This is a genomic window from Methylobacterium sp. E-012 (genome assembly GCF_057836545.1).
Genome location: NZ_JBYQEY010000001.1, coordinates 865,086 through 921,414, shown reverse-complemented (window position 1 = coordinate 921,414; position 56,329 = coordinate 865,086). Strand labels below are relative to the sequence as shown.

The 56,329-nt window shown below is 71.8% G+C and carries 51 protein-coding genes (2 of these 51 only partly in view); 27 read left to right on the top strand and 24 right to left on the bottom strand.

The genetic code is table 11. The annotated features are described in order from the left end of the window. Positions 1–188, top strand: the 3' end of a protein-coding gene (locus AC3IF1_RS04290; RefSeq protein ID WP_243972091.1) for an aspartate/glutamate racemase family protein. The gene continues 571 nt to the left of window position 1, outside the view; only the last 188 of its 759 coding nucleotides appear in the window; its start codon lies off the left edge, out of view; the stop codon is at positions 186–188. A gap of 10 nt (positions 189–198) precedes the next feature. Here AC3IF1_RS04290 and AC3IF1_RS04285 read toward each other — a convergent pair whose 3' ends face one another. Continuing rightward, a complete protein-coding gene (locus tag AC3IF1_RS04285) occupies positions 199–933 on the bottom strand; it encodes a maleate cis-trans isomerase family protein (RefSeq protein ID WP_489216107.1) in 735 nt (244 codons plus the stop codon). Between the two features lie 135 nt (positions 934–1,068). Here AC3IF1_RS04285 and AC3IF1_RS04280 point away from each other — a divergent pair, with 135 nt between their 5' ends. Together AC3IF1_RS04280 and AC3IF1_RS04275 are read left to right on the top strand one after the other, a co-directional pair. Continuing rightward, complete coding sequence (locus AC3IF1_RS04280) at positions 1,069–1,302, top strand: hypothetical protein (RefSeq protein WP_489216105.1); 234 nt, start codon at positions 1,069–1,071, stop codon at positions 1,300–1,302. Positions 1,303–1,925: 623 nt separating this feature from the next. Continuing rightward, entirely contained in the window at positions 1,926–2,135 is a 210-nt protein-coding gene (locus AC3IF1_RS04275; protein ID WP_243972041.1) for a hypothetical protein, read from the top strand. 31 nt (positions 2,136–2,166) lie between these two features. On the opposite strand, the gene AC3IF1_RS04270 is transcribed toward AC3IF1_RS04275, so the two are convergent. After that, the gene (locus AC3IF1_RS04270; RefSeq protein ID WP_489216103.1) at positions 2,167–3,447 is read right to left on the bottom strand and encodes a cytochrome P450; all 1,281 of its coding nucleotides are present in this window, start codon (positions 3,445–3,447) and stop codon (positions 2,167–2,169) included. A gap of 397 nt (positions 3,448–3,844) precedes the next feature. Between AC3IF1_RS04270 and AC3IF1_RS04265 the strand changes: the two genes are divergently transcribed. The 3 genes from AC3IF1_RS04265 to AC3IF1_RS04255 all read left to right on the top strand — a co-directional run bounded on the left by AC3IF1_RS04265 (position 3,845) and on the right by AC3IF1_RS04255 (position 5,459). Further along, the gene (locus AC3IF1_RS04265) at positions 3,845–4,564 is read left to right on the top strand and encodes a L,D-transpeptidase (protein WP_489216101.1); all 720 of its coding nucleotides are present in this window, start codon (positions 3,845–3,847) and stop codon (positions 4,562–4,564) included. A 170-nt stretch (positions 4,565–4,734) separates the two neighbouring features. After that, a complete protein-coding gene (locus AC3IF1_RS04260; protein ID WP_243972035.1) occupies positions 4,735–5,025 on the top strand; it encodes a hypothetical protein in 291 nt (96 codons plus the stop codon). Between the two features lie 200 nt (positions 5,026–5,225). Further along, positions 5,226–5,459, top strand: coding sequence for a hypothetical protein (locus AC3IF1_RS04255; protein ID WP_489216099.1), 234 nt, complete (start codon positions 5,226–5,228; stop codon positions 5,457–5,459). Between the two features lie 196 nt (positions 5,460–5,655). Here the strand turns inward: AC3IF1_RS04255 and AC3IF1_RS04250 are convergent, their stop codons facing one another. The 6 genes from AC3IF1_RS04250 to AC3IF1_RS04225 all read right to left on the bottom strand — a co-directional run bounded on the left by AC3IF1_RS04250 (position 5,656) and on the right by AC3IF1_RS04225 (position 9,769). Further along, complete coding sequence (locus AC3IF1_RS04250; protein WP_489216097.1) at positions 5,656–6,039, bottom strand: CsbD family protein; 384 nt, start codon at positions 6,037–6,039, stop codon at positions 5,656–5,658. A gap of 82 nt (positions 6,040–6,121) precedes the next feature. Further along, positions 6,122–6,325, bottom strand: coding sequence for a CsbD family protein (locus tag AC3IF1_RS04245; RefSeq protein WP_489216095.1), 204 nt, complete (start codon positions 6,323–6,325; stop codon positions 6,122–6,124). Positions 6,326–6,441: 116 nt separating this feature from the next. Further along, a complete protein-coding gene (locus AC3IF1_RS04240) occupies positions 6,442–7,365 on the bottom strand; it encodes a PhnA-like protein (protein WP_489216093.1) in 924 nt (307 codons plus the stop codon). 100 nt (positions 7,366–7,465) lie between these two features. Then, entirely contained in the window at positions 7,466–7,972 is a 507-nt protein-coding gene (locus AC3IF1_RS04235) for a CsbD family protein (RefSeq protein ID WP_243971911.1), read from the bottom strand. 67 nt (positions 7,973–8,039) lie between these two features. Beyond that, positions 8,040–8,213 (bottom strand): CsbD family protein, encoded by a 174-nt coding sequence (locus AC3IF1_RS04230; protein WP_489216090.1) that lies wholly within the window; start codon positions 8,211–8,213, stop codon positions 8,040–8,042. A 95-nt stretch (positions 8,214–8,308) separates the two neighbouring features. Beyond that, on the bottom strand, positions 8,309–9,769 hold the full coding sequence (locus tag AC3IF1_RS04225) for a PAS domain S-box protein (protein WP_489220316.1): 1,461 nt from the start codon (positions 9,767–9,769) through the stop codon (positions 8,309–8,311). Positions 9,770–10,028: 259 nt separating this feature from the next. On the opposite strand from AC3IF1_RS04225, the gene AC3IF1_RS04220 reads away from it, so the two are divergent. The 3 genes from AC3IF1_RS04220 (at position 10,029) to AC3IF1_RS04210 (ending at position 11,583) form a co-directional block, all read left to right on the top strand. After that, the gene (locus tag AC3IF1_RS04220; RefSeq protein WP_489216088.1) at positions 10,029–10,691 is read left to right on the top strand and encodes a sigma-70 family RNA polymerase sigma factor; all 663 of its coding nucleotides are present in this window, start codon (positions 10,029–10,031) and stop codon (positions 10,689–10,691) included. Positions 10,692–10,913: 222 nt separating this feature from the next. Further along, positions 10,914–11,108, top strand: a complete 195-nt coding sequence (locus AC3IF1_RS04215) for a hypothetical protein (RefSeq protein ID WP_489216086.1) — start codon at positions 10,914–10,916, stop codon at positions 11,106–11,108. 100 nt (positions 11,109–11,208) lie between these two features. After that, positions 11,209–11,583, top strand: a complete 375-nt coding sequence (locus AC3IF1_RS04210; protein ID WP_489216084.1) for a hypothetical protein — start codon at positions 11,209–11,211, stop codon at positions 11,581–11,583. Positions 11,584–11,631: 48 nt separating this feature from the next. Here the strand turns inward: AC3IF1_RS04210 and AC3IF1_RS04205 are convergent, their stop codons facing one another. Continuing rightward, positions 11,632–12,999, bottom strand: coding sequence for a sensor histidine kinase (locus AC3IF1_RS04205; RefSeq protein WP_489216082.1), 1,368 nt, complete (start codon positions 12,997–12,999; stop codon positions 11,632–11,634). A gap of 6 nt (positions 13,000–13,005) precedes the next feature. After that, positions 13,006–13,683, bottom strand: a complete 678-nt coding sequence (locus AC3IF1_RS04200; RefSeq protein WP_489220315.1) for a response regulator transcription factor — start codon at positions 13,681–13,683, stop codon at positions 13,006–13,008. Positions 13,684–14,023: 340 nt separating this feature from the next. On the opposite strand from AC3IF1_RS04200, the gene AC3IF1_RS04195 reads away from it, so the two are divergent. From AC3IF1_RS04195 to AC3IF1_RS04185, 3 genes are read left to right on the top strand one after another with little or no spacing between them, the layout of a single operon-like run. Continuing rightward, positions 14,024–14,221: a polyhydroxyalkanoate synthesis regulator DNA-binding domain-containing protein gene (locus AC3IF1_RS04195; RefSeq protein WP_243967491.1), complete on the top strand. Its 198-nt coding sequence runs from the start codon at positions 14,024–14,026 to the stop codon at positions 14,219–14,221. 55 nt (positions 14,222–14,276) lie between these two features. Further along, on the top strand, positions 14,277–15,623 hold the full coding sequence (locus tag AC3IF1_RS04190; RefSeq protein ID WP_489216080.1) for an efflux RND transporter periplasmic adaptor subunit: 1,347 nt from the start codon (positions 14,277–14,279) through the stop codon (positions 15,621–15,623). Positions 15,624–15,631: 8 nt separating this feature from the next. Then, positions 15,632–18,808, top strand: a complete 3,177-nt coding sequence (locus AC3IF1_RS04185) for an efflux RND transporter permease subunit (protein WP_489216078.1) — start codon at positions 15,632–15,634, stop codon at positions 18,806–18,808. On the opposite strand, the gene AC3IF1_RS04180 is transcribed toward AC3IF1_RS04185, so the two are convergent. The 4 genes from AC3IF1_RS04180 to AC3IF1_RS04165 form a co-directional block, all read right to left on the bottom strand. Next, positions 18,694–19,497: a hypothetical protein gene (locus AC3IF1_RS04180; RefSeq protein ID WP_489216076.1), complete on the bottom strand. Its 804-nt coding sequence runs from the start codon at positions 19,495–19,497 to the stop codon at positions 18,694–18,696. The two genes, AC3IF1_RS04185 and AC3IF1_RS04180, sit on opposite strands and share 115 nt — an antisense overlap. Positions 19,498–19,582: 85 nt before the next feature. Next, positions 19,583–19,834, bottom strand: a complete 252-nt coding sequence (locus AC3IF1_RS04175) for a DUF6894 family protein (protein ID WP_243967487.1) — start codon at positions 19,832–19,834, stop codon at positions 19,583–19,585. A 160-nt stretch (positions 19,835–19,994) separates the two neighbouring features. Then, positions 19,995–20,714, bottom strand: a complete 720-nt coding sequence (locus AC3IF1_RS04170; RefSeq protein ID WP_489216074.1) for a Crp/Fnr family transcriptional regulator — start codon at positions 20,712–20,714, stop codon at positions 19,995–19,997. 679 nt (positions 20,715–21,393) lie between these two features. Then, complete coding sequence (locus AC3IF1_RS04165) at positions 21,394–21,702, bottom strand: hypothetical protein (protein WP_243967484.1); 309 nt, start codon at positions 21,700–21,702, stop codon at positions 21,394–21,396. A gap of 93 nt (positions 21,703–21,795) precedes the next feature. On the opposite strand from AC3IF1_RS04165, the gene AC3IF1_RS04160 reads away from it, so the two are divergent. Both AC3IF1_RS04160 and AC3IF1_RS04155 read left to right on the top strand, forming a co-directional pair. Continuing rightward, positions 21,796–22,056, top strand: a complete 261-nt coding sequence (locus tag AC3IF1_RS04160; RefSeq protein WP_243967483.1) for a hypothetical protein — start codon at positions 21,796–21,798, stop codon at positions 22,054–22,056. A gap of 92 nt (positions 22,057–22,148) precedes the next feature. Continuing rightward, positions 22,149–24,722: a CheR family methyltransferase gene (locus tag AC3IF1_RS04155; protein WP_489216071.1), complete on the top strand. Its 2,574-nt coding sequence runs from the start codon at positions 22,149–22,151 to the stop codon at positions 24,720–24,722. Positions 24,723–24,809: 87 nt separating this feature from the next. Here the strand turns inward: AC3IF1_RS04155 and AC3IF1_RS04150 are convergent, their stop codons facing one another. The 4 genes from AC3IF1_RS04150 to AC3IF1_RS04135 all read right to left on the bottom strand — a co-directional run bounded on the left by AC3IF1_RS04150 (position 24,810) and on the right by AC3IF1_RS04135 (position 33,933). After that, positions 24,810–27,659 (bottom strand): bifunctional diguanylate cyclase/phosphodiesterase, encoded by a 2,850-nt coding sequence (locus AC3IF1_RS04150; RefSeq protein ID WP_489216068.1) that lies wholly within the window; start codon positions 27,657–27,659, stop codon positions 24,810–24,812. A 121-nt stretch (positions 27,660–27,780) separates the two neighbouring features. Then, positions 27,781–31,749: a beta strand repeat-containing protein gene (locus AC3IF1_RS04145; protein WP_489216066.1), complete on the bottom strand. Its 3,969-nt coding sequence runs from the start codon at positions 31,747–31,749 to the stop codon at positions 27,781–27,783. A gap of 496 nt (positions 31,750–32,245) precedes the next feature. Continuing rightward, the gene (locus AC3IF1_RS04140) at positions 32,246–33,175 is read right to left on the bottom strand and encodes a Brp/Blh family beta-carotene 15,15'-dioxygenase (RefSeq protein ID WP_489216064.1); all 930 of its coding nucleotides are present in this window, start codon (positions 33,173–33,175) and stop codon (positions 32,246–32,248) included. A 5-nt stretch (positions 33,176–33,180) separates the two neighbouring features. Further along, on the bottom strand, positions 33,181–33,933 hold the full coding sequence (locus AC3IF1_RS04135; RefSeq protein ID WP_489216062.1) for a bacteriorhodopsin: 753 nt from the start codon (positions 33,931–33,933) through the stop codon (positions 33,181–33,183). Positions 33,934–34,661: 728 nt separating this feature from the next. Between AC3IF1_RS04135 and AC3IF1_RS04130 the strand changes: the two genes are divergently transcribed. Both AC3IF1_RS04130 and AC3IF1_RS04125 read left to right on the top strand, forming a co-directional pair. Continuing rightward, entirely contained in the window at positions 34,662–35,759 is a 1,098-nt protein-coding gene (locus tag AC3IF1_RS04130; protein ID WP_243967477.1) for a sensor histidine kinase, read from the top strand. A gap of 81 nt (positions 35,760–35,840) precedes the next feature. After that, a complete protein-coding gene (locus AC3IF1_RS04125; RefSeq protein WP_243967476.1) occupies positions 35,841–36,269 on the top strand; it encodes a SufE family protein in 429 nt (142 codons plus the stop codon). Positions 36,270–36,378: 109 nt separating this feature from the next. Here the strand turns inward: AC3IF1_RS04125 and AC3IF1_RS04120 are convergent, their stop codons facing one another. Continuing rightward, positions 36,379–37,218, bottom strand: a complete 840-nt coding sequence (locus tag AC3IF1_RS04120; protein ID WP_489220314.1) for a DUF6456 domain-containing protein — start codon at positions 37,216–37,218, stop codon at positions 36,379–36,381. 109 nt (positions 37,219–37,327) lie between these two features. Further along, the gene (locus tag AC3IF1_RS04115; RefSeq protein ID WP_489216059.1) at positions 37,328–37,555 is read right to left on the bottom strand and encodes a hypothetical protein; all 228 of its coding nucleotides are present in this window, start codon (positions 37,553–37,555) and stop codon (positions 37,328–37,330) included. Between the two features lie 170 nt (positions 37,556–37,725). Here AC3IF1_RS04115 and AC3IF1_RS04110 point away from each other — a divergent pair, with 170 nt between their 5' ends. Further along, a complete protein-coding gene (locus tag AC3IF1_RS04110) occupies positions 37,726–39,861 on the top strand; it encodes a S9 family peptidase (protein ID WP_489216057.1) in 2,136 nt (711 codons plus the stop codon). A gap of 9 nt (positions 39,862–39,870) precedes the next feature. On the opposite strand, the gene AC3IF1_RS04105 is transcribed toward AC3IF1_RS04110, so the two are convergent. Further along, on the bottom strand, positions 39,871–43,317 hold the full coding sequence (locus AC3IF1_RS04105) for an AsmA protein (protein WP_489216055.1): 3,447 nt from the start codon (positions 43,315–43,317) through the stop codon (positions 39,871–39,873). Between the two features lie 282 nt (positions 43,318–43,599). Here AC3IF1_RS04105 and AC3IF1_RS04100 point away from each other — a divergent pair, with 282 nt between their 5' ends. The 7 genes from AC3IF1_RS04100 to AC3IF1_RS04070 all read left to right on the top strand — a co-directional run bounded on the left by AC3IF1_RS04100 (position 43,600) and on the right by AC3IF1_RS04070 (position 50,457). After that, complete coding sequence (locus tag AC3IF1_RS04100) at positions 43,600–45,975, top strand: ATP-dependent helicase (RefSeq protein ID WP_243967472.1); 2,376 nt, start codon at positions 43,600–43,602, stop codon at positions 45,973–45,975. Between the two features lie 413 nt (positions 45,976–46,388). Further along, positions 46,389–47,105, top strand: coding sequence for a PhoH family protein (locus AC3IF1_RS04095; protein WP_243967471.1), 717 nt, complete (start codon positions 46,389–46,391; stop codon positions 47,103–47,105). A 133-nt stretch (positions 47,106–47,238) separates the two neighbouring features. Continuing rightward, entirely contained in the window at positions 47,239–47,460 is a 222-nt protein-coding gene (locus AC3IF1_RS04090) for a hypothetical protein (protein WP_243967470.1), read from the top strand. A 150-nt stretch (positions 47,461–47,610) separates the two neighbouring features. Then, positions 47,611–47,895: an accessory factor UbiK family protein gene (locus tag AC3IF1_RS04085; protein WP_489216052.1), complete on the top strand. Its 285-nt coding sequence runs from the start codon at positions 47,611–47,613 to the stop codon at positions 47,893–47,895. A 290-nt stretch (positions 47,896–48,185) separates the two neighbouring features. Further along, positions 48,186–48,695: a type III secretion system chaperone family protein gene (locus AC3IF1_RS04080; protein WP_243967468.1), complete on the top strand. Its 510-nt coding sequence runs from the start codon at positions 48,186–48,188 to the stop codon at positions 48,693–48,695. Between the two features lie 38 nt (positions 48,696–48,733). Beyond that, positions 48,734–49,537 (top strand): pyrroline-5-carboxylate reductase, encoded by an 804-nt coding sequence (proC, locus tag AC3IF1_RS04075; protein WP_489220313.1) that lies wholly within the window; start codon positions 48,734–48,736, stop codon positions 49,535–49,537. Between the two features lie 104 nt (positions 49,538–49,641). Next, positions 49,642–50,457, top strand: coding sequence for a TetR/AcrR family transcriptional regulator (locus tag AC3IF1_RS04070; RefSeq protein WP_489216049.1), 816 nt, complete (start codon positions 49,642–49,644; stop codon positions 50,455–50,457). 13 nt (positions 50,458–50,470) lie between these two features. Here the strand turns inward: AC3IF1_RS04070 and AC3IF1_RS04065 are convergent, their stop codons facing one another. Beyond that, a complete protein-coding gene (locus tag AC3IF1_RS04065; protein ID WP_489216047.1) occupies positions 50,471–52,468 on the bottom strand; it encodes a methyl-accepting chemotaxis protein in 1,998 nt (665 codons plus the stop codon). Positions 52,469–53,008: 540 nt separating this feature from the next. Then, on the bottom strand, positions 53,009–53,443 hold the full coding sequence (locus AC3IF1_RS04060; RefSeq protein ID WP_243965402.1) for a response regulator: 435 nt from the start codon (positions 53,441–53,443) through the stop codon (positions 53,009–53,011). A gap of 228 nt (positions 53,444–53,671) precedes the next feature. On the opposite strand from AC3IF1_RS04060, the gene argJ reads away from it, so the two are divergent. Genes argJ through AC3IF1_RS04045 form a run of 3 tightly spaced genes read left to right on the top strand, consistent with a single transcriptional unit; the run spans position 53,672 to position 56,057 of the window. Further along, a complete protein-coding gene (gene argJ, locus AC3IF1_RS04055; RefSeq protein WP_489216045.1) occupies positions 53,672–54,922 on the top strand; it encodes a bifunctional glutamate N-acetyltransferase/amino-acid acetyltransferase ArgJ in 1,251 nt (416 codons plus the stop codon). After that, positions 54,919–55,632 carry an SIMPL domain-containing protein gene (locus AC3IF1_RS04050; RefSeq protein WP_489216043.1) on the top strand — a complete coding sequence of 238 codons (714 nt, stop codon included), beginning with the start codon at positions 54,919–54,921 and terminating at the stop codon, positions 55,630–55,632. The genes argJ and AC3IF1_RS04050 overlap by 4 nt, the downstream gene beginning before the upstream one ends. Beyond that, complete coding sequence (locus tag AC3IF1_RS04045) at positions 55,629–56,057, top strand: (deoxy)nucleoside triphosphate pyrophosphohydrolase (RefSeq protein WP_489216041.1); 429 nt, start codon at positions 55,629–55,631, stop codon at positions 56,055–56,057. Before AC3IF1_RS04050 ends, AC3IF1_RS04045 begins: the two co-directional genes overlap by 4 nt. Before the next feature lie 10 nt (positions 56,058–56,067). Here the strand turns inward: AC3IF1_RS04045 and AC3IF1_RS04040 are convergent, their stop codons facing one another. Continuing rightward, positions 56,068–56,329 carry the final stretch of a Gfo/Idh/MocA family protein gene (locus AC3IF1_RS04040; RefSeq protein WP_489216039.1) on the bottom strand. It continues 716 nt past the right edge of the window, so 262 of the gene's 978 nt are visible here — the last part of the coding sequence; the start codon falls outside the window, past its right edge; its stop codon occupies positions 56,068–56,070.

The window sequence follows — 56,329 nt, the reverse complement described above, 5'->3', positions numbered from 1 at the left end:
GCGATGCGGTTCCGGTGCCGCTGATCGATCCGCTGGCGGCCGCCCTCGGTCAGGCGCAGGCCCTGGTCCGGCTCGGGGCGCGACCGCCGCGTGCGGGCCGCTTCGCCCGGCCTCCGGCCAAGCCCGCCACCGGGCTGGCACCGGCGCTGCGGCGCTGGATCGAGCGGGGCGACGTGGACGACGGCTGAACGACGCCGCTCAGTGCGGCGCGAACAGGCTGCCCCAGCCGGTGATCGCCGCGGTCTCGAGCCTAGCGAGGTCCATCGCCTTCCACAGGCTGACGGCCACGGAATCGTAGACCGGGATCCCGAGTTCTGCCTCCAGGGCGGGCGCGATGGCTGCGCCTGCGAGGTTGGTGCAAACGATGGCGGCCGCCTCAGCGCCCTCGCCCGCCACGGCGCGGACCATGCCGGCGATCTCGGCCTCGTCGGCCTCCGCGAAGGCAAAATTCTCCGACAGGCCAAGGTGCCGCTCGGCCGAGCAGTCGAGCCCGTTGGCCTGCCAGTTTGTTTGGATCTGTGCCTGGACGTCGCCCGTATAGGGGGTCACCAGCCCGACACGCGTGATCCCGCGCCTGCGGAACAAGTCGCGGAAGGCGAGCGCTGAGGTAGAGGCCGGCACGCCGGTCTGCCGCGTGATCGCCTCGGACAGAGCCGCATCGCTCGCAAATCCGAGCCAGGCGCCCGCCGTGCCGTTCCACAGGATCGCGGCGACGCGGGCATCGGCTAGCAGCTCCGAGGCGGCCAGCATCGGTGCCTGATCGAACTGATCGAGTGCGGCCGACGACAGCCCGATCTGCGTCACCCGCAGGCGCGCGAAATGGGCGGTGATCCCGGGTTGCCCGACCAGCATGCGTGCCGTCATCGGCTCGAGGACGCTGTTCGAGGATGGCGTCAGCATTCCGAGCCTGACCTTCGACTGCGTGTCCACCATCCTGGTTGTCTCCCCTGCGCCTCGGTGCGAGCCCGGCCCTCGTCGGTGGCAAGGATCGTTCCGGCGGGGCGGCACGATAGTGGCAGGGTGGCGCCGTCGCGGTCCGCTCCGGACCCGCGCACCGGGAGCGGCAGGATGGACACGGTATCGGCGATCGGTGCGGCGGCGCGTGCGCAGAGCGGCCGAGTGGAGGCGCTGTTCGACGACCTCGCCCGGTGCGGCCGCACGGATCCCGGTTTCGCGCGGGCCTCCTACAGCGCGAAGGACATCGAGGGGCACGCGGTGATGACGCGCTGCGCCGCCAATCTCGGCCTCGCGGTCGGGAGGGATGCGGCCGCCAAAACCGCAATGACCCGGAACGCACACTGAACCTGGCGCAGTGCGCTTGCAGGAATGGTGCGGGGGTGCAACCCAGGAAGGAGGGCCCCAGAGTCCGATTGATCTGACCGCCTCAGCACCAGTGCTCACGGGCTGACAATCCGGGCTGGCTCGGCGCGGAATTTCCGCTCCTGGGATGGCGCTGCAGTCACTTGCACGACCGAGATGGGCGCATGGCGGAACGTCCGGTTTCGGAGGGTGCGTTGCGGCTAAATGAGATCTACCGCCGACAGTGGCGTGCCGGGTAGCAGCCGGATCTCAAAAATAATCTCGCTACCTCAATGACATAGGTGTTCGCATTTTTGTTCGGACTGGCGCGCCATTCACAAACTGAGCCAGGTATGCCGGGTGCGGCGTCCGGTCCGTTTGTGACAGATCTCTCCAAAACCTCGCGTCGATCCGGATCGCGTCGGTTGTGACCTCCCCCCGATCGATGGTCGCACAGGCTTAGGCTTTCCGGAGCGGCACCTTGCCCTCGCGCCTGACCACCGCGACGCATTCCAGTGCGCCCTCCGCAGCGCGGCATCCCTGCGTCGGAGACGCGGCCAGGAACCAGGACAGACAGCGGCACTTGCCTAGACGGGCCGGCGCTCCGGCCGGCAGCGAGGTCCACCATGTCGAGCGATACCGAACAGCACCACGCCCTGCTGAGCGCGCTCCGAGCCGCCCACGGGCAGGGGGACGGCGCGTTCGAGCGCGCCGTGACCGACGCCTTCGCGCATGTCTTCGCGCATCTGGAGCGGCTGAGCAGCCACGTCGCGCTGGGCGGTCCCGAGGGCGAGGACCGGCACCTGAATCCCGGCGAATCGCCGACGCTGCGCTGAAGCCGGCGCCCCGGCCAGCCGGAGACACGCGCTACCGGATGGCCTCCACCGCCACCCGCAGATGCTCCGGCCCGCGCAGGGTCGCCGGGCGCCGGTAGGGCGGCGGATCCGCGATCAGGCGCGGCGCCTCCAGGCGGCGCGCGAGGGCCGTGAGCGCGGCCTCCGCCTCGAACCGGCCGAGCGGGGCGCCGACGCAGTAATGCAGGCCCCCGCCGAAGCCGAGATGGCGGGTGCCGGTGCGGTCCGGATCGAACCGATCCGGATCGGGGAACGCGGCCGGATCGCGGTTGCCGGCGGCGAGCATCAGGACCAGGGCCTCCCCCTCGGGGATCGTGGTGCCGGCGATGTCGATGGCGCTGAGGGTCTTGCGGGTGACGAGCTGGACCGGGGGATCGTAGCGCATCACCTCCTCGACCACGCGCGGCGCGCGGCCCGGGTCGGCGCGCAAGCGCTCCAGCTCGCGCGGGTGGCGCATCAGGGTCAGCCAGGCGTTGCCGATCAGGTTCACCGCGGTCTCGTGGCCGGCGACGAGGATCAGGATCGCCGTGGCGATCAGATCGAATTCGCCCATCCGGGCGCCGTCGGGCGTGGCGTGGTTGGCCAGCCCCGAGAGCAGGTCGTCGCGCGGCCGGCGCCGCTTCTCGGCCACGAGGTCGCCGAGATAGTCGGAGATGGCATCGAAGGTCCGGGCGTTCTCGATGCGCGTCTCTTCGCTGACGGCGAGACCGGGCTCGACCGCGGTGGCGAGCTGGCTTGACCAGTCGCGGAACCGGGCCTCGTCCCCCTCCGGCACGCCGAACAATTCGCAGATGATGGCGACGGGCAGCGGGTAGGCGAGGTCGTCGATGACGTCGATCTCGTGCGCGCCGACCTTGCGGTCGAGCATCTCGCCGACCAGCCGCTCGGCGCGCGCGCGCATCGCCTGGACGCGGGCGGGGGTGAAGTGGTGGACGGTGGCGGCGCGCAGGCCATCGTGGGCGGGCGGGTCCCGGAACAGGAACGGCTGGTGCCGGTCGGTGATCCGGTTCTTGATCGGGTTGACGAGGTAGTCGGTGACCGGGTTGCCGGTCGAGGGGCGCTGCGTCGGCGGCTGGGTCTCGACGCTCAGGCGCGGATCGTTCTGCAGGCGCAGGATGGCGGCGTGGCTCGCGGCCACCCACACGCCGGGCGCGTCGCCGCCCGGAGCCCCCTCCCCCTGGCCGGGGTCGTCCTGGCGCGAGACGGGGGTCTGCCGCAGGCGCGCGTAGAGCGGGTACGGGTCGGTGCGGCTGGAGAAATCCTTGATCCGGGTGAGGAGCGTGGCATCGGCCATGGCGGGTCTGGTGCCTACGCGTCAGGGGAGCGGGGATGGCGCTGGGCCCCATCCGGCGGAGGGCGCCTCCGGTGGGACGGGCGCGGAGCAGCCCCCGTGACCGGGTCGCGGCGCCCGCGCGGTCACGGCTCGGAAACCGCGCCCGGGCGCGTCGGTTCCGCCCGGTCCCCGTCCGCCGCGCGCGGCGTGCCGGTCTCGACATGGCGTATACCGGCATCGACCAGATCAAAACCGTATCGACCGGCGCCAAGAGTCATACTCTCGACGCATTCTCCCGGCTTTCGGCATTGAAAAGCCGAGCTTGCCGGCGGGGTCCGGCAGTCTCGGCCGAGCCGCAGGCGGAGCGGGTGCGGGCCGACGCGCGCGCGTCGCACCGCAGGACAAGGGAAGTCCGGACATGAGCATGGACGTTGGGAATGCCGGCGCGGCCGGGCGGGACGGGAGCGGGCGCCTCGGGGCGCGGCTTCTCAGCCGCCGATCCTTCCTGGCCGGCTCGGCCCTCGGCGTCGGCGCCCTCGGTGTCGGCACCCTCGGGCTCGGCGGTTGCGCGACCTCCGACGGCTTGCTCCTCGCCGAGGCCGCGAAGGTCTACGGGCCGATGCCGGACGAGAAATTCCCGATTCCCGCGGTCGATGTCAGCAAGATCGATCCGAAATACTATCGCCGGACGGTCCGCTACGAGACCAAGGAGACGGCCGGCACGATCATCGTCGATCCCGCCAACTTCTATGTGTATCGCGTCGAGGGTGACGGGTCCGCCACCCGGTACGGCGCCAATGTCGGCCGCGACGGGTTCCTGTGGAACGGGGACGCCTATGTCGGACGCAGATCCGAATGGGCGACCTGGACCCCGCCCAAGGAGATGATCCGGCGCCAGCCCGAGGCCGCCAAATACGCCCATGGCATGCCCGGGGGCCTCGACAACCCGCTCGGCGCCCGCACCCTGCATCTCTACCAGAATGGCGCCTATACGCTCTACACGATCTACGCCAGCAGCGACGCCGAATCGATCGGCACGGGCATCACGAGCGGCTGCGTCGGCCTGCTCAGCCAGGACATGATCCATCTCTATGCGCGGACGCCGGTCAAGACGAAGGTGGTGGTTCTGCCCGCCTAGTCGGGCCAGCATGATCGGCCGGTTTCGGGGCGCCCGACACTGTCCATCTGATCCATGACCCCACGAATCCAGAACACGGGTCGGGGTTCGTGAGACCTGATGTGAACATTACCGGTCATGATGACGTTTCCCCCTGAGCTGATCGCATCGATCCGCACGGAGAAACCATCATGCCGATGAAAACGCTGACCCTGGCTGCCGTTCTCTCGCTTGCGGTCTCGGGTGCCGCCTTGGCCCAATCCGCGGCCGGAGGCGGCAGCGCCGAAGGCAACATGAACAACCCGGGCTCCGTGAAGAGCAATTCCGAGAAGGGCATGAGCACCGGGTCCACCGGCACCATGAGCCGGGGCACGGGGCCCGGCACCGCCGGCGGCCCGCCCGTCAGCACCCCCGGCGCGCCCGCCGGCAGCGGGACCGGCAATGGCGCGACCGGCAGCGGCGCCGCGCCGAGCGGCAAGTAAGGTCACAGGTCACGTCGCCCGCCCCACGGCGGTGACAGCGTCGTCCCGAAAGCTGGGATCCGGCTTTCGGGGCGACCTGGCAGAGCGCCCGTCGGGTGGGTGGATCACACGGACCACCATAGCGCCGCAGGAGCGGACCTATCGCGGGGAGAGCCTGTTGCTCCCTCGGATCCACGCATGTGGATCAGCGAGGTCTTCAGGTGACGCAGCGGCTATCCAGTCAAAACGGCCGGCACGGGGGACCCGGCCTGCCGATGTTCTGCGGGGTCATCGGCGGCACCGGTCTCATGCTGGCCGCCCTGACCCTGCTGATGGCGGGCCAAGTGGCCAACGGGCATCGCACGATCGGCCCCGCGGCGGAGGCGCCGGCACGGTCCGGAAGCCCCATGGGTGCGTCCGGACTCGTACCCCATCCCGGATCGTCAGGGCCGTGATCGCGGCCTGAGAAGCGCCGCGCCGCGGGAAAGCCGTCGCGCGGCGCGGGGCGGTCGGCGGATGTGCCGACGGCGGGGCGTTCAGGAGGTTCGGCCCGAACGGGTGCCGCGGCCGTAGCGGCGTCCGAGATAGGCGATGATCTTCGGCACGACGAAGGCCGTCAGGATCTTGCGCAGCATCGGTGGGGTCTCCTGGTTAGCGGGTGCGTCGGACGAGCCATCCGGCCGCGAAGGCGAGCGCGGCGAGGCCCAGCAGGGTGTTCGTGCGGTTGCCGTCGAGGGTGCGGATCGCCCGCCGGCCGTAGGCCTCGCCGCGGCGGCGGACGTCGCGCGCGCGATCGCGCCCGTCGTCGATCAGGTGGTCGGCCCGCTTCCGCGCGGTCTCCGCCAGGTGGCGCCCGTCCTCGGCGAGGTCCTCGGCGCGGTCCCGGGCGCGGCCGTAGGCGTATTGCGCCCCGCCGGCGACCTGGTTCACGGCGCCACGCACCTGACGGGCCGGATCGCCGGTCAGGCCGCCGACCGCGCTCTGCGCCCGGCCCTTCAGGTGCCGGGACGCGCCACGGATCTGGTCGCGGTTCATGTTGCTCTCCTGGATTGGGATGGGTGCCATCGGGGGCCGGGCTCGGGGGTGGGGCCGGCCGGCGCCACCCCCGGTCGCGGCCTCAGTGCTTGCCGGTGACCTTGTCGGCCAGGCTCTTGGCGCCGTCCTTGACGTCGCCGACCGTCTTCTGCGCCTCGCCCTTCAGCTCCTGCGCCTTGCCCTCGGCCACGAGCTTGTCGTTGCCCGTCGCCTTGCCGGCCGCCTGCTTGACGTTGCCCACGGCCTCGTTGGCCAGGCCCTTGATCTTGTCGCCGGTGCTGCTCATCGCGTGCGCTCCTTCAGGTTGAGGTTGCGGTCGAGGTTCGCGGTTGCGGGTTGGCCGGGCCCGCGCCGGTGGTGCCGGCCCCCGCAGCCCGCGGGGGCCGACCGGATCGCGCCGGGTCAGACGCGCCGGGTCTCGTAGGTGCCGAGCAGCGTCGCCGGCTTGGGCGCGCCCAGGCGCCCGCCCAGGAAGGCCGCCAGCGCCCCCAGGATCAGGGCGATCGCCGCATAGAACGCCCCCTGCGTGGCCGCCGACTTGGCCGTCACCGCCGCGGCCTCGGCCTTCTGCTTGGCCGTGGCCACCGCCTGGTCGTACTGCTTCTCGTAGTCCTGGATCTGCTGCTTGGCCTGATCGACCGGGATGTTCTGCGCCTTGGCCAGGGCGTCGGCCGCCCGCGCCTCGGCCTGCTGCTTCTGCCCGGCATCACCCGTGAACAGCGCCTTGACCGCCGCCACCGCCGCGTCGCGGGCCGCCTGCGGGTCCTGGCCGGCCGCCTGCTGGCGCACCGAATTCTCGATCCCGTCGAGGGGGTTCGAGATCTTCGACAGGGACGGCGCCGCCGCCTGGGCCGCCGTCTGCACGGTCCCGCCCACGAGGTTGCCCGCCCCGCCCAGCGCCCCCGAGACGGTGCTCAGCGTCCCCCCGACCAGCCCGGTGGCCGCCGAGGTCAGCAGGTACAGGACCACGAGGGTCGTCACCGCCCAGGACACCAGCCCGTGCAGCGCGGCCGCCCCCGGCAGGGTCTTGCCCGAGAGCCGGCCCGCGATCGCCCCGCCGGCCAGCGAGGCGACGATGCCCGAGGCCACGAACCACACGCCCGCCGACATCGACACGGTCGAGGCGGCCGGGTTGTCGGCGGCGTTGGGGCCCACCGAGGCCAGGCCGACGCCGACGCCGATCAGGTTGACGATCACCTGGGTCACGAGGGCGGTCACGGCGCCCGCGAAGATGGCGCCCCAGGACACCTGGTTGAGCAGGACGGCGCGCGTGTCGGCATGCGCGTCGGGGGAAAGCGGTGTCGCGGCGGTCTGGATGGGGGTCACGCTGTCACTCCGGAAAAGGGGTCGTCGAGGATCTGGAGCGCCCGCCGCCGACAGGGATACCGGTTCGGCGTCGGCGGGCGCGTCGAGGCGAGGGGATGGCTCAGTCGCGGGTGGCGCTGACCAGCAGGCCGAGGCCGAAGCCGGCCAGGCCGGCGATGAGCAGGGAGGCGAGCGGATACTCGGCGACCTGATGGCCGACCTCGCGGGTGCCCCGGCGCAGGTACTGGCTGCCGCGCGCGTAGGCGTCCTCAGCGTAGTCCGAGGCCTCGTCGGCGGCGTGGCGGACGCCGCGCTCGGCGCGGTCGTAGTGGTCCTGGGCGGCGCCCTGGGCGCGGCGGGCGCGGTCCTCGACATCCCCCGATCCGACGACGTCGCCCACGGTGTCGCGGACCTTGCCGCCGATGTGGCGGGCGGTGTCGGCGACGTGCCCGGCCGCGTCGCGGACGGTGTCCTTGGCCTGGCCGTACAGGCCCTCGGCCTGTCCCGCCGCCTCCCGGGCGCGGCCCTCGGCCGAGTCCCGATGCGAGCCGGTCAGGTCGCCGACCGCGCCCTGCACCTTCCCGCCCAGCTCCTTCGCGGCGCCCGTGATCCGATCCGTGTCCACCATGTCGTTCTCCTGTTGTGAATGCGTCGTCTCAGGCGGCCTCTCGGGTGAAAGGCCGCGTCACCGCCCGTCAGCGCCGGCCCGGGCTCGTGGGCTCCGTTCCGTCGGCCTTCGAGGCCGAGGTATCGCGCTTGTGGCGCCGGCCCTCGGTCTCTGTCCGGGCATCGCCGGTGAGCTTGCCGATGGCCTCTTTCACCGAGCCCTTGAGGTGCTCGGCGGAAGTCGTTTTCCTGTCCTCGGTCATGGGCACCTCGTCACGGTTGAGAAAATCCCAGTTGACCCGAAGATGTGCGCGGAAGCCGTATCATCAATGGTGTATTTATACCGGTACAACGGTATTCACCCTTCAGATATGCCGAGCGGGAAACCGTTTTCCCGGCCCCAGACGACGGCCTCGCTGCGCTTGTGGATGCCGATTTTGCGGTACAGCGCGGCCCCGTGATTGCGCACGGTGTTGCGCGACAGGCCGAGCTTGCGCGCGATGGCGTCGTCGTCGAGACCCGCGCAGATCAGGTTCAGGATCTGACGCTCCCGCACCGTCAGGTTCGGGGCGGATCCGTCCGCGCTCTCCCGGCCGGGGCGGCGCAGGTTGGCGAGCTTCTCGATCAGGCCGCGGCTGAACCATGAGGTATCGGCCATCACCGCCTCGATGGCGCCGAACAATTCGCGCTCGGTGTGCTTGCGGTCCGTGATGTCCTGCAGAACCAGCAGAACGAAGTCGGCCTCGTTGATCGCGATACGCTCGGCCGAGAGCAGGCAATCGAGATTGGCGCCGCTCTCATGGCGCAGGCAGATTTCGGCGCCGAGCACGTAGCCGTGCCGTTCGAGCGCCGCCTCGACCTGCAGGCGCTGCTTGTCGGTCACCCAGAGACCGGCCTCGTGGAGGCTGCGTCCGACGATCCGATCCTCACCCAGGCCGAAGACCCGGCTGAACGCCTCGTTGACGCCGGTGACGTGGAAATTCTCCGCGCGCGCCAGCACGGTCGGGACCGGGGTGAGCCGGAACGCCTTGGCGAACCGCTCCTCGCTCTGGCGGAGCGCGGTCTCGGCTTTGCGGCGCAGCTCTAGGTCGGCGAAGGTGAACAGCATGCACGCCTCGTCGCCCATCGTGATCGGCTGGCCGGCCACGATCACGAAGCGCGAGCCGCCGTCGGGGAGGTCGAGGCAAGCCTCCATCTGCGGAATCGTGGCGCCGGCTTCGAGCCGGGATACGGCGAGGTCCCGGTTGCGGGCATTGGCGAGCACGTCGACCTCGTAGACGCTGCGCCCGATCACGGCGTCGCGGGTGTGGCCGGTCATCTCCAGGAAGCCGTGATTGACCTTGACGTGGCGCAGGTCGGACAGACGCGTGATCACCGCCGGCGCCGGGTTGGCGTTGAAGGCGGCCTCGAAGCGTGCCTCGGCCTCGAACTGGTCGGAGACGTCCTTGAGGATCAGCGCCAGGCAGCTCGGATTGCCGTCGCGGTCGGTGGCGACCAGGCTGCGCAGCGAATGCACGAAGTCCATGTCGGGCTTGTCCGCCCGCCGCACCTCGACGACGACGTCGTGGAAGCGCTCGCCCGCGACCACGCGCTCGATCGGATACTGATTGGGCGTGACGTTGTTGCGGTAGCGCAGGCGGAAGCGCTCCCGGTAGGTGTCCACGGTCTGGCCGAGTTCGTCCAGGCTCTCGGCGCCGTGCATCGCCAGGGCGGCCTCGTTGGCATAGGCGATGGTCTGGTCGGGCTCGACCAGGATCACGCCCTCGCTGAGGCCGGCGATGATCTGCCGGAGTTCATGCCTGTCGACGCCCGCCGTCACGGTCAGCCCCACCCATCCTGTCTGCGGCCACCCCATGGGCAGCGGGGCACAAACGGGTTGCGCGCAAGCCGGTTCCCGAACGCAGGATGTTTTCCTGGTATACCTGCATCATTGACGCGGGCCTTTTCAGCCAGAGATAAATTCTCGCCGCGCAGGGACGACTGTTCGGCAGGATAGACCTCGCCTCTGGACAGCCATGAATGCGTCTCGCGTGCATCCCATCCACGAACACCCTTCGACGCCCGCCGAACACGGGCCCGTGATCTCCGGCCAGGACGCGGCCCTGGGGATAAGTCTTCGCGAGCACTACCCGCAAGTTGTACCGATCGACCCGGCCTCTCGCCTGGGCCGCGTGCTGGCGCGCCTGTCGGAGGTCCTGGACGAAGCGGACGCCGAGGTGCGGGTGGCGGGCGGGTTCAGGGCGGACCTGATCGCGGCGGCCCCGCACCTGCGCCGCTTCGCCCTGTCCCTGACGCGCGACGCGGTCGAGAGCGACGACCTCGTCCAGTTCACCCTGCTCAAGGCCTGGGAGCACCGGGCGCGGTTCGAGCCCGGGACCCGGATGATTGCGTGGCTGTTCACGATCCTGCGCAACGGCTACCTCAACGGCCGGATCAAGCACCGGCTCGAGGTTCCGGACACCGACGGGGCGCATGCGGCGCGGCTCGCCAGGCCGGCCGACCAGGAGCACACGCTCCACGTCCAGGACTTGCAGGCCGCGCTCGACCGGCTCGATCCGGTCCAGCGCGAGGCGTTGCTGCTCATCGCCCTCGACGACCTGTCCTACGAGGAGGCCGCCGAGATCCTCGGCTGCCCGAGCGGCACCGTGAAGAGCCGCGTCAGCCGGGCCCGTAGCCGGCTGGCGCGCGATCTCGGGGACGACGCGGACCCACGCCCCGCAAATAAATCCCCGTACTGGTAGATTTTTCTCACTGAACCCGTCGGTTTTGATCCCATGTTTCGAGGACGGATGCGGTGTGCCGGCTGCACGCCTCACACGGATCCGGCTCGTTTTCCGAGGTTGTGCCGGGCGGATGGCCCTCTTGTTCGGCACGGCCGCGTGGCCGGGCGCTCGCGATACTCCGGGCGCGCGTCCGGCCCGTCGCCCTTTCCATCCCTCCCATGTCCGACGCGAGGTGCGCGAATGGCCAGCCCCAATCCTCCCGATCCGGCGCCCGGCGGTCCGGGCGACGTTCCACCGGGTCCGGGTCCGGACGGGCGTCCCCTCGGCCCCGACGAGCCCTCCGCGCCGATCGACGTCCCGCCGGATGTGCCCCATCCCGGCATCGGCCCGGACACGCCGCCCGGCGACCCGGCCGGTCCCGACATCCGCGCCTGAGCCCGGGACCGCGGTCCCGGGACCGACGCCGGCCGCGCCGCGCGGGGCCCGCCCCGTCGCGATGACCCGAATCTGAAATCCCATCGCCACAGAGGAGATCATGACCCGACTTCGCGCTGCGACGCTCGCACCGGCCCTGTTGCTCACCCTCGCCAGCCCGTCGACGGAGGCCCTCGCGGCCAGCCGGTTCGACGGAGCCTGGGCGGTCGTGGCCACGGCGGAGAACGGCACCTGCTCCGGGCCCTACCGCTACCCGATCGTCATCCGGGACGGGGCCGTGGACGATGGCGGCGGCAACGGCGTCGACGCGTCCGGCCGAGCCGGCGCGGACGGCCGGATCAACGGCACGATCCGCAAGGGGCTCGCCAGCGTCGCGGTCACCGGCCGTCTGCGCGGCTCCGGCGGGAGCGGCCGCTGGACGCTGACCGGGCTCGGTTCGTGCTCGGGTCGCTGGACAGCCCGACGCACGGGATGAACCGGATCGCGGCGCGGCCGCAGCCTTCGGCACCGGCGGGAGGCGGTCTCAGGCCGTCTCCGCGGGCGGGAAGGCGATGTCGAACCGGCCGCCGCCTGCCGCGCGCGCGCGTGCCGTCGCGGTCGCGTTGTGGAGTTTGGCGATCGCCGCGACCAGGCTCAGCCCCAGGCCGTTGCCCGGGGTCTGGCGGGCCGTCTCCGCGCGGTAGAACCGCTGGAACACCTTGGCGTGCTCGCCCGGCGGCAGGCCCGGACCCGTGTCGTCCACGGCCGCCACGATCGCATCGCCGGCGCGGGCGACGCGCACATCCACCCGGCCCCCGGCGGGCGTGAACTTCAGGGCGTTGTCGAGGAGGTTCGACAGGGCCTCGAAGCACAGGTCGCGGTCGCCCAGGATCACGTGGGCGCCCGGCGCGACGGCGATATCGAGGCGGATGCCCTTCTCCTCGGCCATCGGCTCGAAGAACTCCACCGCCACGGAGGCGACCTCGCCGAGGTCGACGCGGGTGAACGCGGCCCGCCGACGCCCGTCCTCCATCTCCCCGATCCGCAGGACCGCCGTCACCATGGCCAGGGTCTGGTCGATCCAGGCGAGGCCCTGATCGATCGTCTCGTGGAACTCCGCCACGGTCCGGGCCTGCACCCGGCTGCGCTCCAGCCGCGCCCGCAGCCGGGTGAGCGGCGTGCGCAGGTCGTGGGCGACCGCGTCGCCGACGCTGCGGACCTCACCCATCAGGTGCTCGATCTCGTCGAGCATCCGGTTCACGTTCCCGGCGAGGCGATCGAACTCGTCCCCGCGCGTCCCGACCGGCAGCCGCTTGCGCAGGTCGCCGCGCATCACCTCGGCCAGGGCCGCCTCGGTGGCGGCCAGCCGTCCGCGGGCGCGGCGGGCGAGCAGCAGGCCGCCCAGCCCCGAGAGCATCAGCGTCGGCACCAGCCCGAGGCCGAGGGCGCGCAGGGTCGTCACCCGCACCCGGTCGATCTCGTCGGTATCGTGGGCGATGACGACGGTGCCGCCGTCCGGCAGCGCCAGGGCGGCGGCCCAGATCTCGTCGGCGAGGGTGCGGCCCGCGACATCGACCGTGGCGCTGACCCGGTAGGCGTCGCCGTCGCGCGCCAGGCGCTCCGGCACCGCCCCGAGATTGCCGGCCCGGCGGGTGCCGCCGGGGCCGAACAGCCCGCCGTAATGGGTGGCGTGGAGGTCCATGGCGGTCCAGGTGTCGACCCGCATCGCCGCGGCCGCGGGATCTTCCGCCGCGGCGCGGACTTCGAGCCGCAGGGTCTCGGCGAGTTCCTCGCGCAGATAGGCGGCGGTCTGCCAGTAGATGAAGGCGAACATCGTCAGCGCGAGCAGGACCGACCAGAGGGCGATCCCGAGCGCCCAGCGCAGGGTGGTGGAGCGCAGAAGGTCGGTCATCAGCGGTCAATCGTCGGGCGTCAGCGTGAAACCGATGCCGCGCACGTTCTGGATCAGGGGCGTCTCGCCGCCCGCCTCGAGCTTGCGCCGCAGCCGTCCGACATGGACATCGATCAGGTTCGACTTGGGCGTGAACCGGTAGTTCCAGACCTCCTCGAACAGCATCGCCCGCGTGGCGATCTGCCCGGGGCAGCGCATCAGGTAGGCGAGGAGCTTGAGTTCGCGCGGCAGCAGGGCGAGGTCGCGGGTGCCGCGCCGGCCGGTGCCCGCGATCAGGTCGATCTCCAGGCTGCCGACGCGCAGGACCGTCTCCGGCCTGGCCACCGGACGCCGGAGCAGCGCCTCGATGCGGGCGGCGAGTTCGCCCAGGGCGAAGGGCTTGGCGAGGTAGTCGTCGCCGCCCGCCCGCAGGCCACGGATGCGCTCGTCCACGTCGCCCAGGGCGCTGAGGATCAGGGCGGGGGTCTGGTCCCCGTCCCGGCGAAGGTCCTGCAGGATGCCGAGCCCGTCCTGGCCGGGCAGCATCCGGTCCAGGATGATCGCCTCCCAGCCGCCGTCCCGGGCCGCGCGGGCGCCCGCGGGCCCGGTCGCGGCCCAGCTGACATCGTGGCCGCGACCGCGCAGGTCGTCGAGCACGACCCCGGCCGTCTCCGCATCGTCCTCGATCAGCAGCAGCCGCGCCACGCCCGTCCATCCTTCCGGCCACAGCATCGTCTCGTTCCGAAAGCCGGCGCCCCCCGCTCGGGACGATGCTCTCTCGCCCGGCCGCGCGTCCCTTGTGTCGGAATTCGCGCCGCCGGTCCCGAACCACCACCAGTATGAACCCGAATTTAGTGGCGCCGCACGGGGTTCGTCCAACTTATTAGAATGACTCTAGCGCGTACCGGAACCCATCCCGCGGTCCGAACGCCCCTCGCCGATCCCCCCTCGCCGAACGCCCCTCGCCGGACCTCCTCGATGCAGACGACGTCACGCGCCACGCCGGCGCCCCGACCGGCCATGGGCCACCGGAAACGCGCCGCGCATGCCTAGGAAGCGGCGCCCCCGGCGCCTGATCAACCGGTATGGCCGGACCCGGCTCTATGACGTGGAGACCGCGTCCTACGTGTCCCTCGTCCGGCTCAAGGAGCTGCGCAGCGAGGGCTACGAGGTCGTGGTCCGCGACGTCGAGGACGGGCGTTTCGTCACCGAGGACGTCCTCCGTCCGGGGCTCGACCGATGAGCCGGACGGTTCCCTGCATGCCGGCCTCCGGTCACAGCGCGCGGCGCTTCTGCTGATGTCCCTGCACGCCGACTTCATTCCGCCCGAGCGCGATGCCGGGACCGCCGATCCGGCGGGTCCGGACAGCTCTGTGCGCGCGGAGGATTCGCGCCCCGCCCCGGCCCCCGCCCGGCGCCGGGCGCCCGTCCGCCTGCTCGTCCTCGCCGCGGCGCTCGCCCTGCTCGCCCTCGGGGGGTGGATGTACCGGGCTCCCCTCCTCGACGCCCTCGGCCTCGCGCCGCGCCCGCCGGCCGCGGCCCCGGAGAAGGCGGACGATCCCGCGCCCGATCCCGACCTCGTCACCCTCGACGCGGCGGGACAGAAGCGGATCGGCCTCGCCTTCGGGACCGCCGAGACCCGCCGGATCGTGCTGCCGGTGCGCGCCCCCGGGATCGTCGCCTTCGACGAGCGGCGGGTGACGCATCTCAAGCCGCGCACCCAGGGGCGGGTGCTGAGCCTCGCGGTCCAGCCCGGCGATCGGGTGGAGGCCGGCCAGACCCTGGCGACCCTCGACGCCGCCGGGATCCTCGACGCCCGCAACGGCCTCCTCGCCGCGCAGGCGGCGCTCGGCGAGGCGCAGGCCTCCGAGAAGGTGACGGAGCTGCAGTACAAGCGCGGCCAGGACCAGCTCAAGTTCGGCGGCGTGGCCCAGGCCGAGGTCGAGCGGCGGCAGGCCGACCTGGCCAAGGCGCACGCCGCCGTCCAGTCGGCCCAGGCCAATGCCGACATGTACCGGGCGCAGTACCAGCGCCTCGCCCCCGCGGAGGGCGCGGCGCCCGGCACCAGCGCCGTGGTCACGCCGATCGGCGGCGTGGTGACGAGCGTCGGCATCACGCTGGGCGAGGTGGTCGATACCGGCCGCGACGCGATCACGGTGGCGGACCCGACCCGCGTCCTCGTGCTGGCCAGCCTCTACGGGCCGGACATCGCCCGGGTGAAGGCCGGCGACGAGGCCTCGGTGGAGAGCCCGGTGCCCGGCCACCCGCCCTTCGAGGGCCGGGTCCGCTCGGTCAACGCCGCCCTCGATCCGGCGACCAACACCGCGCCGGCCCGGATCGAGCTCGCCAATCCCGAGGATCTGCTGCGCGCCAACATGTTCGTCTCCGTCACCGTGGCGGCGGATCTCGGCCGCGACGGCGTCACCGTCCCGGCCGCTTCGGTCCAGCAGACCGAGCAGGGGCCGATCGCCTTCGTCCGCGTCGCCCCGGACCGGTTCGAGCGGCGCCCCCTGACGCTGGGCATCCAGCGCTCGGACTGGGTCGAGGTGACGCGCGGGATCGCGTCCGGCGACAGCGTGGCGACCGCGGGGAGCTTCGGCCTCAAGGCCATCCTGCTGCGCAGCCTCCTTGGCTCGACGGATTGAGGGGCTCCATGAAGACCTGGTTCGCCCTGCTCGTGCGCCGCCGGTTCCTGGTCCTGATGGTGGCGCTCGCCGCCGCGGCGGGCGGAATCGCCAACCTCGAAGGGCTCTCGATCGACGCGGTGCCGGACATCTCGCCCAATCAGGTGATGATCCTGACCCTGTCGCCGGGCCTCGGGCCCCTGGAGGTCGAGCGGCTCGTCACCTTCCCGGTCGAGAACGCCATGGCGGGGGCGCCGGGGTTGACCAACGTGCGCTCCACGTCGCGGGCGGGGGTCTCGGCCGTCTACGTCACCTTCGACGGGTCGATGTCGGTCACCGGGGCGCGGGCGGAGGTGTTTCAGCGCCTGCCCCAGGCCAAGGCGCTGATGCCGGCCGGCGTCGGCGACCCGCAGATGGGTCCGATGGCCACGGGGCTGGGCGAGATCTACCAGTTCGAGCTGCGCGGGCCCGCCTACACGCCGATGCAGCTCAAGCGCATCCTGCAATGGACGATCGCGCCCAAGCTGAAGCTCACGCCGGGCATCGCCGACGTGAACATCTACGGCGGCCAGATGCCGACCGACGAGGTCCGCGTCTCGGCCGCCGCCCTGCGCCGCTACGGCGTGAGCCTCGCGCAGGTCTACACGGCGCTGGCCGACAACAACGCCGCCCGGGGCGGCGCCTATATCGAGCACAACGACCAGCAGGAGGTGATCCGCGGCCTTGGCCTCGCCAAGGGACCGGCGGACATCGCCACCATCGTCGTCGCGACCGGCCCCGGCGGCTTGCCCGTGACGCTCGCGGATCTCGGGAGCGTGCAGGAGGCGCCCAAGGTGCGCCTCGGCGCCGTCACCCACGACGCCGCGGGCGAGACGGTCGTGGGCATTGCCCTGATGCGCTACGGCGAGAATGCCAGCGCGGTGGTCGAGGAGGTGAAGAAGACCGTCGCGGCGCTGCGCCCGCAGCTTCCGCCGGGGATCGAGATCGTCCCGTACTACGACCGCAGCGCGCTGGTGGAGCGCACGATCCACACGGTGGAGCACAACCTCCTGGAGGGGGCGGTGCTGGTGGTCGTCGTCCTGCTCCTGCTGCTCGGCAACCTGCGCGCGGGGCTGATCGTGGCCGCCGCGATCCCGCTCTCGATGCTCATGGCCTTCGCGGGCATGCGGCTGCTCGGCCTCTCGGGCAACCTGATGAGCCTGGGCGCCATCGATTTCGGCCTGATCGTCGACGGCGCCGTGGTGATGATCGAGAACGTGCTGCGCGCCCGGGGCGAGCACCCGGACCGGCCGCCCCACGACCTGATCCGGGACGCCGCCGCCGCGGTGGCCCGGCCGGTGATCTTCGCGGTGGCGATCATCATCATCGTCTACGTGCCGATCCTCGCCCTCCAGGGCGTGGCCGGGAAGATGTTCGTGCCCATGGCGCTGACCGTGATCCTGGCGCTCGCCAGCTCCCTGGTCGTCACCATGACCCTGATGCCGGCGCTCGCAGCGATCCTCCTCGCCGGCCGCGGCATCGGCGAGCGCGAGACGCGCCTCGTCCACGCGGTGCGGGCCGCCTACACGCCGGTGCTGCGCTGGGCCGAGCGGCACGCCGTCGCCACCGTCCTGACGACGCTCGCCCTGTTCGCCGGCTCCTGCGTGCTGGCGACCCGGCTCGGCGGCGAGTTCCTGCCCAAGCTGTCGGAGGGGTCGATCGTCATCACCTCCGAGAAGCTGCCCGGCATCAACCTGGACGCCTCCCTGGCCACGGTCGGCCGGATCGAGCGGGTGCTGAAATCCTTCCCCGAGGTGAAGCGGGTCGTCTCCCTCACCGGCAGCGCCGAGATCCCCACCGACCCGATGGGGGTCGAATCGACCGACAGCTTCATCACCCTCACCGACCCCGCCACCTGGACGACCGCCGACACCCAAGAGGGCCTCGTGGCGGCCTTCGACAAGCGCCTCAAGGAGGAGGTGCCCGGCGTCGCCTACACCTTCTCGCAGCCGATCCAGATGCGCATGGACGACCTGCTGGAGGGCGTGCGCGGGGACGTCGCCATCAGCCTCTACGGCGACGACCTGAAGGTCCTGAAGGACACCGCCGACGCCATCGTGCGGGCGGTCTCCGGGGTCGAGGGGGCGGCGGACGTGAAGGCCGAGGCCCAGGCCGGCATGCCGGCGCTCTCGATCCAGGTCGATCGCGCCCGGGCGGCCCGCTACGGCATCAACGTCTCCGACGTGCTCGACGTGGTCGAGAGCATCGGCGGCCGCACCGCCGGCATGGTCTACGGCGACGACAACTCCATCACCGACATCGTGGTCCGCCTGGATCCTGCGGATCGCAGCGACCTCGAGCGGATCCGCGCCCTGCCGGTGAGCCGCTCGACCCGGGAGACCGGCCGGGAGGCCGGGCCCCCGCCGACGGTGCCCCTCTCGATGGTGGCCACCGTGGAGGTCGCCTCGGGACCGGCCCAGATCAGCCGGGAGCGCCTGCAGCGGCGGATCTCGGTCCAGGCGAATGTCCGGGGCCGCGACGTGCAGAGCTTCGTGGACGCCGCCAAGCAGGCCGTGTCCGACCAGGTGACGCTGCCGCCGCGCTACGCCCTGGTCTGGAGCGGCCAGTACCAGAACCTGCAGGAGGCCACCGCCCGGCTCTCCGTGGTGGTGCCGGCGGCGATGGCGGCGATCCTCGTCCTCCTCGTCGTAATGTTCGGCGACATCCGCCTCGCCGGGCTGATCTTCCTCAACGTGCCGATGGCCGCGACCGGCGGCATCCTCGCTTTGACCCTGCGCGACATGCCGTTCTCGATCTCGGCGGCGATCGGGTTCATCGCGACCTTCGGCATCGCGATCCTGAACGGCGTCGTGCTGACGAGCTACATCCGCGACCTGGAGGAATCCGGCCTCGACACGCGGGCGGCGGCCACCCGGGCCGCCGAGATGCGGCTGCGGCCGGTGATGATGACGGCCCTCGTGGCGGCCCTCGGCTTCCTGCCGATGGCCCTGTCCACCAGCGCCGGGGCCGAGGTCCAGCGCCCGCTCGCCACCGTGGTGATCGGCGGCCTGATCTCCGCGACCTTCCTCACCCTCGTGGTCCTGCCGGCGGTCTACCCGGCGGTGACGCGGATGCGCCTCCCCTTCCGCCGCGGGGGATCCGCTTCCGGCGCAGCCGGGGCCCGGGCGCGCCCGGCCGCCCGGACGCGGGCGGACGCCGACGTGTGAGCGCCGTCGGGATGGTCCCGGCCCCGCGCCCCGGCCGGCGCCGCCGCCTCCCAGTCCCGATCCTGCTCCGCCAGCAGAGCGGCGCGGCGGGCCGCGGCGTCCGGTTCCGGCGCGTCCGGGCCGGCCTCCGTAGCCCGGGGGGCGACGGTCTCGCCCGCGCTCAGGACATGGGCGAGCGCCGCGACGATGCGGTCCACCTCGCCGGGCGTCGCGCCCCCGCCGAGGAGGTCGAGGCGTGACCGGTCGGCGATCCCGGCGCAGGTGCCGCCCTCGAGGCCGAGCGCCGCGAGGGCGCCCGGGTCGAGGGGCAGGCATCCGGCCGGCATGTCCCGCAGCCGGCCGAGCCTCCGAGCCCGGGTGGCGTCGGCGGCGTGCCGCGCGCGGGCGTCCGGGAGCCGGCGGGCCAGCGCGTCGAGGATGACGCTCCGGACCCGTTCGAGCCGGACCGGGCCGAACTTCCGGATCCCGGTGATCGCGTCCGGCGAGGATCGGGCGAGGTGACCGAGATCCTGGATTCCCGCCTTGCGCAAGCGGGCCCGCAGCGACGCCGTCAGGAAGCCGCGACCGAACCCGGAGGCCGAGAGATCCGCGATCGTGTCCTCAGCCAGGCCCTCGAACAGCGGAAGGCGCGCGCAGACCTCGGCGAAGAGGCAGTCCGACCGGACGGTGCGGCGTGATCGCGGAAGCATCGCCTGGGCGGATACGGCGATCTCCGGATGTCGGCAACAGGCGGCCGGTGCACGCCGCCCAAATCCCCCGGCCTCCGGCGCGGCGCTAGGAGGCCGCGCGCGGGATGTGCCACTCGCCGATCAGGTCGAGCGTCGCGGTATAGATGACCGCCCCGCCCTCGTCGCGCACCTGCACCGAGAAGGTGCGCCGGTCCCCGTCCGGCAGCTTGTCCCGCGCCATGTCGGGGAGCGCGTCCACCGCGGCGACGCGGGCGGCCTCGGCGTCCGGCAATTCCATGCCCTCGTCGTCCTGTGACCGGTAATCGCCGTCGTCCGTGTCGAAGAAGTAGCGCGACATGGGGTTTCTCGCTCATCGGAGGTGGAATGCAACGCGTTCTTCCCGGTCAGCGTCCCTGGACAGCACCTGATGCAGGCAGCACAATTGCGCCCGGTTTCAATCCATATCTTTAGCTTATGTTTCTGCACGGCGTGTTTAATTTTTTTCATCGCGCGAAAATCTAATTTCTGCGCGGGACGCGATGCAGGTAGTTCGGATTGAATTCGCAGTAGGCCTTCAGCCGCGTCACGTCCGGGATCCGCAACCGGCGCTGCGCCAGCACGATCAGCCCCGTGGAGCGCAGGTCGCGCAGGACCCGGTTCACGTGCACCGGCGTCAGTCCGAGCATGTCGGCCAGGTCGACCTGGGTGAACGGGATGGCGTAGCCGTCCTCCCTGGCCAAGCCGACGGCCTGCAGGCGCAGCAGCAGCTCGCAGAACAGGTGGGCGATGCGCCGCGACGCCTCCCGCCCGGCGAGGCTGATCAGCCATTCGCGCAGGATGGCCTCATCCACGAGGGTGGCCCACCACATCGCATGGGCGATGCGCGGGTGGTTCTCGGTCAGATCGCGGATGGTGGCCCGGGGGATCTCCACCACCATGCAGGGCGTCATCGTGGCGATCGAGTGATCCCGCTCGTTGAGGATGGCCACGTGCAGGTCGCAGAAATCACCGGGCACCATAAGGGCGGTGATGTTGCGCTTGCCCCGCGGCAGGACCTTGTAGCGGCAGGCGAACCCGGACAGGATGAGGTGGACGTTCTCGGGCCGGTCGCCTTCGCAGGTGAGATCCTGACGCGCGGGAATCTGCCGGCTGCGCAGGCTCAAATGCCGCACGGTTTGATGATCGGCCTCGGTCAGGCTGCCGGCCATGTCGAGCTTGCGGATCAGGGCATCGAACATGGCTCACGACGCGCTCTTCGGCGGTCGTTTCGCCCGGCGCGGGACGGCGTATCGCAAGGGTGCGGGATGGGCCTGAGCGCCCACCCGCGGTCAGACACGCGATCGCGGTCCGATACGCAAACATAGGTTATGTTTATCGCGTGGCGTTCGCGGAAGGCGACTTTCGTTACACCCGGCATGCAAGCGGCGCCATCCGAGTGCGGGCGGATCGATCGTCCGACCGCTCCGCGATCCAGGCGGCGGCAGGTCGTTCCCCGCGCGGTACCGTCCCCGATTCGATCACGCCTCGTCACCATCGCAGACATCGATGTTTGCACTTCGCTCGAAGTTCGCATTCACTATACCTATAGGCGCGCATCACCTATGTGATTTGATATATGCCAGAAATATTATGACAAAACCTTCAAGCTTTGCTTGATTTGGACATTACCAGAAGATTTTCGACGTAAAATACCCGGACGAAGCGTGATAGGTGCTGACTTTCGCATCCGTCAGGACCGATCGAGCCAGCCTCGTCCAGGCCTGATCCGCCGGTCGGTACAGATGGGCGGGGATACACTGGGGCACATCATTGCCGGCGCCGCATTTGGCCGATCCGCCCACTCGCCACCGCCAGGGAAAACCAGATTTGCCACATGTATAAATTGAGAGCATGGTCGAGTTTGCCGCGCAAGATTGATCAGCGTGCGGGCGCGCAGCGAAAGTTCGATCGCCCATGACAAACCGCCTTCACGCAGATCGGAGCCTCGAAGTCGCACGCGCGCTGCGCGCCGCGGCCGCAGAGACGCGCAGCGCGCTCGAAGCCTCGCGCAACCTCGTCCGGCGTTCGCGCGAGCAATCGCTGTTTGCCGCGGAACAGATGATGCCCCGCGACGGCGATTCCGGTCCCTCGAAGCATCTGGTCGAATGCCTCATCGAAGCCTATGAGGCCGCGGAATATGACGCCGATGCCCAGACGCGCCTGCTCCTCGATCACGTCCTCCAGCATGTCGGTCGGCGCATCGCGGGTACGATCGGACCGAGAGCGACCGGGATCGCGGTGCATTGAGCAACGCATCGGGGATCCAGACGGAGAAGCCACATGACCGGTGACGATCCGAAGGGCGACGATCTCCCCGACACGCTGGCCCGCATCGCCCGGACGCTGGGCGTCCCGGTCGCGACATTCCTCACGACCACGACCGGTTCCGGAGCCACGCCGGGTCTTGAATCGTTCGCGGAAGGAACGGATGATCCGGCCCAGGTGGTGGCGTTGCTGCGCCTGTTCGCGCGGCTGAAGAACCCCGAGGCGCGGGCCCGCTGTCTCGCCTACGTCGTGCAGGAGGCCACGCACGACGACTGATCCGCGCCGCGATCCTCGACATCAGGCGAAACCGGGCGAGGCTCGACCCCGACAGACGGCGCGGCATCGATCGTGAGGCTTGGTAGGGGGCGATGGACCACGACGACTTCCCGCAGGACGCCTTCCCGCAGGACCACGGCCCGCAGGACGACCGGCCGCAGGACCATTTCCCGATCGTCGGCATCGGCGCGTCGGCGGGCGGGATCGAGGCGATGCGCGGCTTCTTCCGCGGGCTGCCGAAGACGCTCGAGGCCGCCTTCGTCGTCGTCACGCATCTCAGCCCGGGGCGTGAGAGCCTGCTTCCGGAAGTCCTGGCCCGCTTCACCCCGCTCACCGTCGAGGCCGCCGCCGACGGCGTGGCGGTCCGGCCGGACCACGTCTACGTCATGCCCCCCGGCTGCGTCATGGGCATCGCGGACGGTCGGCTGACCTTGAAAACGCTCGGCCCGGAAACCCGCGAGACCAAGCCGATCGACATCTTCCTGACCGCCCTGGCGCTCGACCAGGGCGAGCGCGCGGTCGGCGTGATCCTGTCCGGCGGGGACGGCGACGGCGCCATCGGCGTCAAGGCGGTCAAGGAGCGCGGGGGTCTGACGCTGGCCCAGACCTCGGACGGCTACGGACCGGAAACCGCCGACATGCCGCTCAGCGCGCTGCGGACCGGCTTCGTGGATTTCGGCGAGACGACGGAACGGATGGGGGACCGGATCGCCGCCCATGTCGCGTCGGAGAGCGGCCCCGCACTGAAAACCCGGACCGCGACGGCCGCGGACGAGATCGACGCCGCCCTGCTCGCCGAGACCTTCGCCATCCTGCGCCGGCAGGTCGGGCACGATTTCTCGGGGTACAAGCCCAGCACCTTCGTGCGCCGCCTGCAGCGCCGCATCAGCGTCATCGGCGCGTCCGGACCGGGGGGCTACCTCAAATTGCTGCGCGCCGATTCGGCAGAAGTCGGCGCGCTGTTTCGGGACCTGTTGATCGGCGTGACGAACTTCTTCCGCGACACCGCCGCCTTCGAGGCCCTGGCCGCCCAGGTCATCCCGAAGCTGTTCGAGGGGCGGACGGCGGACGAGGTGGTGCGGATCTGGGTGCCGGCCTGCTCGACCGGCGAGGAGGTCTATTCCCTCGCCATCCTCCTGAGCGAGCACATGGCGGGCCTGAACGACCCGCCGCGGGTGCAGATCTTCGCCACCGACATCGACGAGCGTTCGCTCACCGTCGCCCGGACCGGCCGCTACCCGAAGGCCTACCTCGACACCGTCTCGCCCGAGCGGATCGCCCAGCACTTCGTCACCGAGGGCGACGGCGCGACGATCGGGAAGGCCGTGCGCGACCTGTGCACGTTCGCCCCGCACAGCGTCCTGCGGGACCCGCCGTTCTCCCGCCTGGATCTCGTCTCCTGCCGCAACCTGCTGATCTACCTCGGCGTCGAGGCCCAGCAGCAGCTGATGCCGGTGCTGCATTTCGCCCTGCGCCCGCGCGGCTACCTGTTCATCGGGATGGCGGAGAACGTGACGCGCTTCGAGGATCTGTTCGAGACGATCGACAAGCGCCACCGGATCTTTCAGGCCCGGGACGCGATCCCGCCGGCGCGGCTGCCGACGACGATCGCGCCCGATGTGCCGACCTTCGGGAGCGCCGGACCGTATCGTCGGCGGACCGCGATCGCGCACACGGCCCTGCGGCACGCGGTCGAGTCCCAGATGCTGTCCGAGTTCACCCCGCCCCATGCGGTCGTGACCCGGACCGGGGAGGCCGTGCACTACTCGGCGCGGATCGGGGATCACCTGGAGATCGTGCCGGGTCAGCCGACGCGGGAACTGGCCGCGCTGGCGCGCAAGGGTCTGCGGCTCGAGCTCCGGACGGCCCTGCGCGAGGCGATCGAGGGCAACACGCGGGTCGTGCGCGACGGCATCGGTGTCGAACGTCAGGACGGCCGCCTCCAGACCATCTCCCTGGTCGTCAAGCCGCTGCACACCCCCAACGAGACCGAGCCGCTGTTCCTGGTGGTGTTCAACGAGGCCGCCGTGCCCGTCGAGCGGGAACGGCAGCAGGCGCTGGAGGCGACCGAGCGGGACACGGTGATCCAGCGCCTCGAACGCGAGCTGAGCAATACGCGCGAGCGGCTCCAGGCCGTCATCGAGGAGTACGAGACGTCCCTCGAGGAGCTCAAGTCGTCCAACGAGGAACTCTACTCGGTCAACGAGGAGATGCAGGCCGCCAACGAGGAGCTCGAAGCCTCGAAGGAGGAGACCCAGTCCCTCAATGAGGAATTGCACACGGTCAATTCCGAACTCGCGTCCAAGATCGAGGCGCTCGATCAGGTGTCCGATGACCAATCGCTGTTGTTCGACGGCATGAACGTCGCCAGCGTGCTGCTGACGCCGGATCTCCGCATCCGCATGTTCACCAGCGCGGCGGCGCAGTTGTTCGGCCTGCAGCCGAGCGACATCGGTCGCTCCCTGCGCAACTTCTCGGCACCGATCCCCCTGACGTGGCTGCTCGACGAGATTCCGACCGTGATGGCGGAGAACCGCCCGTCCGAGCGGACGATCGAGGGGGCGGACGGCGCCCGCTACCGGGTCCGGTTGATGGCCTCGTCCCGGACGGGCAGCCGGATGCCCGGGATCGTCGCCAACTTCACGGACCTGCACGCGGAGGGATGATCGTCCCGGACGTGATCCGATCCCGTCTGCGCCCCCGCACCGGCTGCGGGCTCATCCCGAATCCCTCGATATCCCGCTGCGGCCTGCTCAGGCGGCGTCCGAGACGAGAGCCCGCGCGCGCGGTTCGAGCCGGGGGTCGTAGGCGCTGCCGGTCCAGACCGTGATCGGCTGCGGTCGCCCGATCAGGAAACCCTGGACCTCGTCGCAGGACGCATCCGCCAGGAAGCGCATCTGCGCCTCGGTCTCGACGCCTTCGGCCACCACTTTCATCCCGAGGCTGCGCCCGAGGCCCAGGACCGCCCGCACGATCACGGCCGCCTGCGCACTCTCTTCGAGACGGCCCACGAAGGACCGGTCGATCTTGATCTTGTCGAAGGGGAACGCCTGGAGCGCGGCGAGGGAGGAGTATCCGGTGCCGAAATCGTCGATCGCGATCCGGATCCCGAACTCCTTCAGGCGCCGCAGGATGGACTGCGCCCGCGCCGTATCGTCGATGATCAGCGATTCCGTCACCTCCAGCTCCAGGCGGTCGGGGGACAGGCCCGTCTCCGTCAGGATCGCCAGCACGCGTTCGGGCAGGTCGGTCTGCTGGAACTGGCGCGGCGAGAGGTTGACCGCCACCTTGAGGGCTCCCGACCAGCGCGCCGCCTCGCGGCAGGCCGCGCGCAGGACCCACTCCCCCAACGGAAGGATCAGGCCGTTCTCCTCGGCGATCGGGACGAAGTCGGCCGGGGAGACGAGGCCGCGCACCGGATGCACCCAGCGCACCAGGGCCTCGAAGCCGAGGAGATCGCGCGTATCCGCCCGGAGCTGCGGCTGGTAGTACAGGGTGAGTTCGTCATGCTCGATCGCGTGCCGAAGATCGCGCTCGATCATGCGCCGCTCGGCGGCCGCGGCATCCATCATCGCGTCGAAGAACCGGAAGGTGTTCCGCCCCTCGGCCTTGGCGCAGTAGAGGGCGAGATCGGCGCATTTGAGCACGTCCTCGCCGCCGGCACCGTGATCCGGCGCGAACGCGATGCCGACGCTCAGGCCGACCTGCATCCGGTGCTCCCCGAAGGCGATCGGCACCTGGACCGCCGCGATGAGGCGCTCGACCAAACCCGCGACGTCCTCCAGCCCGCGGGTGCCGCCGAGCAGGATCGCGAACTCGTCGCCCCCCAATCGGGCGACCGTGTCCTCGGCCTGCAGCGTCGACCGCAGGCGCTGGGTGATCGCCCGCAGGAACGCGTCGCCCGCCCCATGCCCGAGGGTGTCGTTGACCGCCTTGAAGCGGTCGAGGTCCAGGCACAGGACCGCGCAGCGGCCGCCGAAATGCCCGATCTCGGCGAGTCTCCGGTTGAGGCACTCGTGGAACAGGGTGCGGTTCGGCAGCCCGGTCAGGGCGTCGTGATGGGCCATGTGGGCGAGCTGCGCCTGGGCTTCCTTGCGGGCGCTGATGTCGATCTGGGTCCCGACGAAGCGCAGGGGCGTGCCGGCCGGATCGCGGGCGACGATCCGGCCGCGCGTCATCAGCCAGGCCCAGGACCCGTCCTTGCGCCGCAGGCGGTGCTCGCATTCGAACAGCGGCGTGTGCCCGCTCAGATGATCGTCGAGGGCGTGCTGGGCGCGCAGGGCATCCTCGGGATGAAGCAGCGCACGCCAGGTGCGGGCGTGGCTGTCCAGCTCGCCCGGGGCGTAGCCGAGCATGCCCCACCAGCGCTCCGACGACCACGCCGTCCCGGTCGTCAGATCGCAGTCCCAGAGACCGTCGCTGCCCGCGTCGAGCGCGAGGGCGAGCCGCTCCTCGCTCTCGGCGATGCGGCGCTCGGCCTGCTTGCGCGCGGTGATGTCGGTGTAGGTCCGGACCACCCCGCCCGCGGGGAGCGGGACGGTTCGGATCTCCAGCACGGTCCCGTTCGGCCGCTCGCGTTCATACGTGTGGGCCGCCAGTTCGAGGCCGCTCCGCGCCACCCACTGGCGCAGGTCGGGGCCCGACTTGGCGAAATCCTGCTGCGCGAGCTGAAAGTCGCGCACCGCCGCGAAGGTCGGCTGCCCCCGCATCATCGGGGCGGGCAGGCCGAGCAGGCCGATCGCGCGCTCGTTGCAGACCCGGACCACCTTCTGCGCGTCGACCATCATCAGCCCCTGGTCCATGGTCTCCAGGATGGCGTTGAGCAGATCCGTCTTCTCGGACAGGAGGATCTCGCGTTCGCGCAAGGCGCCGTTGCTGCGGTGCAGGCGCTCGGCGAGGAGCGCCAGCCCGCAGAACGCGACGACCACGAGCATGACCGCGGCGACGCCCAGGGCCAGCGCGCCGCGCGGGAGGCTCTCGGGGCCCGCGCCGAGGCTCGGATCGGGCACGACCCGCACGGCCCCCATGGCGAGGAAGTGGAGACCGCCGACGGCGCATGTCAGCAGGGTGGCGGCCCAGACGTGGGGCCGGCGCGTCCCAGCGTGCGCGGCCACGAACAGCGCGGCGCACGAGAACATAGCGCTGACGGCCAGGGCGGTGGCGACGACGGGAACCGACCAGACGAAGCGGCCGGGCAGGCGGATGCCCAGCATGCCGGTGAAGTGCATCGCCGCGATGCCCGCGCTGAGCACGAGACCGGCCACGATCGTGCCGACGAACCGGTCGCGATGCTGGGCCAGGGCAAGGGCGACGAAGGTCACCGTGATCGCGATCGCCAGCGAGGTGAGGGTCGTGGTCAGATCGTAACCGACGCCGATGCCGGGATCGTAGCCGAGCATCGCGATGAAATGCGTGCTCCAGATGCCGCTGCCCGCCGCGAGGCTCGCTGCGCCCAGCCAGCCGGCACGCGCGCGGCCTCTCGCTTCGCGGGCCTGCTGGAACAGGCGCAGGACGGTCTGGCAGGAGAACCAGCAGATCAGAACCGCGAGCGGAACCGTCCAGGCGGCGTGCTCATGGGCCAGGCAGGCGAAAGCTCGGTACATCGATCATCGCCCTGTGCAGGAGAGGCGCAGGAAGCTATCGCGCAAGGGGTTAATACAGGTTATAGTTGTATTCACGCCGGACATCGGAACCCGCGGCTCCGACGGCCGGCCCGCGGGAGCGTCACCACGCCAGGGTGATCCCGCCCCGTCCGCCGATATTGCTCGGCCCGTTGACGGCGAAACCGATGCCCCCGGAGGCGTAGAGGTTGTCGCCGATCCGGGCCGTGCCCGCCGCGCCGAAAGCACCCTGTCCCCGATAGGTGCCGAAATTCGCCGAGACCGCATACGCCTTGCCTTCCGGCAGGACCGCTCCGGAGAGGGCCAGCGCGATGGCCGTGCCCTGGAACGCGCTGCGGACATCGCGTTGGAGTTGCAGCGTGGCGCTTTGCAGACCGGCGACGCTCGCCTCCAGAGTGCCGATCCGCCCGTTCATCGCGTCGAGGTTCGCCGGACCGAAGCTCGACACCGCGAGGTTCCCGCTCGCGTCCGTGGTCACGAAGCCGGTCGGCCCCGCTTGCGTGGCGAGACTCTGGGCCGAGGCGAGCCCGGCGAGGGTGTAGGTCTGGCTGGACGCGCCGATCGCCACTTGGTTGGCCCGGGTGGTGGCCACGCCCGCGCCGAGCGCGACCGCGTTGTCGTGCGCGGCCTGGGCGCCCTGCCCGACGGCCACAGAGCCGGTCCCCTGGGCCCGCGCATCGACGCCCACCGCGGTCGCGCCGGACCCGGTCGCGCTGGCCGAACGCCCGAGGGCGGTCGCATTCTCGGCCGTCGCGCTGGCATAGGCGCCGAACGCCGAGGCCTCGTTGCCGCTGGCGGCCGCCCTGTAGCCGACGGCCGTGGTCGGGTCGGCGGTGGCCGTCGCCCCGTAGCCGATCGCCGTCGCGCCGGCATAGGTCGCCTGGGCTCCGGTCCCGATCGCGGTGGTCGCCGAGGCCGTCGCCTGGCTGCCCTGGCCGTAGGCCGCGCTGTCGCTGCCGCTGGCGGCGCTGCCGGATCCGGTCGCCGTGGCGCCGGAGCCCTGTGCCGAAGCGGATGAGCCGACCGCGACGCTCGCCGCGCCCAGGGCCGCCGCACCGTAGCCGCTCGCGTAGGAATCCGCCCCGGCCGCCACCGGCGGGGCCGCACCGCGGGCGTTGTTGGCGCGCACGGGAAAATCCTGGATCTCGGCGTCGAGCGTCTGCGCCGCGGCGTTGAGCTGGCCGAGATTCACGGCGTCGCCCGCAGCCTGCCCGTTCGCAACGCCGCTGATCGTGCGCGGGCCGTCGGTTCCGGACACGGTGATCACACGGCCGCCGACCTGGCTGGCGACGGTCACGGCCCCGCCGGCGCTCGTCTGCTGCACGAGCCGGGCGCCGCCTCCGGCATTCTGCAGGACCGCGACCTGCTGCGTGACGGCGGCGATCTGTCCGGCGTTGCCGGTCAGGGCGGCATCGACCGCGTTCAGGGCGCTTCCGACATCGGAATAGCCGCTGCCGCGGATGGTATAGGTCGGGGCCGTCCAGCGACCGGTCTGGCCATCGACGCGGGCGCCGCCGCCGAGCGCGGCGGCCACCTGCGCGGTGGCGCCGAACAATTGGCCGCCGTTGACCGCATCCGTCGAGCCGCTCGACACGGTCCCGGCCGCCACGTTGACGATGCGCCGCTCCGCGCCGACCTGTCCCACGGACAATGTGTCCGCCTGATCCGCGACCGAACCGCTCCCGATCGCGATGGACCGGCTCGCGGTCGCCGATGCGCCAGGGCCGATGGCGAGGGCGTCGCGCCCGGACGCGGCCGGCGCTCCGAGGCCCGCCTGGTTGCTGGCGGCCAGGGGCACGGTGGCGCCCGGCGTTCCGCCGCTGGTCAGCACCGCGTTCAGCTGGTCGAGGTTGACGGCGTCGCTGCCCGCGACGCCGGCCGCCACGCCGGTGACCCGGCGATTGCCCGCCGTGCCGGCGACGCTGAGCACGGTCCCGTCCGTGGCCGCACCGACCGTGAGAATGCGGGTCGCGGGGTTCTGCCGGACGAGGCCGACGGTGCCGTCGTCGAGGCTGCCGCGCAGCCCGGTGAGCGCGTCCGACACCGCGGTCACCCGCTGATCGACCGCGTAGAGCTGCCCGCCGTTGACGGCATCGGTCGATCCGGGCGCCACGGTGCCATTGGCCACGTTGACCACCCGGCGCTCCGCTCCGACGGCCCCCACCGAGACGGTATCGGCCTCCGTCGCGACGGATCCGCTGCCGATGGCGACTGAGCGCGCGGCCGCCGCCGATGCGCCGTACCCGACCGCCACGGCGTCCGCGCCGCCCGTGGCGGGAAGCGCCGCGCCGGCCGGGTTGCTCGCCGCCAGGGCCGCCGCGCTGCCGGTCGCGACCGTCAAGGCCGCGCTCAGCTGTCCGACGTTGACCGCGTCGTTGGTGCTGGTGCCCGCCGCGACGCCGGTGAGACGCCGGTCGCCCGCCGTGCCGGCGACGTTGAGCAGGGTCCCGCCCGTGGCCGCCCCGACCGTGATCGTATGGGTGACCGGATCCTGTGCCAGGATCCCGATCGCGCTCGTGCTAAAGGCATTCTGCAGCACCGAGATGCTGGCGGTGTTGGTCGTGACCTGCTGGTTCGTGCTCTGGAGCTGACCGCCGTTCACGGCTTCGCTGGAGCCCGCCGCCAGGGATCCCGGCGCGACGCCGCGCAAGGTCACCGGGCCGAGGGCGCCGCCCTTGCTGAAGTCGACCGCGTTCGTGGCCGCCCCCGACGTGCCGGGCACGTACTGCACCGAGAGCGTGTCGAGGGCGCCGATCGCGCGGTCGACCGAGGTGTAGGACGATCCCGCGACGGTGTAGTTCGGCGCCTGATAGGCCCCCGTCGCCGGATTGAAACCGGCCCCCGCCCCCAGGGAGGCGGCGACCGTCGTGCCGGCACTGCGCAGCTGGGTCAGGTTGACGGCATCGTTGGCGCCCGTCCCGGCGCTCACGCCGGTCAGACGCCGATCCCCCGCCGAGCCCGCGATGCTGACCAAGCCGCCGTCGGCCGTCTTCCCGACGGTGATCGTGCGCGTGACCGCATCCTGCTGGACGAGGTTCGGCAGCGCGGCAACCTGGCTCTGCAGCTGCTGCAGATCGGTGGTCGCCGCGGAGATCGCCGTGCCATTCCCCGACACGCGGAGATCGAGCGCGCCGAGCGCGCCGCCGACCGTGCCGTAGGTGCTCCCCTGGATCGTGAAGCTCGGCGCCGTGAACAGGCCGGTGGCCGTGTCGAACCTGGCGCCGCCCCCGATGCCGGCCGCCAGGTTGCCGCCGACGGCCGAGAGCTGGCGCAGGTTGACGGCATCGGTCGCCTGCGTGCCGCCGGCGACGTTGGTGATCTGCCGCTCCGCGCCGGCCGCCCCAACCGACACGGCGCCCGCGCTCGATCCGACGCTGAGCCCGCTGAAGGCCTCCGACCCGCCGTTCAGGCCGATGCGGTCGGCCACCGCGCCGCTCCCCAGGGCGACGGCTCCGGCGACGCTGGCCGCGCTGCGCGCACCGAGGCTCAATCCGGCCAGAGCGGAGCTGTTCGCATCGGTCCCGATGGCGATCGCATCCGTGCCGGCGACACTCCCGCGCAGCCCGATCGCGATCGCGTTACTGCTGCTCGCCGTCGCCTGCGCGCCGAGCGCCACCGCGTTCGCGCTGCCCACCGCCGTCTGGCTCCCGTCGCCGAGGGCGATCGCCGAAACTTCGCCCGCGCGCGCGGCTTGGCCGGCGGTATCTCCGAGGCCGCCGATCCGGCCCCCGCCGAGCGACAACCCCTTGCTGCTGTCGAGCGTCAGGCTCGACGCACTTAGGTTGCAGCCGCCGGGACTGGCGACGCTGACGAGATTGCCGTTCGCATCCAGGACGCCGACCCGGAGGGTGGTATCGGAGAGCGGGGTGACCACGCCCTGGTTGATGGTGTCGACCAATCCATTGAGCGTCGTAGTCAGTCCGGTCACGAGGCTGAACGGCGCGGTGATCGGACTCGGGCCCTGGAGGTGCGGCAGGGTCACGCCGAGCCCGGCACAGACATTGACCAGTGAGCTGGATTGCGCCCGGGCATCGCCGACACCGAAGCGGGCGGTGAGGCTGATCGACGACACGGCGAGGGCGAGGAGCCATCCGGTCCGACCGCACGATCGGACGGCCGCGGTGTCTCGACGGGAGGAGGGTCCAAGAGATCCGGGCATTGTCACAACCAGGGCGGCAAATACGACCCTGATTACAACTTCTGATGATTAAAAACTGGTTTTCGGCAGCAACCTGATCGCGAAAACTTCACCCGATCGGCACAACCTGCAGGACCAACCCGATGCCGACCGCCCGAGGTCGTACTGATCGGTGCAACGGCTCCATCGAGCACGATAGGCCCTGGACGACGCTAGCGAGGCTATCGCAGGTTATAAAATTCCACAAGCCTGGGTTGCAGATAGGCCTGCTCCGCTAGGTTGTCGACCGCGCAGACGGCACCCCGCCGCCGCCCCCGAATCCGGCCCGGCTCCGGGCGGATTGCGCTTGTCCCAGGCGGATTTCGCGCGGGCACGCGCGGACGAATGGCGCCGCGGTGTTTCGGCCGCCCGGCCAAACCCGGGACCCGTCTCAGTGCCGGGCCGCGATGCGGTCGAGGAGCATGTGCGGCACGGTCAGGGCGGACAGCATCTGGAGCGTCACCGTCAGCAGGTTGGACGCCGTATCGGACGCGCCGGCGGCGTAGAGGGGCCAGAGGCCCGCGCCGAGGAGGAGGGTCAACGCGAAGACGGGTAGCGCGGCGCGGACGGCGCGCCGCATCGTATCGACGCCGGGCGCCCGCCCTGGGTCGCGCACCAGCGCTTGCATGTGCCGGGGGCCGTGGAGGCCGACGAAGTACAGGGTGAAGGCCGTCAGGGGTGGCAGCACCTCGAAGGCTGCCGCCAGGATCGTCATCTCGATGCGCACGGCCGGCACCGGCCGGTGCGTGAGGAGCCAGATCGCCGCGAGGGCGAGCCAGAGCCAGGCCGCGACCGACCACCAGGCGGGCAGCTGCGGCATCGGCGTCCGTGCGACGACCGCGAAAATCCCCGCCGTCGCCGCGGGGTGCAGGAGCGCCGGCAGGGCGATCGGCAAGCCGCCGCGCACGAGGGCCTCCCAGGGTCGGCCGGGGCCGGCATCCTCCGCGCCGAAATGCAGCACCGACAGAGCCAGGAACCCCGCCAGGGTAGCCAGGGGGGCGACCTGCCACGCCAGGAGGACCAGGGCCGCGAGGCCGAGATACGGGATGGCGAAGATCCCGAACCAGGCCCGCCCGTAGCGGGGGCGCAGCAGCGGCGCCGCCACCGCGCCGTCGAGGGCGCCGTGGGGAACCCCGAGGGCGATCACCACCGTCAGCGCCACGAGCCAGGAGGCCTCGCGCGGGAGGAAGGCCGAGGCGGCGAGCCCCAGCGCGACGAGTGCACCGGCGCCGTGGAGCAGCCGGGCTCCCCAGGCATGCGCGTGATGGCGGCCCGGGCTGGCCGCCTCCCCGGGGAGGAGGACGGATGACCGGGCCGCCATCCGGGTCAGGCCGCCCGGCGCAGCGGCCGGGCCTCGGCGCGCCCGTCCGTGAGATCGCGGTCGACGGCGCGGGTCGTCTCCAGGGTCGCCATGATGCCGTAGGCGACCTTGGCGGTCAGATCGAGGATGGCGATCACCGCCAGGGCGACGGTCGGCGACAGGAAGCCGAGGCCGTCCTGGCCAACGAGCAGCACGACGGGATAGGCGCACCAGACCCCGGTGAGGAATATGGCGTTGCGCAGGAAGGCGGCCCGCACGTCGGCCCGTTCGGCGGCATTCTCCTCACGCAGTTGCACGAAGATCCCGTAGAACACGGCCACGAACGCGCCGCAGGAGATGGCGAACCACGTCCACTTCACCGCGGCGGCGTCGGACAGGCCGAAGGCCAGGGCGGTCACGATCATGATCAGGTCGGAGCCGATCAGCCCCCAGACGACGGCCGGCCGGCGCATCCCGGAATGCATCGCGGTCCGCGCGAGGCCGACGAGCAGCAGGGGCGTGGTGAAGGTCCAGTCGATGTAGCGCGCGAAGTAGAACTGGCGCGCCGTCTCGGCCGCGTCGGGGCCGGCGGGGAGGACGAGGCTTCCCTGCCCCGTCGCCATGGCGAAGTAGGAGCAGGCCGCGATGATCGGCACGATCCCATGGATGATCCCGTCGGCTTCTTCCGTCGGTGTCCGTCGCTTGGCCAGGAGCAGGATCACCGCGGCCCCCGCCGCCATGCCGGCAAAGCCCAGCCACAGCCAGAATTGAGGCGTCATCGCGATCTCGTCGGTATGGGGATGATTGGTCCGCCCACGAACGTGGCGGCACCCTGCCCAATCGGTGTCGGGGGCGATCGTTGCGTGGGGCGAATGTCGCAGCCGAACCGGCTTTGCCGAGACGCTTATTGCATCGCCCCCCCGCCGCCCCGGGCCCTGGACGGAAGGATCACGCCCGCGAAGGCACGCGCCCTCCCCCTACGGAATCGGGTGGCCCCCGAAGGAGCTCGGGCCGACGCGGGGGCTTCTTTCCCGCGCAGAGGCGATTGGGGTGACCCATCGCTTCCGGCCGTTGCCGTCATCGAACGCGATCCGGGAATCCGCCCCCGCGCAGAGAAGGGACGGCGCGCGGCAGGTCCTGGCGGCTCGTCCCGTGGAACGGTCGAGTCAAGACGCCGCTGCCGGAGATGGACGGCCGTCGCCGCAAGCACGGGAGACAGGTTTCACAAGTCGTGCCGCTCGAATCTCCGACCCGAAACCTGCGGCACGACGCGGATCGTCCCGGCGGCCACCAGCGCAGCGCCCCAGCGGCCCCCGTGGGACGACGGCGTGCCCCGGTTCGAGCACCCTGATCCGGAGCGGTCGCCCCGTCGCCGCGCCCGTGCCTGTGAATGACCGCTCCAAAGGCGGCTGAAGACCGGAACGGTGCCTCGGTCGGCACGTTGACCGGCGCTATCCATACCCAGTCGTCTCCCTCACACACGTCGCCAGAGCGAATCGGACAGAGAATGGTCGGACAGCCCCCAGGGTCCGGAACGGCTGAGCCGCTGGACGATGGTCCCGCGGGGGATACTGGAACGGTTCCGGCGCAGGGCACCGCCGAGGCGGCCGCGCTGAGCGACAGCTTCAAGCGCTTCGCCGATGTCGTCCCGCTGATGATGTGGCGCTCGGACGCGCACGGGCACGCGGTCCACCACAACGAGTGCTGGCTGGAATTCACCGGGCGCCCGCTTGCGGCGGAACTCGGCCTCGGCTGGCGCGAGGGGCTGCATCCCGAGGATTTCGACCGCCACGCCCGGGTCGTCGCGGAGGCCTTCGACGCCCGGGCGCCGTTCACCGTGGAGTTCCGCCTGCGCCGGCACGACGGCGTGTACCGCTGGCTGCTCGACACCGCGCGCCCCCTCGTGGAGGACGGGCGGTTCCAGGGCTATCTCGGGTCGTGCTTCGACATCACAGACCGCAAGCACGCCGAAGAGAGTATCGAGCATGCCCTGGCCGAGAAGGAGACGCTGCTCGCCGAGGTCTATCACCGCGTCCGCAACAACCTGCAGGTGATGGTCAGCCTGATCGGCCTGTACGGCCGGGCGGCGCCGGATGCCTGCCGCGGCAGCTTCGAGGCCCTGGGCCAGCGGGTCCGGGCGATCGCGCTGGTGCAGCAGCACCTCCACGAGGCGCCGCACATCGCCTCCATCGACCTCAAGGACTACCTGCACCGCCTGGCCTCCGGGCTCGGGCAGCTCCGCCGGGCCGGGCGCATCGGCGTCCAGGTCGAGGGCTCGGGCAACGGGCTCGTGGAGCCGCGCACCGCCAACGCGCTGGGCATGATCGTGGCCGAGATCGTGGCCGAGTGCCTGGACGCCACCGCCGAGCACGTCGCCTGCTCGATCTGCATCGGCATGGAGGCCGAGGCGGGCCAGCCCCTGCGCCTGTCGATCGTCTCCGGGGTGAGCGATATGGCCGCCTCCGGCCGGCCCAACGTCCCGAAGCTCGGCCCCCGGCTCATCGCCGCCTATGCGGCGCAGGCCGAGATCGCCGTGTCGGGCGACGCCTCGCCGGTCGATCCCCTGAAGCTGATCCTCCCGCCCACCTCCGTGGCGGCGCACTGACCGCCCGCGTCGCTGGGGGCCGTCGCCACCGCCGCGCGGCCGGCCTATAGCGGCGCAGACGTTTCCCGGATCCGGACGACCATGCTTCCCCCGATCGGCACCATCATCGACAATTTCGAGATCGTCGACGACGACGACATGCGGCTGGAATACCTGATCGAGCTCGGCCGCGCCCTGCCGCCAATGCCCGACGCCCTGCGGACCGAGGCCAACCGGGTCCATGGCTGCGAGAGCCAGGTCTGGATCGACACCGCCGTCGAGGACGCCGCGGCGGAACGGCGCCTGGTGCTGCAGGGCTTCAGCGATTCCTTCATCGTCCGCGGCTTCGTCGCGCTGATGGTGGCGCTCTACACCGGCAAGACCCCGCGCGAGGCGGCCGAGACCGACGGGCTCGACCTGTTCCGGCAGCTCCGCTTCGGCTCCCACGTCACCTCGAAGCGGTCCAACGGCGTGCGGTCCATGGCCGAGCGGATCCACCGCGACGCGGTCCGGCTCGCCGCGGCGGGCTGAACGGCGGACCGGATCATCCCGGACCGCGATGCGCCCGCCTCATCGAGGTCCGCCCGCGCGGCGGCGGCCGTCCGCCGGACCTCACGGATCGGATCGGTGACAATCCGCATCAAGCCTGCCACAGGCGCAGGCGGGCGTGCTCCGGCCCCGTAGCCTCGCGCTCCAGGCCGTAATGCTCGGCCAGCCGCCCGAGGGCGATGCGCGCCACGACCTTGGCCGAGCGCGCCGGCCAGCGGCGCTCGACCTCGATCCGCTCCAGGCCCTTCAGGAAGCCGCAGAGATCGATCAGGAGGCCGGACAGATCGCTGCCGACCGCGTCGAGGGCGCCGCGGACCCGCTGCCGGGCCGCGATCACGTGGTCGGCCGCGGCGGCCGGGTCGCGCGGGCCGCCGCCATCGACCCGGGGGGCACTGGGATCGCTCCCCATCCGGGGCAGCAGCGCGGCGGCGTTCATGTCCCGCCGGAGCCGCTCGCCGGCCTCGAAGGCGGCCGCATCGATCAGCGGCGCACCGTCCCGGCCGCGGCGGCGCACCATCCAGGCGAGGGGGTTCTCGGAGGCGTTGCGCAGGATCGGCTCCCCGCCCTCCGCCGCCACCGTGAGGTCCTGATGCTGCGCGGCGAAGGCCCTGTCGCCCGGCATGGCCTGCCGGCGCAGGCGCGCCCGCCCGGCGGCGCTGATCGTCAGCCGCGTACCGGCCGGGTCCCATTCCGCCAGGTCGGCAGCGGCGAGGGCCCGGCCGGACGCGACCGTGAAGCGCCCGCTCCCCACCGAGATGCCGTCGCCGCCGCGCCGGACCAGCAGCGCGTCCTCGACCAGGGGATCGGGCCGGGCATAGGCCCCCGCCTCGCCGAGCCGCGCCAGCAGGCGGCCCGCCTCCGGCGGCAGGTCTGCCGGCTGCGGCCGGTCCGGCTTCGGTCGGGCAGTCTCGGCACGCCGGTTCCTGGCCATCTTGTTCATGATTTGTTCCTGATTGGCCGCTCAAATGCGGGAGCGCTCGTACCCTGTCAGGAAAATTCATAAAGTCAAGGTTTTTTTGCCTAAACCGGACTGACCGCGGTCACGTTGTCCCGACCGGACGGGGCGGCGGCCGGCGCAGGATCTCGGCGATCTCGTCCTCCGACTTGCCGCGCACCGGATAGCCCATCGCCTCGAAGCGCTCGACCAGCGCTTCGCTCGTGGTCGCCGAGCGCGCCGCCCAGTCCGCGAGCATCTCGTTCACCTGCTGCAGGTCCCGCTGGGGATCCTCGTCCTGCGAATCGGCCTGCGTGTCGGGGATCGCGACCATGTCGGCACCTCGGCGTCGAACCGGCGACCGTGATCCACGCCACGGTCCGGGCTTCAACGCCCGAGGTCGGGACAGGCTCCCGCCGGCCCTGCGCCGCGCCGCCTTGCATCCCGGCGCCGGGCGGGACACATGCTCTCACCCGCGCCTGACGGGACCCGACGGGAGAGACGATGACCGACATCGGCCACGGCCTGCGCGCGCAATCCACCGGGGCGCCGGTCGCCGAGATCCGGCCGCGGCGCTTCAGCGTCCACGGACAGGCGATCACTGATCCCTACGCGTGGCTGAAGGCCGAGAACTGGCAGACGGTCCTCAAGGACCCCGCCGCCCTGCCCGCGGACATCGACGCCTATCTCCGCGCCGAGAACGCCTACGCGGAGGCGGCCCTGGCCGGGACCGCGGCGCTGCGCCAGCGGCTCGTCGCCGAGATGCGCGGGCGGATCCAGGAGGACGAGAGCGGCGTCCCGGACCCCGACGGGCCGTTCGCCTATTACACGCGCCACCGGGAGGGCGGCCAGCACCCGCTGATCTGCCGGAGGCCGGCGACGGCGCCCGACGTGCCGCAGGCCGGGCCGGACCCGGAGGAGACGATTCTGATCGACGGCGACCGCGAGGGCGAAGGCCTGCCGTTCTTCGAGATCGCCGCCGCGGTGCATTCCGACGACCATGCCCGCCTCGCCTGGAGCGCGGACACCAAGGGCTCGGAACTCTACACGATCCGGGTCCGCGACCTCGCCACCGGGCTGGACCTCGACGACCGGGTCGAGGCGACCTCCGGCGAGGCGGTCTGGGCCGGGGACGGCGACAGCTTCTGGTACGTGGCGCTCGACGCCAACCACCGCCCCGCCAAGGTGATGCGCCACCGCCTCGGCACCGCGCAGACACAGGACGAGACCGTCTATACGGAAGCCGATGCCGGCTATTTCGTCCATATCGGCCGGACCCAGTCCGGGGCGTTCCTCGACGTGACGGCGAGCGACCACGAGACCGCGGAGGTCCGGCTGCTCGACCGGCACGCCCCCGCCGGGCCCCTGCGCCTCGTGCAGCCGCGCGAGCCGCTGCTGATCTACGGGGTCGAGCACCGGGGCGACCGGCTGTATATCCGCACCAACGCGGACGGGGCCGAGGACTTCAAGATCGTCACGGCCCCCCTCGACGCTCCGGGCCGCGCCAACTGGACCGACCTCGTGCCGCACCGGCCGGGGGTGATGATCCGGCACCTGCACCTGCTCACGGGCCACCTGATCCGGCTCGAGATCGAGAATGCCCGGCCGCGGATCGTCGTGCGCGACCTCGCCAGCGGCGCCGAGCACAGCGTCGCCTTCGCCGAGGAGGCCTACGCCCTGGGGCTCCGGTCCGGGCTCGCCTTCGACACAACGACGATCCGCTTCGTCTACTCGTCCATGACGACCCCGTCGGAGACCTGGGACTACGCCTGCGACAGCCGGGACCGGACCCTGCGCAAGCGCCAGGCGGTGCCGAGCGGGCACGACCCGGCCGCCTACGTGACCCGGCGGCTCTTCGCCACCGCCCCGGACGGGGAGCAGGTGCCGATCTCGCTGCTGCACCAGCGCGACCTCGTGCTCGACGGCTCCGCACCGCTGCTGCTCTACGGCTACGGCTCCTACGGGACGCTGATGCCGGCCGGGTTCCGGACGAACCTGCTGAGCCTGGTCGACCGGGGCTTCGTCTACGCCATCGCGCATATCCGGGGCGGGACCGAGAAGGGCTGGCGCTGGTATCTCGACGGCAAGCGCGCGCAGAAGCCCAACACCTTCACGGACTTCATCGCCTGCGCCCGGGCGCTGATCGGAGCCGGCTATACGGCGGAAAAACGCATCGTCGCCCATGGCGGCTCGGCCGGCGGCATGCTGATGGGGGCGGTCGCCAACATGGCGCCGGAGCTGTTTGCCGGTATCGTCGCCGACGTGCCCTTCGTCGACGTGCTCAACACCATGCTGGACGCGGAATTGCCGCTGACCCCGCCGGAATGGCCCGAATGGGGCAACCCGGGGGCGAGCGACGCCGATTTCCGGACGATCCTGTCCTACTCGCCCTACGACAATGTCGCCGCCCAGGCGTATCCGGCGATCCTGGCGCTCGGCGGGCTCACCGATCCGCGGGTCACCTACTGGGAGCCGGCCAAGTGGGTCGCGCGGCTGCGCGCCACCATGACGGGCGGCGGCCCGGTGCTGCTGCGGATCAACATGGAGGCGGGCCACGGCGGCGCCGCCGGCCGGTTCGACCGGCTGGAGGAGGTGGCGCTGATCTCCGCGTTCGCGCTGATGGCGATGGGGAAGGCCTGAGCCGTCCGTTCAGGGCCGTCCCTCGGCTGGGGAGGGTGCCGGGTCCGCCCCCTCCCCCAGGACCCGCGCCCGGCGGGCCGCCTCCTCGGCGGCGGCCCTCTCGGTCGCGGCCTTCTCCGCCGCCGCCCTGTCGGCGGCGGCCTTGAGCGCCGCGGCCCGGGCATGGTCCATCTCGATCCGGGCGCGGCGGCGCTGCCGCTCGACCTGATCGGCGTCCGTCAGCTCGATCGTCTCCAGCTCGCGCTGGAGCACGAAGGCGGCGAGCCCGTTCGACAGGGCGCCGACGTCGAGGGTCCGTTCGGGGGCGGCGAGCGGCCCCGCCAGGCCGATCTGGATCGCCGGCGGACCGGCGCTCCAGCCCCGGGGCACCGGACCGCCGGTGAGCGTCCCCCGGGCGTCGAGGCGGCCGCCGCGCAGGTCGCAGCCGACCGTGCCGGCCCAGCGGGCGGGCCCGAAATCGATGTCGAACGGACCGGCCCGCAGCACCCCGCCGACGATCGTGGCCGCGGCCCGCGCGGGCGCGCCCGCCTGCGCCGCGGCCTTGGCGAGTTCCTCCGCCACCAGGGCCTGGAGGCGGCCCTCGCGCAGGGGATCGTCGATCTCCACCGCCCGGGACAGGGCGCGCCCCGGCGCCGCCGGATCGGCCGCCGGGACGCGCAGGTCCTTGAGCACCAGCGTGCCGCTGCCCGAGAGGCCGTCGCCGAGCCCCGGGATCGTCTCCGCCGTGGTGGCGAAGCGCAGATCGGCATCCAGGCGGCCGCCGACCGGGCCGCCGGTGAGCGCGGAGAGCGCCACGTCGTCGAGGCTGCCGGTACCGGAGATCGCCGCGCCGGCCCCGGCCCGCGTGATCGTCGCCGATCCGGCGATCCGCCCGCCGCCGAGCTTGCCGGTCAGGTCGCGCAGGGTCAGGCCGGTCTCTGCGAGGCCGAGGGCCATGGCCGCATCCGTCGCCACGAGACCGCGCCCGAGGTCCAGCCTGGCGATGCGGGTGTCGAGGGTGACGGCCGGGTGGGCGGGGGGCGGCCCGAACCGGCCGCCCTCCTGGACCGGGAGCAGCACGGCCTCCGCCAGGTGCGGCAGCGACAGCCGGTCGAGGGCGAGGCGCCCGTGGGGGACGCCGCCGGGTGCCCGCAGCAGCGTCCCGCTCACCCCCGATCCGGCGATCTGGCCGGCCAGGGTGGCGGCCCCCTCCCCCGCCTCCCGGGACACGGTGACGGTCAGGTCGGCCGGCCACGCGCCCGGCGGAAGGCTCGCGGCCCCGGCGAGCGTCAGGAACGGCCCGAGATCGGCCGTCTCGGCCCGGACCACGCCGCCGCTGGGCAGCGCGTCGGCGCCGATCAGGACCGGCCGGGAGGTCGCGAGCCGGAGCCCCGCCACCATCCCGTCGAGGCTGAGGGCGAGCCCGGCGCCGTCCGGTCGCTCGGCCTTCACGTGGAGCGCCGCGGGCTGCTGGAGGCCGGCGATGTCGGTCCGCCCGAACCACGTCCCGGCCCGGGGGGTACTCAGCGTCGCGGTGCCGCCCTCGATCCCCGTCCCGCGGCTCGCCAGGGTCAGGTCGAGGCTGCCGCCGCCGGCGCTGCCCCGGGCCTGGGTGCGCAGGGCCTGGGCGGGGCCACCCTCCCGGTCGAGGCTGACGGCGAGGTCGAGGGGCGCGTCCCGCAGGAAGGCCGGCAGCAGGCGGATCTCGCCGATCCAGACCCGTTCGAGCAGGCCCAGCAGCGGCGCCGCCACCGGGGCCTTCAGGCGGCCGGAGACGCGCCCGGTCCCGTCCGCGCCGATCCGGCCGGAGAGTGTGGCGCTCGCGCCCGCGAGATCGGTCACGGCGAGGCTGTCGACCACGAGGCCGGCGCCGTCCGTCTGGATGCTCGCCGCGATGGTGCCGGTGCCGGAGCCCGCGGCCCCGAAGCGCACGTCCCGCGCCTCCAGCGTCAGGGCGAGGTCGAGGTCGCGCAGGCTCCCCAGGGCGGTGCCGAGGGGCGGCAGGCCGGCGATGTCGATGCCGTTCGCGCGGATCTGCGCCTCGAAATGGCCCCGCGCCCCGGCCTCCGCGGCGGTGTAGCGGGCGTTTCCGGTGATCCGGGCCGCGCCGAGGGCGAGGCGCAGGTTGCGCAGGGACAGGCTCCCGGGGTCCGCGGAGACATCGGCGGCCGCCTCGACCCGGCGTCCGTCGAGGAGGGCGGTCAGGGGGTTCTCCAGGCCGAGGCGGCGCAGGTAGCGGCCCAGGGCGTCCGAATCGGGCGCGCTCAGCGCCACCGGGCCGGTGAGGCGGAACGGCGCGGTGTCGACCTGCCCGCTCACGCTGACGGTGGATTCCGCCGGGCCGGTGGCCGTGAGGCGCCGCAGCAGCAGGCCGCCGGCCCGCTCCAGGGTGCCGGTGAGGGCGAGGTTCGACCATTCGTCCCCCCCGAGCATGGCGCTGCCCACGGCGAGATCGAGGTCGAGCATCGCCGGCAGGTCGCCGCCCCAGCTGGGCAGGCCGCGGGCGATCAGGTTCTGGCCCTCGGTCGAGGCCAGGAAGGCGTCGAGGTCGAGGCGGCGGGCCTCCAGGCTCAGGGCGGCGCGCCACTGGCGCAGGTCGAGCCGGCCGGTGCCGCCGAGGCGCAGGGTGCGCCCCCCCGGGTCGAGGGCGAGATCGACCCCCTCGAACCGCACCTGCGTGCCCCTGGCCTTGAACGTCGCGCCCATCGTGAACGGCAGGTAGGCGCCCGCGGCCTGGGTCGGCGGGCCGACCACGAGGCGGGCGGAGCCCTCGGCCTCCACCTGGACCGCCCGGCCGGTCTCCACGGGAACGAGGCCGAACCGCGCATCCGCCTCGAACCGCGGGTGGGCATCGCCGCCCCCCGAGATCTTCACGGCGAGCCGCCCGTCCGGCCCCGGCGTGCCGCTCACCGCCCGGAACGGGACGCCGCCGCTCGTGCCCTCCACGCGCCAGGGCCCGACCAGGGCCGGCGCCTGCAGGGTCAGGTCCTGCGCGTAGAACTGGTCGGTCCGGCCGGTCTCGGGCACCTGCGTGGTGACGAGGAATTGCTGGACGTGCAGCGCCTCGATGGCGAAATCGCGGGTGCCCAGGGCCTCCCCGAGACCGCCCGGCAGCTTCAGGGCGTCGGGGCCGGCCAGCGGGAGCTTGATCTCGGCCCGGCCGATCCGGGTCTCGGTGAAGCGGAACTCGCCCTTCAGGAGCGGCGCCAGGGCGACCTCGGCCTTGACGAACCGCGCATCGAGGGTCGGGCGCTCCGGATCGGCCCCGAGATGCAGGCGGTCGACGCGCAGCCGCGGCGAGGGCAGGAGCCGGACCTCGATCCGCCCGTCGGTCCGGGCGGGCACGCCGAGCGACCGGGTGAGCGCCCGGTCGACCAGCGCGCGGTGGGCCTGCCAATCGACGAAGGGCGGGACGGCCAGCGCCGCCACGAGAACCAGGATGACGGCGCCCGCCAGCGCGGTCAGAAGATCACGCAATGGTCCCGTTCCGCACTCGTTTCCGCGCGGGACCGCCCCGCGTGCCCCCGCGAGCAAGTGGCCATAGCACGATAAGCCCTCGGAGGCGCCAGCGGTGATGCCACGGTCCGGAGCCGCTCGCGCGGCGCTCGATGTGCCGGTTCCCGGACAGGCGCAGCGAAGCGGAACCTGATTCGGGACGGAGCATGAGACCCAGCGTGCAAGCGGCTGCGCCCACACGCTCAGGTCGCACCGCGCGCACGCGCCCTCGACGCCGTTCGCGATTTGGTCCAGGGATGCGGGATGCAGAACCGCCCGCATGCGCAGCCCGCCGGGGACGGCGCTCCCGCCTCTTCCATCGCCGCCCGCGCCATGGGCGCGCTCCGCCGCGACGCCGCCGCCTATCTCGAGGGGCTCAACCCCGAGCAGCGCCGCGCCGTCGAGACCACGGAGGGCCCGGTCCTGGTGCTGGCCGGGGCCGGCACCGGCAAGACCCGGGTGCTCACCACCCGCATCGCCCACCTGATCGCCACCAACCGGGCGCGGCCCTTCGACATCCTGTCGGTGACCTTCACCAACAAGGCCGCCCGGGAGATGAAGCACCGGATCGGCGCGCTGATCGGCCCGGCCGGCGAGGGCATGCCCTGGCTCGGCACCTTCCACGCCATCGGCACCAAGATCCTGCGCCGCCATGCCGAGCTCGTCGGGCTCAAATCCGACTTCACCATCCTCGGCACCGACGATCAGCTGCGGCTGATGAAGCAGGTGATCGCCGACCAGAACATCGACGAGAAGCGCTGGCCGGCCCGGGCGCTCGCCCACACGATCGACGGCTGGAAGAACCGCGGCCTCTCGCCCGAGCAGGTGCCGCCGGGCGAGGCCGCGTCCTTCGCCTTCGGCAAGGGCGGGGCGCTCTACACCGCCTACCAGGCCCGGCTCGCGACGCTGAACGCCGTCGATTTCGGCGATCTCTTGTTGCTGTGCCTCAAGCTCTGGCGCGAGAACCCTGATGTGCTCGCCAATTACCAGGACCGGTTCCGCTACATCCTGGTCGACGAGTACCAGGACACCAACGTCGCCCAGTACCTGTGGCTGAGGCTGCTCGCGCAGAATCGCAAGAACATCGCCTGCGTGGGCGACGACGACCAGTCAATCTACGGCTGGCGCGGGGCCGAGGTCGACAACATTCTGCGCTTCGAGCACGACTTCCCCGGTGCCGTGGTGGTGCGCCTGGAGCGCAACTACCGCTCCACCGGCCACATCCTGGCGGCCGCCTCGGGGCTGATCGCCAGGAACGAGAGCCGGCTCGGCAAGACCCTGCGCACCGAGGACGAGCCGGGCGAACGCGTCACCGTGTCGGGGGCCTGGGATTCCGAGGAGGAGGCGCGGCTGCTCGCCGAATCGATCGAGTCGCTCCAGGTCAAGCAGCATCCCCTGTCGGAGATCGCCGTGCTGGTGCGCATCTCCGCGCAGATGCGCGAGATCGAGGACCGCTTCGTCCAGCTCGGCCTGCCCTACCGGGTGATCGGCGGCCCGCGCTTCTACGAGCGGGCCGAGATCCGCGACGCCCTGGCCTATCTGCGCGCCACCGTGAACGTCAGCGACGACCTCGCCTTCGAGCGGATCGTCAACACCCCGAAACGGGGCCTGGGCGACGCGACCCTGCAGCAGCTCCACACCTACGGCCGCGCCAACCGGCTGCCCCTGCGGATCGCCGCGGAGCGCCTGTGCGAGACCGACGAGCTGAAGCCCCGGGTCCGCTCGACCCTGCGGGCGCTCACCGCGAGCTTCTCCCGCTGGGCGCGGCTGGTGGAGGCGCAGCCGCACAGCGAGGTCGCCCAGACCATCCTGGAGGAATCCGGCTACACCGAGATGTGGCAGAAGGACCGCTCGGCCGACGCCGCCGGCCGGCTGGAGAACCTCAAGGAATTCGTCCGCTCCATGGAGGAGTTCCCCGACCTCGCGGCCTTCCTGGAGCACGTCTCCCTGGTGATGGAGGCCTCCGAGACGGAGGGCGCCGACCGGGTCTCCCTGATGACGCTCCACGCCGCCAAGGGGCTCGAATTCGACACCGTGTTCCTGCCCGGCTGGGAGGACGGCCTGTTCCCGAGCCAGCGGGCGCTGGACGAGAGCGGCCGGGCCGGCCTGGAGGAGGAGCGGCGTCTCGCCCATGTCGGCCTCACCCGGGCGCGCAAGCGGGCCAAGCTGTCCTTCGCGGTCAACCGGCGCATCCACGGGCTGTGGTCCTCGACCATCCCGTCCCGGTTCATCGACGAATTGCCGGAATCGGCGGTCGACGTGATCGAGGCGCCGGCTCATTTCTCCGCCGGCGCCTCGCGGTTCGACCGCAACCCCGCGCCGTTCGGATCGAGCTACGGCACGCCGGGCTGGCAGCGGGCCCAGGCCGCCACCGCGCCGCAGGCCGGCCGCGGCGGCTTCGGGTCCGCGCCGGGGGGCCGGGCCGGCGGACAGGCCGGGGGGCCGCGGCAGATCGAGGGCGAGCTGATCGCCAAGTCGACGGGCACGCCCTCGGCGTTCGAGGCCGGCCAGCGGGTCTTCCACACCAAGTTCGGCCCCGGCACCGTCGCCGAGGTCGATGGCAACAAGCTGACCGTTGACTTCGACAAGGCCGGCCGGAAGATGGTCCTCGACAGCTTCATCCAGGCTGGATCAAGCTAGTCCCGCCGATCAAGCCCGGACGGTCCCCGGCGGCAGGGTCGGCCGGCTTCGCCCGATCGGGCGCGGAGGAACGCTTTCGTGCCGGATGCCGCGTCAGCGCGTCTCCCCCCTCCCGAGCCTGATGCATCCGCGCCAGCACGGCGCCTTTTCCCGGGCGGTCGCGCCGACCGTCACCCCCTGGTCACACCCCGTGCGCAATCGTCAGGTGCGAATCACGCTGGCGCGGCCGTTGCGTCACGTATTCGGCCGCGCGCGGGACGTTGTGACGCTCTCCACAGGCGGACGAGCGCGGCGCGGAACCTTCGGCAAAGGGACGGTATTAGTTCCGCAAGACGTGTAGAACCGGGAGCAGGCAGGTAAACGGCAGTTCAGAAACAGATCCAGGTTGGCAAGTCCCGTTGGAGTGTACATCCATGAAGAGACGCCGCGCACGACTTGAACTGGTTGAAGACCGCACGTCCCGTATTCACCGCACGCGCTTCGACGAAGAACGCAACCTCGCCCCGATTCAGCCCCTCACCGAACGCCAAGCCGAGTATCTCGACGCCCTCGCCCGCTCCCCGCAGGTCATCGTCCTGGGGCCCGCCGGCACCGGCAAGACCTACATCGCCGGGACCCGCGCCGCCGACCAGCTCCGCCAGCGCCGGATCTCCAAGGTGGTGATCACCCGCCCGAACGTCCCGTCGGGCCGGTCGCTGGGCTTCTTCCCCGGCACCCTCGAGGAGAAGATCGCCCCCTGGGTCGCGCCTCTGACCGAGGCCATGAAGGAGCGGATGGGCGCGGCCGCCTTCGAGATCGCCCTCAAGACCGGCGACATCGAGATCGTCCCGTTCGAGGTGATGCGCGGGCGCACCTTCAAGAACTGCCTCGTGATCCTCGACGAGGCGCAGAACACCACCACCGCCGAGATCAAGATGTTCCTGACCCGGATCGGCGACGATTGCCAGGTCATCATCAACGGCGACGTCTCCCAGACCGACCTGCGCGAGACCTCGGGGCTGCGCACCGTCATGCACTTGGTCAAGAGCCGGATGATGCCCATACCGGTGGTTGAGTTCACCCGGAACGACATCGTGCGCTCGGGCATCTGCGCCGAGTGGGTGAAGGCGTTCGAGGAAACGAATCTCTAACTCACAAGTTGACGGCGGCGGACCCTCGAAGGTCCGCCGTGCCGCCCCGCGGCGCGAGACGACTCTCCGTACCTCCCGTCCGGGAGGATGAACCGGGCATCCTACCCGGCGAACAGAGAACTGGAGTCTCTTCGTGAGGAAACTGACCTTCGCCTTCACCGTGCTGGCCTCGCTGGGCGCCGCCGCCCTGGTGCAGCCCGCCTCCGCGGCCCCGGCCATGCCCGGCGCCGTCGCGGCCCCCGACGCCGTCACCCAGGTCCGGATGAACCACATGGAGCGGCGGATGATGCGCCGGCACATGATGCATCACCGCATGCACCGCCGGATGATGCACCACCGCATGCACCGCATGTAAGGTCGCAGGGCGGAGCGGGTTCGATCCGTCCCCGCTCCGCCGCCCCGGCCGGGAGGGGCGTTGCTCCCCGCCCCGAAGATTCCTATCTCGTCGTCTCGAATCGCGCCGTCAGGCGGCCGTCGCGGCAGCCAGCCGATCCGGGAGACCAGGATGCCCCCCTCCAATCGACTGTTCGACGACCTCGCCCGCCTGATGACCGACGCGGCCGGTGCCGCCCAGGGCGTGCGCCGCGAGGCCGAGACCGTGGTCCGGGCGCAGATCGAGCGCGTCATCCGCGACCTCGACATCGCCTCGCGGGAGGAGCTCGACGTGCTCCGCGACCTCGTCACCAACCTGCAGGCGCAGAACGAGGCCCTCGCGGCCCGCGTCGCGGCCCTGGAGGCGAAATCCGGGAGCGCCGCGGCGGGCGCGGCCGGGCTGAGCGAGGTGGTTTGAGTCCGGGCGGCAACGCCGGGAGCTTTTACACAGGAAGCCGTCGCGACGATCCGGTTTCCTGTTCACTGAACGGGGCCTGCACTTTGTGTCGTGAGTCACGGCCGGTCTATAGTCGGGCATAGGGTGATTCGATCGCTGCGGGGCGATGTCCGCGGAGCTTCGACAGTCGATCGGCTCACCGCCGGCGTGGATTTGCCGGTCGTCCCAGTTCTCGGAGTGTTCTCGCGCTCCGGTTTCGCGTCACCGTCACGTCGGGCCGGATGTCGTCCGGGCCGTCCTTTTGGATCGTCATGCCGCTTCTCAACGTCGACTTCCACGACCCGGACCGGAACGAGCATCCGCTCGACGTCGTCGAGCGTCTGGCGTCCCTGCGTGACTGGATCTTCGACCGGGCCGAGACCGACGAGATGTCGGTCACGAGCCCCGGCCGGTGGACCGACTACAACGTCGCCTTCACGTGGATCGAGGACGTGGAGGCCCTGCACGTCGCCTGCGCGTTCGACCTCAAGGTCCCGGAGCGGCAGCGGACCGAGGTGATGCGCCTGATCGCGCTGATCAACGAGCAGCTCTGGGTCGGCCATTTCGACCTCTGGACGAGCGACGGCGTGGTGATGTTTCGGCACGCGCTGCTGCTGACCGGCGGGGCGGTGCCGACGCACCCGCAATGCGCCACCATGATGAAGACCGCCGTCGATGCCTGCGAACGCTACTTCCAGGCGTTCCAGTTCGTGCTCTGGGCCGGCAAGAGCGCCCGCGATGCGCTGGACGCGGTGCTGTTCGAGACCGAAGGCGAGGCGTGACCGCGCCGGGGGCCGAGCCGGAGGCCACGGCGGCGGCGATGCCCGCCTCCCTGGTCCTGGCCGGGGCCGGCAAGATGGGCGGGGCGATGCTCGCGGGCTGGCTCGCGGCGGGCCTCGACCCGCGCCGCACCACCCTCATCGACCCGATCCCGACCCGGGAGATCGTCGATCTCTGCGCCGCGCGGGGCCTCGCCCTCAACCCGCCGGACCCGGCGCCCGGCGCCGTGCTGGTCCTGGCGATCAAGCCCCAGGGGCTCGACGGGGCGGCCCCCGGCCTCGACCGGCTGATCGGCCGCGACACGCTCCTCGTCTCGATCCTGGCCGGCAAGACCGTGGCGGACCTGCGCGGCCGGCTGCCGCGGGCGCGGGCCCTCGTCCGGGCGATGCCGAACCTGCCGGCCAGCATCGGCCGGGGCGCCACGGGGGCCTATGCCAGCCCGGAGGTCACGGCCGGACAGCGCGGCGCCGCAGAGGCCCTGCTGACGGCCAACGGCACCGTCGCGTGGCTCGCCGACGAGGCGCAGATCGACGCGGTGACGGCGGTCTCGGGCTCCGGGCCGGCCTACGTCTTCCTCCTGGCCGAGACGCTGGCCGAGGCCGGCATCGCCGCCGGGCTCGATCCGGACGTGGCGCGCCGCCTCGCCCGGGCCACCGTGGCGGGCGCCGGCGCGCTCCTCGACGCCAGCCCGGCCGAAGCGGCGGAGCTGCGCCGCAACGTGACCTCCCCGGGCGGGACCACGGCGGCGGCCCTCGACGTGCTGATGCGCCCGGACGGCCTCGGCGCGCTGATGCGGGAGGCCGTGGCGGCGGCCCGGCGGCGGGCGGAGGCGCTCGCCGGCTGACACCCCTCGGCGCCCGTGCGGCAAGGCCGCGCGAAACCCCTGCCCTTCCGCGTCGGCCTGCCTACATCAGGGCGCAACGACCGGCAGGAGCGGGCGACAGAACCATGACCGAGACCAGAGGGCCGGCGAAGCGCCCCCGCAAGACCGCGACATCCGCCACGGCACCCGGGACGGCCTCCGCCACATCAAAGGGCGCGGCGCGGGAGAGCCTGGCAGAGGCGAGCACGGCCGCGCCGAGCCCGCCGAAGCTGCCGCCCCGGGAGGCCGCCGTCGAGGCCCTGATGCGGCTCGCCGCCGAGCAGCCCTGGAGCGATATCGAGATCGGCGACATCGCCCGGGAGGCGGGTCTCACGCTGGCCGAGCTGCGCGACCTGTTCCCGTCGAAGGGCGCGGTCCTGGGCGGCCTGACCCGGATCATCGACCGGAAGGTGCTGGAGGGCGATAGCTCCGGCCTCGAGGAGGAGCCGACCCGCGAGCGCCTGTTCGACGTGCTGATGCGGCGCCTCGACGCCATGACGCCCTACAAGCCGGCCCTGCGCCGGATCGCCTACGCGCTGCGCGGCGAGCCGCTGGCGATGCTCGCGCTGAACGGCGTCATGCTGAACTCCCACCGCTACATGCTGGCGGCGGCCGGGATCGACACCGAGGGCCCGCTCGGCCAGCTGAAGCTCCAGGGCGTGGTGATCGCCTTCGCCCGGGTGACCCAGGTCTGGCTCGACGACGACGATCCGGCCCTGGCCCGGACGATGGCCCGGCTCGACAAGGAGATCCGCAGCGGCGAGCGCCTCATGGAGCGGGCCGAGGATGCACGCAGGCTCACTGCGCCGCTGCGGGCGCTGGGCCGGTCGCTGCTCGACCGACGCCCCCGCGCGCGGCGCGACCGCGACGGCGACGAGACGGATCCCGCCGCCGCCATCTGAGCCGATCCGCGGCTCACATGGCCTGGATGTCGCGGAGGAAGCCGTCGACCTCCTGCTTGACGGCCAGCGACTGCTTGGCCAGCTCGGCCGCCGCGTTCAGGACCTGCGTGGCGGCGCTGCCGGTCTCGCCCGATGCCGTCAGGACCCGGGCGACGTTGGCCGACACGTCCTGCGTCCCCTTCGCCGCCTGGCCGGCATTGCGCGAGATCTCGCTCGTGGCCGCCGTCTGCTCCACCACCGTCGAGGCGATCGCGCCGCTGATCTCGCTCACGCTGGCGATCGTGCGGGCGATCTGCTGCATCGCCTCCGCGGCCTGACCCGTGGCCGCCTGGATCGCGGCGATCTGCCCGCCGATCTCGTCGGTGGCCCGGGCGGTCTGGCCGGCCAGCTCCTTCACCTCGGCCGCCACCACGGCAAAACCCCGCCCCGCCTCGCCGGCGCGCGCCGCCTCGATCGTGGCGTTGAGCGCCAGCAGGTTGGTCTGCCCGGCGATCCCCGAGATCGTCGTCACCGCCGCGCCGATCTGCTCGGCGGCCGCGCGCAGGCTCGCCATGGCGGCGTTGGTCGTCTCGGCCTCGTGGGCGGCCTGACCGGCCACCGCGTTGGAGCGCACCACCTGCCGCTCGATCTCCTGGAGCGAGGACACCATCTCCTCGGCCGCCGCCGCCACCGTCTGGACGTTGGACGCGGTCTGCTCGGCGGCACTGCTGGAGGCGACCGCCTGGCTGCTGGTGTCGTCGGCGACCCGGGTCATCGCGCGGGCCGTGGCGTCGAGCTCGGTCGCGGCCGCGGTGACGATCTCCAGCGCGCCCGACATGGTCTGTTCGAAGCCGCGGACCAGGGCCTCCCGCCGCTCGATCCGGTTCTGGCGGGCCTCCTGCTCGGCGGCCTGGGCGGCCTCCAGATCGGTCCGGGCGATGGCGTTCTGCCGGAACACCTCCACGGCCTTGGCCATGGCGCCGATCTCGCCCGCAGCATCCTGCGACGGCACCGCCACGGCGGTGTCGCCGTTCGCCAGGCGCGCCATCGCGTCCCGCATGCCGTCGATCGGTCGGATGATGCTGCGCCCGATCACGGACGCCAGCGCGATGCCGACGACGAGGGCCAATGCGCCCAGGCCGACCTCGATGCGCCAGGTGCGCAGGGCCATGTCGGCGGTGCTCGCCTTGATCCGCTCGACCGATTGCAGGATCCGCCCGCGCAGGGCGGTGCAAGCCTTCTCGATGGCGTCGATGTGCGGCTTGATGCCGGTCTCCAGCGTCGCCTTCGTGGCGATGTTCGCCTTGTAGAAGACGTCCAATTCGGTCGCGTAGTCGGCGAGCGCGGTCTCGAGGGCGTCGATCCGCTCGGCGAAGGCCCCGGCGCCCGCCCCGTTCCTGAAGGTCTGGATCGCGGTCCGGGCCTGCTCGACCTGCGCCAGGAACTTCGTCCGATCCTCGGGCTCGACGGCGATCAGATACCGGGCGCCCGCGAGGCGGACCCTCAGAACCGCCGTCTCGACGTCCTGAGCGTGCAGCAGCGTTCCCTGGTCGGCCCGCCCACGGATCTCGACGCTCATGGCCGCCAGCAGGCTGGTGAGGGAGCCTCCCGATCTGAACATGCTCCGTCTGGCGTCGAGCAGTTGGGTCCCCCCCGCCACGAGATAGTCCAGCTGCGGCTTCAGCGCGATGGCGCTCTCGACGATCCGCCGATGCAGGTCGCGCCCTTCCTCCGTGCGGACGAGCGCCATCCGTCTCGTGGATATCGCCTCGATCTGCCGCCGCGCCTCCTCCATGGTGGCGATCTGCTCGGGACCCGGTGCCACCCGGTAATACGCGGCCTGGGCGGAGAGCCGCGTGGAGAGTCCGTCCAGGATGAGAATCTCCTGAGCGCCCTGCTCGATGGCGCTCCCTGTCTCGTACTCCAGATTGATCACGCGCTGCTGATAGATGGAGAACAGAATGACGATGGCGTTCATCGCCACGAGGAGAACAAATCCGCCGTAGAGACGGCCACGAATTCCGATCTTCACAGGATTACGACCTTCGCAAATGCGATTGCCAGAACGGCCATCTGCGACAGAAAGGTAATATATCGTGACATAAGAATAACAAAACGCGCAACAAACCTAGGATTTATTGTCTATCAATACAACACATTGGCAAAAATTATTACAATAAAAATTTCAATCCAAACTCAGCGCAATCGAAATCGCGATACTGTCGCCGAAGATACTGCGTTCACCGTTACGCACGGACATGCCCGAAGTGCCCCGGCCCTCGGCTGACAACACTTGAGCGTTGCAGAGATCACGGGACTGCGAGATCGCGGTCACGGCGTCCTTCGACTGCACGACAGCCCGTCGTACCGGACCACAGCATCGCCCCGTCGCCGCGCGATACCGAACCGGGATCGATCGATCAGTTTCGGGGTTCGACGAGATCTGTCCTGGACCCGGCCCGCGCGACGCCGATCCGGCCCCGCGGCGACCGAGGCGGGCGCGCGCCGATTCGCCCGGTGCGGCCGTCCATCGACCGCAGGCGCCGCGCAGAATCTCGATCGGGTCGGCGGGTCAGGCGGCGCGGTCGGCCAGCGCTTCGCGCATCAGGGACGCCACCATCCCGTTCTGGAACTGGTCGCGCCGGACGCGCAGCGCGTCGGGGACCTGGGCGGGGGTCTCCGTCTCCGGAGCATCGAGGGAATCGCCGGCCACGACGATGCGCAGGCCCGGGCGCAGACTCCGCGCCTCGACGGCCAGCTGTGTGCAGCACAGGCCGCCCTGCAGCCCCGAATCCACCACCATCACGTCCACCGGCAGCCCGAGGGCCAGCACCGTCATGGCGTCGACCCCCCGGTCGCAGGCGGTGACCTGATAACCCAGCAGGCGGACCTGGGCGGCCGCCTCGTCCCGCCAGCGCTTGTGGCGGCCGACCACCAGAACCTGGATCCGGTAGCATCCGCCCTGGGGCATCGTGCCGGAGGCAGTCCCGACGTCGGCTGTGGACATTCCGCACTCGACTTCGCACTGGCTTTGCAACGCACCATGCTATGCCGGGAGGCGAGCCCGACGCAAGCCTCTCGCCGCGAAGGCGCCGCATTCCGCGCCGCCGCTGCCCAACGCACGGGCAGCGGCACATCTGACCATAGCGCGGGCATATGGTTGACGCAGGCAGGGTCCCCCGGGCAACACCGGGCCGCCGCGGACCACCACCGCGCCCTGCCGGAGCCCGAGCCGATGTCGTCCGCGAAATCCCCGCCCGTCTCCCCCCTGGCGCCCGCCGCGATGCCGGATCTGCCACCCCTGCCGGGGGTGCGAATCGCCACCGCCCAGGCCGGGATCCGCTACAGCGGCCGCACCGACGTGCTCTACGTGGCCCTCGAGGCCGGGACCCGGGCGGCCGGCGTGTTCACCCGGTCGAAATGCCCCTCGGCGCCGGTGGATTGGTGCCGGGAGGCCCTGGCGGACGGCGCCGCACGGGCGCTGGTGGTCAATTCCGGCAACGCCAACGCCTTCACCGGCCGACTCGGCCGGGAGGCGGTGGCGCGCACCGTGGAGATCGCCGCGCAGGCGGCGTCCTGCGGCCCGCGCGAGGTCTACGTCGCCTCGACCGGCGTGATCGGCGAGCCGCTGCCGGCCGAGCGCTTCGAGGGTGTGCTGGCCGATTGCGCCGTCCGGGCCACGGACGGGTCCGCCGCCTGGGCCGAGGCGGCGCAGGCGATCATGACCACCGACACCTTCCCGAAGCGCGCGACCCGGACCGCCACGATCGACGGCGTGCCGGTGACGATCAACGGCATCGCCAAGGGCGCCGGCATGATCGCCCCCGACATGGCGACGATGCTGGCCTTCGTCTTCACCGACGCCGCCCTGCCCCAGGGGGTGCTCCAGCCGCTCCTGTCCGCGGGGGCGCGGACCAGCTTCAACTGCGTGACGGTGGACGGCGACACCTCCACCTCCGACACCCTGATGCTGTTCGCAACCGGCAAAGCCGGCCATGCCGGGATCTCCGACCCGGCCGACCCGCGGCTCGCCGGCTTCCGGGAGGCGCTGGAGAGCCTGCTGATCGAGCTGGCGCAGCTCGTCGCCAAGGATGGCGAGGGCGCGCGCAAATTCGTCACCGTCCGGGTCACGGGCGCCGAGGGCGATGCCTCCGCGCACCGCATCGCCCTATCGATCGCCAACTCGCCGCTGGTGAAGACCGCGGTGGCGGGCGAGGACGCCAATTGGGGCCGGGTGGTGATGGCGGTGGGCAAGGCCGGCGAGCCCGCCGACCGGGACCGGCTGGCGATCTGGTTCGGCGACGTGCGCGTGGCCGTCCAGGGTGCCCGCGACCCGGATTACAGCGAGGCCGCCGCCAGCGCCGTGATGCGCGAGGCCGAGATCGGGATCCGGGTCGATCTGGGCCTGGGCGACGGTCAGGCGCGCGTGTGGACCTGCGACCTGACCAAGGGCTACATCGAGATCAACGGGGATTACCGCTCGTGAGGGCTGTCCTGGCCGGCGCCGTCCTGGTCGTCGCGCTGGCCGCCCGGGCGCACGCGGACGATGCGGACTGCACCCGCCACATCAGCGTGGTCGGCCGCGCCGCGGACGCGCGGGCCCCGGACTTCGCCGAGGTGACGGTCGGCATCGAGGCGCGCGGCGCCAATGCGGCGGCGGCCCTCGACGCGGCCTCGAAGGCGGTGGCGGGCATCACGGCGCAGGCCCGCGCCCTCGGCGTCCCGCCGGCCGATCTCGGCACCGCCGCCGTCACCCTGCAGGCGGCGACCCGGTCGGTGACCCGGCCGGGGGGCGGCGTCACCGAAGAGCCCGACGGCTACAGGGCCGGCAACCTCGTGAGGGTCCGCCTCGCCGCCATGGACCGGCTCGGCGACCTGCTGCGCCAGGCCCTCGACGCCGGGGCGAACCGGATCGACGGCGTGAGCTTCGGCCTGCGCGATCCCGACACGGTCGAGGCCGCCCTCCAGGTCGCCGCGGCCCGGGACGCCCGCAGCCGGGCCGCGGCCCTCGCCGACGCCCTCGGCACCCGGCTCGGCCCGCTCTGCACGCTGGCGCCCGCGGGCGGCGCGCCCTACCCGCTCGCGAGCCGCGCCCTGGCGGCGCCGATGCCCGCCAAGGGGCCGCGCGTCCCGATCGAGGCCGGCACGATCCAGATGTCCTCCGAGGTCGCGGCCACCTTCGCGGTGGCGCCGTGAGCGCCCCCGGGAATACCGCCCTGCGCCTGCTCCTGGTGGTCGCGGTGGCCCTCGTCGACGTCGACGGCCGCGTGCTGGTGAGCGAGCGCCCGGCGGGCAAGCAGCTCGCCGGATTGTGGGAATTCCCCGGCGGCAAGATCGAGCCCGGCGAGCGGCCGGAGGCGACCCTGATCCGGGAACTGTCCGAGGAACTCGGCATCCGGGTCGAGGAGCCGTGTCTCGCGCCCCTGACCTTCGCCAGCCACGCCTATCCGGACTTCCACCTCCTGATGCCGCTCTACGTTTGCCGACGCTGGACGGGCACGCCGCGCCCGATGGAGGGGCAGGCGCTGAAATGGGTCCGGCCGAAGGCGCTGCGCGATCTGGCGATGCCGCCCGCGGACGCGCCGCTGATCCCGTTCCTGATCGATCTGCTGGAGGTCTGAGGGCGCCCCCTCACAGGGCCAGGATCGTCTCGACCGCCTCCTGCACGTCGAGGGCCTCCGCGAAGGTGGCGAGGGCGTGGGGCTCGCCCCGCGCCATCCGGACGACGCCCGCGAGCTGGCGCCGCAGGGTGATCGGGCGCAGCCGCGCGTTGGGGATCGCGTCGGGCTCCGGCGCGAAGCGCCCGTCCGGCGCCCGGCGCTCGGCGATGGCCCAGTCCCGCAGCCGGACGGCGCCGGCATCGCCCTCCAGCGTCCAGGTGTTGTGATCGTCG

Coding starts and splice junctions, on each gene's coding strand:
- AC3IF1_RS04135 (WP_489216062.1), bottom strand. CDS start 33,933: ATGACGCCTCAATTCTGGCTGTGGCTGGGCTTTGCCGGCATGGCGGCG.
- AC3IF1_RS04195 (WP_243967491.1), top strand. CDS start 14,024: ATGCCTAGGAAGCGGCGCCCCCGGCGCCTGATCAACCGGTATGGCCGG.
- AC3IF1_RS04280 (WP_489216105.1), top strand. CDS start 1,069: ATGGACACGGTATCGGCGATCGGTGCGGCGGCGCGTGCGCAGAGCGGC.
- AC3IF1_RS04160 (WP_243967483.1), top strand. CDS start 21,796: ATGACCGGTGACGATCCGAAGGGCGACGATCTCCCCGACACGCTGGCC.
- AC3IF1_RS04100 (WP_243967472.1), top strand. CDS start 43,600: ATGCAGAACCGCCCGCATGCGCAGCCCGCCGGGGACGGCGCTCCCGCC.
- AC3IF1_RS04175 (WP_243967487.1), bottom strand. CDS start 19,834: ATGTCGCGCTACTTCTTCGACACGGACGACGGCGATTACCGGTCACAG.
- AC3IF1_RS04120 (WP_489220314.1), bottom strand. CDS start 37,218: ATGGCCAGGAACCGGCGTGCCGAGACTGCCCGACCGAAGCCGGACCGG.
- AC3IF1_RS04205 (WP_489216082.1), bottom strand. CDS start 12,999: ATGACCGACCTTCTGCGCTCCACCACCCTGCGCTGGGCGCTCGGGATC.
- AC3IF1_RS04070 (WP_489216049.1), top strand. CDS start 49,642: ATGACCGAGACCAGAGGGCCGGCGAAGCGCCCCCGCAAGACCGCGACA.
- AC3IF1_RS04085 (WP_489216052.1), top strand. CDS start 47,611: ATGCCCCCCTCCAATCGACTGTTCGACGACCTCGCCCGCCTGATGACC.
- AC3IF1_RS04265 (WP_489216101.1), top strand. CDS start 3,845: ATGAGCATGGACGTTGGGAATGCCGGCGCGGCCGGGCGGGACGGGAGC.
- AC3IF1_RS04180 (WP_489216076.1), bottom strand. CDS start 19,497: ATGCTTCCGCGATCACGCCGCACCGTCCGGTCGGACTGCCTCTTCGCC.
- AC3IF1_RS04125 (WP_243967476.1), top strand. CDS start 35,841: ATGCTTCCCCCGATCGGCACCATCATCGACAATTTCGAGATCGTCGAC.
- AC3IF1_RS04185 (WP_489216078.1), top strand. CDS start 15,632: ATGAAGACCTGGTTCGCCCTGCTCGTGCGCCGCCGGTTCCTGGTCCTG.
- AC3IF1_RS04235 (WP_243971911.1), bottom strand. CDS start 7,972: ATGGTGGACACGGATCGGATCACGGGCGCCGCGAAGGAGCTGGGCGGG.
- AC3IF1_RS04170 (WP_489216074.1), bottom strand. CDS start 20,714: ATGTTCGATGCCCTGATCCGCAAGCTCGACATGGCCGGCAGCCTGACC.
- AC3IF1_RS04210 (WP_489216084.1), top strand. CDS start 11,209: ATGACCCGACTTCGCGCTGCGACGCTCGCACCGGCCCTGTTGCTCACC.
- AC3IF1_RS04165 (WP_243967484.1), bottom strand. CDS start 21,702: ATGCTGGAGGACGTGATCGAGGAGCAGGCGCGTCTGGGCATCGGCGTC.
- AC3IF1_RS04155 (WP_489216071.1), top strand. CDS start 22,149: ATGGACCACGACGACTTCCCGCAGGACGCCTTCCCGCAGGACCACGGC.
- proC (WP_489220313.1), top strand. CDS start 48,734: ATGCCCGCCTCCCTGGTCCTGGCCGGGGCCGGCAAGATGGGCGGGGCG.
- AC3IF1_RS04115 (WP_489216059.1), bottom strand. CDS start 37,555: ATGGTCGCGATCCCCGACACGCAGGCCGATTCGCAGGACGAGGATCCC.
- AC3IF1_RS04150 (WP_489216068.1), bottom strand. CDS start 27,659: ATGTACCGAGCTTTCGCCTGCCTGGCCCATGAGCACGCCGCCTGGACG.
- AC3IF1_RS04110 (WP_489216057.1), top strand. CDS start 37,726: ATGACCGACATCGGCCACGGCCTGCGCGCGCAATCCACCGGGGCGCCG.
- AC3IF1_RS04245 (WP_489216095.1), bottom strand. CDS start 6,325: ATGAGCAGCACCGGCGACAAGATCAAGGGCCTGGCCAACGAGGCCGTG.
- AC3IF1_RS04215 (WP_489216086.1), top strand. CDS start 10,914: ATGGCCAGCCCCAATCCTCCCGATCCGGCGCCCGGCGGTCCGGGCGAC.
- AC3IF1_RS04285 (WP_489216107.1), bottom strand. CDS start 933: ATGGTGGACACGCAGTCGAAGGTCAGGCTCGGAATGCTGACGCCATCC.
- AC3IF1_RS04260 (WP_243972035.1), top strand. CDS start 4,735: ATGCCGATGAAAACGCTGACCCTGGCTGCCGTTCTCTCGCTTGCGGTC.
- AC3IF1_RS04270 (WP_489216103.1), bottom strand. CDS start 3,447: ATGGCCGATGCCACGCTCCTCACCCGGATCAAGGATTTCTCCAGCCGC.
- AC3IF1_RS04230 (WP_489216090.1), bottom strand. CDS start 8,213: ATGACCGAGGACAGGAAAACGACTTCCGCCGAGCACCTCAAGGGCTCG.
- AC3IF1_RS04250 (WP_489216097.1), bottom strand. CDS start 6,039: ATGAACCGCGACCAGATCCGTGGCGCGTCCCGGCACCTGAAGGGCCGG.
- argJ (WP_489216045.1), top strand. CDS start 53,672: ATGTCGTCCGCGAAATCCCCGCCCGTCTCCCCCCTGGCGCCCGCCGCG.
- AC3IF1_RS04140 (WP_489216064.1), bottom strand. CDS start 33,175: ATGGCGGCCCGGTCATCCGTCCTCCTCCCCGGGGAGGCGGCCAGCCCG.
- AC3IF1_RS04095 (WP_243967471.1), top strand. CDS start 46,389: ATGAAGAGACGCCGCGCACGACTTGAACTGGTTGAAGACCGCACGTCC.
- AC3IF1_RS04080 (WP_243967468.1), top strand. CDS start 48,186: ATGCCGCTTCTCAACGTCGACTTCCACGACCCGGACCGGAACGAGCAT.
- AC3IF1_RS04275 (WP_243972041.1), top strand. CDS start 1,926: ATGTCGAGCGATACCGAACAGCACCACGCCCTGCTGAGCGCGCTCCGA.
- AC3IF1_RS04060 (WP_243965402.1), bottom strand. CDS start 53,443: ATGTCCACAGCCGACGTCGGGACTGCCTCCGGCACGATGCCCCAGGGC.
- AC3IF1_RS04130 (WP_243967477.1), top strand. CDS start 34,662: ATGGTCGGACAGCCCCCAGGGTCCGGAACGGCTGAGCCGCTGGACGAT.
- AC3IF1_RS04190 (WP_489216080.1), top strand. CDS start 14,277: ATGTCCCTGCACGCCGACTTCATTCCGCCCGAGCGCGATGCCGGGACC.